The sequence below is a fragment of the Sphingobacterium sp. KH_072 genome (assembly GCF_057837975.1).
The window spans coordinates 516,646-574,316 of record NZ_CM174457.1 but is presented as its reverse complement, the minus strand read 5'-3'; the positions used below and the strand labels follow the sequence as shown (position 1 = coordinate 574,316).

Here is a 57,671-nt window from a genome sequence, read left to right as displayed (position 1 = left end):
AATGGTGGCCGAAAACATGAATTACCCACTGCATCTTGGTGTTACAGAGGCAGGTGACGGTGAAGATGGTCGCGTGAAATCGGCGGTCGGGATTGGCACTTTGTTGGAAGATGGATTAGGAGATACCGTTCGTGTTTCTTTGACCGAAGAACCAGAGAAGGAAGCACCAGTCGCGCGAGCACTTGTGAATCGATACAGCAAAAGAGAAACGCAAATCACGAGCGAGCCAGCTCGCGAAATCTTGCATTTTCACGAAGAATCTCGCACTGAGTCTTTCGAAGCTGCAGAGGTTAATACTTTTGTGGGCGGATCATTAGTGCCACGTATCATCATTGATTTATCTCAAGAAAACCTCAAAGACCCTTTCATTCTAAAACAAGTCGGCTATCGCTACGATGCGCTATTGGACAAGTTTCATATGGGCGATCAATCGGTAGATTTTGTATTTCTTGGAGATGCTTTGCCTTCGTTTGCCATGCCGGGCAATTTGAAACAGCTGTATAACTACCAAACTTGGATCGGCATACAAGAACGTGCTAATATTCATCCTATATTTACGCTAGCAGAATTTAACAGCAGTACAGAAAAAGACGTTGTTCTGAATATGGTGTATATCAGCAATCAAGATTTGGCGACGGATAGCTTTGCTGACATGGTGCTAAATGAGACGGTTGTTTTTATTTTGGAAACGGATTATATACATGGTATGGCCGACCAACGTCAGTTCTTTGCAAATATGCAGAAATTGGCCTTGTCGAATCCCGTCATCTTAAAACGCAGCTACGCGTTAGAAGATTTCAGCGGTCCAGTTGGAGATATTATGAACCCCGAAGAACCTATTTCTAAAATTCAGCTTTATGCGGCTACAGATTTTGGCGCGCTGCTTATTGATGGATTAGGATCGGGTATCTGGATTGAGTCTCCAGCGACGCCGGTAGAAAAATTAGCTTCGCTATCCTTCGGGATATTGCAAGCTACCCGATCTAGAATTTCTAAAACGGAATACATTTCTTGTCCAAGTTGCGGACGTACTTTATTTGATTTGCAAGACACCACCCATATGATTCGCCAGCGTACCAATCATTTGAAAGGACTCAAAATTGCGATAATGGGTTGTATCGTGAATGGCCCGGGAGAAATGGCTGATGCCGATTACGGCTATGTCGGCGCTGGCCCCGACAAAATCACACTGTACCGCGGCAAAGAAGTAATCAAACGAAATGTATCTTCGGCCAACGCATTGGACGAGTTAATTAATATCATCAAAGGAGACGGTCTCTGGATCGAAGAAAACGAGGTGGCTTTATAAAGATTGTCTCTATTTTACTGCTCAATATAATTTCATGAAACATACTTTTTTACAGGATCTGAAAGACGGGAAACTGATCTTTGCAGATGTGATCGCTTACATAGAATCCGCATACAATCATACGCCAACGGCGTTTTGGAATGGAGAAATACACAATGAGAAGTCGCAAAATCAGGGAAGTGCCAAGGTATTGCAATTTGCCTTGCTCAAATCGTTGAGCGAGGAAGATACTTTACAGTTATTTGCCGAGCATTACCGTGCCGTACTAGATGATCCTAATGGAAATGACCATCAGAATATTCGGGCATTTATGCTGCATGGTTGGGAAGGTGTACGATTCGAAGGCACGGCATTGACCCTCAAATAAGCCGAAACTAATTTTCCGATTAGTTGTTCTCCTCTGTGACTGCTCTCGACAGAGCAGATCTCTACACGAAAAACAGAGTGATTTGCAGATGAGACAACAAACGAAGCTAGAGCGAGCGGTTCTGATCCTTGCCTTTTTTGGATTGAGCATCGCGCTCCTATATTTCGGAAAACCTTTCTTAGTTCCGTTTGCCTTGGGTGGTCTTTTAGCTATGCTACTGACCAAAGTGTGCGAACGACTGGAACGATTCAAGATACCACGTGGCGTGGCGGCTCTTCTGGCTTTATTCGGCTTTGTTCTCCTCTTTGCTGGTGTATTGACTTTGCTTGGCTGGCAATTAGCAGGCTTCTCCGAAAACATGGATGAACTGCAACAAAGAGCAACTGAGGTAGCAGCACAATTTCGCGCTTGGCTACAAAATAGCTTGGGCATAGATCATCAGCAACAACAAAAAATTGTAGACAGTCCCTCTGCTTCGGCTGGAAGTACGAGCAGCGTGCTAGTGGATTTTGCCTCTGGCACCATGAGCATCGCGGTCGACACGATACTAGTCATTGTATATACCTTTCTATTCATTACTTTCCGAAGACAACTAAAGAGTTTTGTATTGCTACTTGTTCCCACAGATCAGCGAGACAAAACCACCAAAGTACTGCATGAGTCAGCTAGCGTAGCACAGCATTATCTAGGCGGCTTATCCAAGATGATCGTAGCACTGTGGGTTATGTATGGCTTAGGATTTTCCGTTTTAGGAGTAGAAAACGCGATTTTTTTCGCTGTGTTTTGCGGATTGATGGAGATCATTCCCTTCGTAGGCAATCTGATCGGCACCTCATTCACCGTGTTGGCTGTCGCTGTGCAGGGTGGCGATAGCAAAATGATTCTTGGCGTTATCGGCGTATATCTGTTCGTACAATTTATTCAGACTTATTTACTAGAGCCGTTGGTCGTAGGCAATGAAGTGCGCATCAATCCCCTATTTACCATTGTCGGACTTGTACTTGGCGAGTTGATCTGGGGCGTAGGCGGCATGGTACTTGCCATCCCGCTTTTAGGTATTCTATTGATCGTATTCGATCATGTGCCTAGCCTGAAACCTTATGCATATCTGATTGGATCGTACAAAGACAAGAAAAAGAAGAAGTAAATCGGAAAGCGGCTAAGTTGTCTTAGCTGCTTTCCCTCCCTTTTTACTATTGACGGTTACGGTATACTTTCCACTTCCTTTCACAATCCAACGCACTGTTACGATGCCATTTCCTGGGATATTGGATATTTGAATATTTGCTGCATCTCGTTTCTGCTCTGTTGTCATTCCGAAATCTCGGTCGTTCACAATCATGCCAGCCACGACTGTTCCGCCAGTCAAAGTAGCAACATCAGGAACTTCAATTTTATTGGCCACATCCAGCGATGAATGTGTCGGTATAATCCGCTGATTTCTGATCACTGCGGTCACTTCGGATAAACCGGCGCCCAAATCTTTAACAGAAATTTCAGCCACTTCCAACTTCGGCGTATGGTAAGCATGGTAGATCACAAAAGAAGCATTTCGATGCGCATCACTTTCCATCAGAAAACCAGGATGCATACGACCGTAGTTCTTTTTAAATCCACCAATCTCGATCGCACCATATTGCGGGTGCTCATAGGGAGTCCACTCGACAAAGCCATCACCAAAGAGCAGAAATTGATCGAATATATATTGTTCATTTTGCGCATTCGCGTAATCATTGGGCTGTTGTCCTGTTTTTTGGAAGTAATAATTGGCCATCCACAGCTCATTGCTCATCGCAAAAATACCTCGCGCACTATGCATCCAATCAAATTCACCACCGTATACGGAATACAAATCTTTATAGGTGACGATGTAGCGATAACCCGGAATTAACAATTCCGCCTTTTTGCCCAACGCATCATACACGGCGATATCTGCCGATCTAAAATTTTCTTCGTCATCTTGCGCACCTGGGCCACGCAAAATCATACCGCCATAATTGTGAAAACTTTGCCCAGCAGCGATATTCGGATGCGCCATGATAAAATCGGCCACAGCACGATTCTCCGGCAAAGAAAACGGGTATTTGTAGGCGCCACTTTGCACATAATTCGGCTGCCAATTCCAGCCCCAATCTCGGTTTGGATCGTATCCGCCCACACCATCTTCGTTCACCAAGCCATCACCATCATTATCCAAACCTTCATAACCTAATAATTCGTATACGCCCTGCTGTCCTTCAGGTGCAGGTATTAATCTACGCGGATCTGCCGGATCGGTGATGAAGCGACCGTAATCACTCTTTCTCCGCATCTGCGTGATATGTCCGTCACCGTTCAAATCATCAAAATCATCTTCGTCAACCAAGCCATCGCGATCATTATCCAGTGGTTTGCGCCCCGTACGGGAAGAATGTTGTGTATTGGCTCCGTGGATGAAATTATCACGAGAATCTGGACTAATACTCGGCACGATATAAAAGGTTTTATCGGCCAATAGTTGTTGGAAGAATGGATTCCCAGCCGCGTGCATCTCGGTGACGTACCAAGCAATGTATAGGGCGAACTCTACGGTCTGCACTTCATTGGCGTGTATTCCACCGTCAATATACGTGGCTGGCTTCGTGGCCGATTCTCCTTTTTTCTTGTCAGAAATAGTCAGCAACCACAAATCACGCCCTTCGACAGATTTGCCGATGGATTCCAAATTCACCAAATCGGGATGTGCCGAAGCCATCTTACGATAGATCTCCAATAAAGCGGTATTGTCGTGGTAGCGATTCCAGCTGATCGATACCTTTGGGTTGGCCGGCGAACCTGCCGCAGCTAATATATTTTCTGCTTTCTGAGCGAATGACTGAGTAGCACAAAGTACTGCCAAGCCTATTACGATGGTATATTTATATAAATTCATTATTTCTGCGGCTAATTAGAGTGATACATTGACTGATTTTTTACCACTAGAACCATTTCCTGCTTCTATGGATAGCTTTCCACTTCCTTGGATCAACCAACTCAATTCGGTAAATCCATGTCCTTCCAGCGCTCCGATCGTTTGTCGGTTCTTTCCACTCAGCACTTTCTGTCCGCTACCGGTCTTGACTTCTACTACCACGTGTTTCAGAAAATAACTACGTTCACCTACCTGCGTCAAGGTAGGAAAAGTACCCTTATTCAGCACTTTCACAGATACGCGTGTTAGTCCGCCATCCAATTTCTCCGTCCGCACATCTACGATATCAATGATCGGTGCCATATCCGTCAGCTTGATTACAAAATCGGTGTGCTTGGCCACCAAACTATCGACCATATCGTATGGTGGATTGTGTAGCACGAATGGATGGATACCGCCCACTTCTACTGTTTTATTTGGGAAATCAGGATGAGAAACGGTTTTCCAAGGTGTATAATTGCCGGTTATTCCTCGCGCATCTGCCCACGAGAAATAAGAAGCGATGGGATCTTTTTCGGTATCGGCCACAAACCATCCCGGCGTCGAAAAGCTTAATCTCCCGTAATGATAATATGCCCAATCTGCAAAGTTCCCATTTCCGGCTTTTTGCTTTGGCGCATCACCGAGTTGCACGATATTATTGTAAATAGCGGAAACAGCAGCGTTGACCTGCGCATCTTGATCCGACCAGCTGTTGATCTTGCGGCCACCCGGTCGGCGACTGCCAGAAGGTGCTGCCGATTCACCTCCGCGCGCAGCTTGTTGCGGCGTAGACAGATTATTTTCTGGTCCAAACGAAACGACTGCGTAGACATTGAACGCATCGTATAGGAAATCGTACAAAGCTCTATTTTCTAGCTCCGATACGGCATGCTCACCTGCTCCTGGTTGGAAATTCTTATAGTTGTAGGTGTTGTTTTTATTGAAAGCAACTCCCTCTTCGCCATCTTCATTAAAAAGGCCATCCTTATCATTGTCCAATCCTTCGGAAAGCAATAGGTATTGACCGCGTTGATTTTTTGCCGGATCGGCTAAGAGCATAGATCTTGGATCTTTTGGATTAGGCAAATACGTACCACTTGCATCAGCAACACGCATCCAAGTGATCTTGCCATCGCCATCTAGGTCGTCGTAGCCATCTTCGCCTTTGCGGCCATCACGATCGTAGTCCAATGGACGCGCATTGCCCGTACGCTCGTATTGCAATTTGGCAAAGTATTGCTCTGTAGCATCTGGACTCATGTTTGGGAATACGTAAAACGTTTGCTGATCCAGTAAGGTGCGAATGCTGTCTTGCGAAGTATTGGCTAACAATTTTTCAGCAAATCCTACTGCCAATTCTACACCCAAAAGGTGATCTCCAGATATGCCGCCAACAATGGCGACTGCTGGTTTTTGCTCCAAATTTCCGTTACCGATGGATAGCATCCAAATGTCGGATCCGCCCAAGGTCTTAGTCATGGAAGTCACTTTTACCAATTGAGGATAGCGCGATGCCAGCGCTTTCACGCGCTGTGCCAGCTGCTGCTTGTTGCTGTAATCTGTCGGCTTTTGTGCCTGAGCAGTCATACCGCATAAGGACAGGATGCCCAGATAAAGGAAGATAATACGATTCATTAATAATGGTTTTCTAGTATTCAGCCACATGCTGCTTTCACGCCGAGCGCACAGCAACTCACTCTAATCTTACAATGGGTAACTCCCGAGATTAGAGATAGTCAGGTTGACCAACCTAAGGTATAAAATAAATCGCTTAACGAGTAATTAGAGTACGCGATTTTTGAAGGTTTCTTTTAAGGGTTGAGCTAAGTCAATGAGATAACCATTCAGCACAGCATATCGCAGTGTTCCAGCTTCATCTGCCAAGTAAAAATTAGCCGTCCCACCTAAGTCGATGCGCGAGGTGGTGTAAAACGCAGGTTGACTAAATACATGTATTGGTAGGTTATGAAATTGCTCTGCGCTGCCTAGAACTGTTGGCTTTAAACGAACGGCGATAAAGCCTTGTTTTAGCAAGGCAAAAGCCTGTGATTTAGACAGGTCGTTTACCGAAGAAATCACTTTATCCGACACTTTACCTTGCACAAAATGCAATGATGAAGCATCCACTTGATCGTACCCGAATGATTCTTTTAGATCGCCTAAATCTTCGACCCAACCACGCACAAAGTAATCGCGGCCTACTGTATTCTCTGCTCGGCGGATCGCAATATCCGTACGGAGTGGAATAGAATCTGAACCAATTTCTAGGTTTTGAATAAAGACATCATGCAATAAAGAAGAACCGTTGAACGGAATATCTTCGTATTGCGCGATTTCATATTGCTCATAGCTACTTTCTGCGATCTGCATCAAGGCATTTAGGATAATAATAAAGTTGAGCTTACGAATTTGCTGCTTCTCTACATCACCTTTTAGTCCTCCGGATTCGATGAGCACCGTAGCTGCGCCCCACTTTTGAAAATTATCTCCAAAGCCTCGCGGCGAATGCGTATCGTCGTATTTTGCTACCGCATCAGGCACATATTGCTGCACCATTTGTTGGATTCCCGCAATCAATTTCATGGCATTGCCGCGCGTTTTGTTGATTTCGCGCTCAGGATTATAGGCTGGTGCCAATAATGATATGGTGACCGGATTTTGGGTTTCGGGAACGTGGTAATAAATGGATTGATCGTGTAGATTGAAACCAAAAGAAGGTTTTACGGCATCGGCACGTGCTGCCAATAGCTTGCCTTCCACCGTCTGCTGCGCACGCGCATCCCGATTCAGATCTACGCTTTGCGCATTCCGACGATTGTAGATTTCTGCTCCATCTGGATTCAGCATTGGAATAAAATGGATCTGCAAGTTGCTTTTCAACAAATTCCGTAGGGAATCTCCATCATCTTCCTGACCTTCCAGAAAATTGAAGATATCCAACAAAGCCATCGTGGCGGTTGGTTCGTCGCCATGCATCTGCGACCACAGCATCACTTTAATATCGCCATCACCGTAGGTCAATTCAGAAATAGAACGGCCAGCGGCCGACGCACCGATTCGCTCTACCTGCAAAATACCTTTCTGAGCGTGCTGCTGTAACAGCGAATCTACATCTTGATGCTTGAATCGTCGGTGCTGGATCGAAGACTCCTGATAAGTCGAAAACAGCGAATCCCAGTCGGAAGTAGTGAGCGTCATAGCCGATGAATAATCTTTTTTAAACGAAGTGATAGTCTTATCCACTTGTTGGCAGCTGACAGTAAGTAGTCCAAGAATGCCTATATACAAAATAATTTTATCCATGGTATTTTTTTATCACGCTTTACTACACACTCCTCTACCGCATCCGCTCTTATTCTGCTTTCCCTCAACTATCGATCGAAAAGCATGCGATGGCCAGATCCTACTTCTTGTATTTGTCCTTGAGAATAAGCCACATTTCCGGACACGATCGTATGCTCAATACTCGCACTAAAGGTATTTCCTTCGAATGGTGACCATTTACATTTCGACAAAATATTTTCCTTTGTTACGGTATAAGGTTTATTCAGATTTACTAATACCAAATCTGCCCAATATCCTTCGCGGATAAATCCGCGTTGCTCGATTTGAAAACAGCGTGCCGTATTATGCGCCGTTTTTTGCACTAATTGTTCCAATGTCAACCGCCCTTCTTTGACCTTATCCAGCAATGCCTGTAGTGCATGCTGCACCAATGGCCCACCTGATGGCGCCTGCAAATAAGGTTGCGATTTCTCTTCAAAGGTATGTGGCGCATGATCTGTAGCGATCACATCGATCCGTCCATCCAATACTGCTCGCCAAATTTCATCGCGATCTGACGCTGTTTTTACCGCAGGATTCCATTTTATCAAGTTTCCTTTTGTGGCATAATCCGTATCTGAAAACCACAAATGATGTACGCAGGCTTCTGCCGTGATACGTTTCTTTTCCAACGGAATATCCTTGCTAAAAAGATGTGTTTCCTTACCTGTAGAAATATGTAAAATATGCAGACGCGTATCGTACTTCAAAGCCAATTCGACGGCTTTAGAAGACGATAAGAAACACGCTTCTTCCGAACGGATCGCTGGGTGCATATCGATGGTGATGGCCTCACCATACTTTTCTTTATAAACGGCCATGTTAGTGCGGATCGTGTTTTCGTCTTCGCAATGTGTTGCGACAAGCGTGGGTGCATTTTGGAAAATATTAGCCAAGGCCGTCTCATTATCCACCAACATATTTCCGGTAGAAGATCCCATAAAAACCTTGATACCACATACATCGCGTGGATTGGTTTTTAGCACTTCTTCCAAATTATCATTGCCCGCTCCCATAAAGAAGGAATAGTTGGCCAATGAGCTATCCTGCCCAATATCATATTTATCCTGCAACAATTTTTGCGTCAAGGTATTCGGCATCGTATTTGGCATCTCCATAAACGAAGTCGTTCCTCCGGCAACGGCAGCACGACTTTCGGTAGCGATATCTGCCTTGTAGGTAAGTCCCGGTTCGCGAAAATGAACCTGATCGTCAATCAATCCCGGCAAGAGATACAGCCCTTCTGCATTAATTTCTTGCGCAACCACTTTATCAATAGTTGGCGCGATCTGTTCGATACGACCATCTTTTATAAATATATCTAATACCTTGATTTCGCCTTCATTGACGACTTGTGCATTCTTTATTAATATCGTAGACATGATGTAAAAATAACATTTAATCCCCAGAATTTTGCCGTACGGCTGTTTCTCCGCCATAAAACACTGTATTTAAAACAGCTCACCACTTATTTTGTTGTAAATGGAATACATACAATGAATTACGCCACGTTTGGCCATAATATATTGGGGATATGATGAAGAACACTTATTTATTATTGATCATGAGCGGGTTTTGCTTCCCGGCTCTAAGTCAGGAACAGGATAGCACTTTATTGCAAAATAGCAACCTGAATACGCAAAGCGAAGATGCCCAAACCATTGCGCTCCTTACGAAGCAAGTAGAAAGCATGACGCGTGAGCTGAAGAACAATACCGAAAACATCAATATGTTGATGGCGAGTAAGGATCTGGATGCACAAAATCGGTATATGATTGTACGCCAAAATCTGGAAAATGCCACAAACGCTTACCGTCTATTGCACACCAAAATTCAGGTCATGAAAAATTACCCATCTAACCGTTTGTTTGAACCTTTAATCAAAGAATTGGGCAATCCAGAGAGCGATAAGCTGGGTTTTCGGTTTGATCAAAAAGTGGTGTCTTTGGTAGAAGATAATGTGAAGCCCAAAAAGAAAAATATGGCTTCGAAGATTTATGATGGGGTTACATCGATCGCCAAAAACCCGATCGTGAGCGCTATTCCTGTGGTATCTCCTGCAGCACAATTGACAAGTAGCGTGATGGGTTTTTTGCGGAGCACCAGTATCATGACTGATGATGTAGATCAAGCAACCATTGCCAAGATGGAAAATGAGTTGAATGGCTATATTCGCTTTTATAACTTATTGGCCGAAGCAAATACAGAATTTGATTACAATCTCAATATACAAAGGCAAGAGTTGTCTTTACTACAGCGCAACTTGTATGATCAGGTTCGCTATTTTGCAGAAAAAGTCGGCTTAGAACCCGAAGCCAGAGGCGACAAAGAAAGTGTTGATGAATATTTAAATAAATTATTCCTACGCTTGGATCAGAATTACATGGTGAGTTTGTTTTCACAGTTCGAACAAAAAAATCGCTCTGGAAATCGGGTAAACTACGACCAAATGTTGGTAACGGATGAAGGTAATGACTTGAAGGATGCCAATAATCGTTTAGAAGAATTTGTCGGTTTGATCAATCAGTTGGAATTCCAATATAGCAAGCATAATCGCTATACAGAGCAATATAGCGAAAAGATAAAAGTAGCATTGGATGAAGCTGCGACAACTGGCGTTACGGATGATCATATTCGATCTCAAATCAAGACCGAGGTCGATACTGCACAAACAGCAACGGATAATGAGTTCCGAAACGCGATCAATCTAGATGAATTGAGCAAAGCAAAAAAATCCATTCGCTATACCGCTAGGATTATTTAAGAAAATACTTATTGAAAATTGCCGCAGCCTCGTTCCTCTTCTTCGCAAGGACGAAGCTTTCTACAACTCTTTGATCATACCGTCCGCACGAGAAGGTAAGACGCGGTGATTTATAACTGAAATTATTTCTCTAATAAATTAATAAAAAAAGATCAGCGACAGATCTAAGCAGATCGCGATGTGTGATTTAGCGTTCTACAACCAATTATCCACGTCGACAACGAAGCAGCATCAGATCCAAAAAAATACTTTTTTAGAGTAAATATCCCCATCATTTTACAATCTCCTTACAAAATCATTTGAATTTTTTCATTTATTTGTAATTGATCTAAATAAAAACTATGTTTACCGCACGAAAACAATTATCGATGCGCAATACTTTTTATTTAACATCAATTTTTCTATTAGCATTCTATTATCCTGCTTTTGCACAAGACAACACACGCAATCAGATTGAGCAGGTCGTCGTCACAGCACAATTAGAAGCGACATCCTTAAAGAATTCAGTTTATAAAGTACGCACCATTTCGCAGGATCAGATTGCGCGTCGTGGTACGGTGGATATTAAAACGTTGTTGAATACCGAACTAGGAATCCGATTCAGCAATGACATGATGCTAGGAGAATCCGACATCGAGTTAATGGGCATGAGCGGTCAAAACGTAAAAATATTACTTGATGGGGTACCACTATTTGATCGAGGTGCCGAGCGCCAAAGCCTGACACAAATCGATGTAAACATGATCGAGAAGATTGAGATTATTGAAGGACCTGTTTCGGTGACCTACGGTACTAGCGCATTGGCCGGCGTGATTAACATAATCACCAAAAACAATATCGGTGGAAATCGCTGGCGAATTACTGCGCGATTACTCGAAGAAACTGCTGGTTCAGAATACAAGCCATTAAATGGTGAGGGCGTACACAATGCCTATTTAGGTATCTCTCATAATCTCAATAAATGGAATTTTGATGTAAATGCCAGCCGCAACACCTTTGGTGGGTGGCAGGGATCATCGACTTTACCGCAGTTGCAATGGCAACCAAAAGATCAGTGGTTGGCATCAGGCAAAATCGGATACAATGGCGCCAAACATCAGACTTGGTATCGCTTCGATTACATGAATGAAGATATTTATACACCAGGAGGTTTCAACCAGAATAATACCGTCGTTAACATCAACTACATTTCCAATCGCTACAACAATATGATACAAAGCAATTGGAAGTTTTCGGACCAACTGACAGCCAATGGTTCTTTTTCATTGCAAAACTACGACCGCAGCACAGTTACCAAACGTACGAACCTACAAACCAACGTAACGGAGACATTGACCGGAGCTGGTCAGGCTGATGTTGCCAAATTCAATACCGTATTCTTTCGCGGAACGATGCAATATCGATTCTCCCAACAAATCCATGCACAGCTTGGATTGGAATACGATGGTGAATCTGGTCGTGGTGATCGACTCCTAGAAAATGCCACCGTAGCACAATACGCAGCTTTTCTTTCTGCGGAAATTCGGCCAATACCCCAGTTGAACATACGGCCGGGCTTTCGCTTTATCGGAAACAATGTATTCCAAACATTGCCGGTGATACCTTCCATCAATCTTAAATATGGACTTGATGAGCAATTCGATATCCGCGCTGCCTATGCGAAAGGCTATCGTTCTCCTGCTTTGCGTGAATTATTCTTCAACTTTTTTGATGCGAACCACTCGATCATTGGCAATGAAAACTTAAGACCGGAAAGTTCCAATAGCTTCAATACCTACCTGTCTTACCACCGCAGCTTTAGCGAAATAACCAACATAAACTCGTCCTTGGGAGGTTTCTACAATACCTTTCGAAATATGATTGATTTTGGCTTCCCTGACGATGATCCAACGCTTTTCACTTATATCAACATTGCTGATTTCAAAACTACCGGTCTAGTGTGGGAAGGCACTTTAGCACATAAAGGTTTGCAAGCTGGGTTAGGTTTCTCCTATATCGGGAGATACAATCTATCTCGAGAAACCGACTCTTCACTTTCCGAGTTTTTATGGAGCCCGGAGGTAAACAGCAACCTTTCTTACCATTATACGCCTTGGGGCTTAAACGCTAACTTATTTTTTAAATTTTATGGCCGTCGACCAAGATTTGAAATTATACAGGAAATTAATAATGAACCGGTAACACAACAAGTATTTGTGGATAGCTTCACGATGAGCGACTTTAATTTAAACAAAAGAATAACCCATCAATTCAACATTACGGGTGGTATTCGTAACCTATTTGACATAAAGGATATTCGAAATTCCGCCACGGTAGGCGAAGGCGTGCACGGGGGTGTAAGTCCCTCTATACCGATGGCCAATGGACGATCTTATTTCTTAGCTATACAATTTAATATGACAAAATAAACAACACAAATCATGAAAACTACTCTTTTTAAAACCAGCTTACTCTGCGGGCTAATCCTCGCCGCTGCTTCTTGCAAGCGCGATGAAACCTTTGCACCAGAAATACCGCCTTCCGACGGAACAGAAATGACCTTACAAGGTGGCGAAGGTGCAGGCAATGCAGTTAATGCCGTTTATGTAGACTTAAGCGCGGAGCAGCAAACTTCTGTGCCCCGCAATTCGTGGAATTTAGGTTTTTATACAGGCTCTGATTTCCGCGTGATTATCAATAATCAAAATGATGCTACGGCATTGGCGACTACTTTTACGGATATTAACGCCGTAAATTCTTCTAATGTAGATTTCAGTTCTATGGTTTTTAATCAAATGGCACCATCTGCTGGGTTATTTGACCTAGTTGATGATACGGTGGGTCGCGTCTCACGTACAGCTATTGCTGAAATCAGTGCTACAGATTCACAAAATCGCGTGTACATCATCAACCCACAACTTGGGACAACGGTAGCTGCGGAAAACTTATGGAAAATTCGTGTACTACGTAACGGAAATAATGGCTACACCTTGCAGTACGCGCGACTGGCGGATACCAACTTCCAGACAACCAATATCACGAAAGATGCTACTTATAATTTTCAATTTTTCTCTTTTACTGGTGGATCAACAAAAGTGGAACCCCAAAAAGCTGACTGGGATTTTGTATGGAGCAAATCAATGTATTACACATTCAATAATGGCGCTTATCTCCCATATAGTTTTAGCGACATCATATTTATTAATCATTTAGCAGGCGTACAAACAGCAGAACTTATTATCGGAGGCGATTTCACAATTTCTTATGCGGACTTCAATGAATCACATCTGAGTCAAATTCAATTTTCAAATAATCGAAATGTAATAGCTGATAAATGGAGAACGATCACTCAAACTTCACAAGCTGTTCGTACCGACCGTTACTATATCTTGAAAGACAGCGCCAACAACATCTATAAGATTAAGTTTTTATCTATCGGCACGGCTGACGGCGGAACCCGTGGATACCCACAATTAGAATATAAATTAGTAAAACAAGGGTAATGCAAGTAATTAAAAAATTAGTATTCCCAGCTGCGGTAGCCGCAGCTTTATTAGGTAGTTGCAACCAATCAGCCGACAAACAAGCACGGCAAGAACAAGGCAATACCGACAGTTTGCGTATTGTATCTATCAATGGAGCGACTTCGGAAGTATTAGCACAATTCGGTTTATTGAGTAATATCATCGGCACCGACGTGACCTCTACATACCCAGAAGAATTAAACAAATTGCCCAGAGTAGGTCACAATAAAAATATTTCGGCAGAAGGCATCCTAGCTTTAAACCCAAACATCATTATCGGTACCGAAAATGATCTAAAACCCGAGACGCTCCAACAGCTTAAACAAGCCGGATTGCGCGTGCTACTACTTCCACATGCGCACAGCACTGATGGCAGTATTCAACTGATCAAATCATTAGCAGACTCGCTAAAAATCAGTAACAAAGGTGATTCGCTGGCGAATATCCTCAAAAAAGACCTGAAACACGTCGCCGAACACCAGAAAGAATCCAGCGTTAAACCAAGTGTTTTATTTATATATGCGCGTGGCGCCGGCACCATGATGGTGGGCGGCAAAGGCACCGAAGTAGATGAAATGATCGTATTGGCCGGAGGCACAAACGTGGCGCAAGATATTCAAGAATACAAGCCTTTGACGGCGGAAGCCTTGGTGGCCTACAATCCTGATGTGATTCTGCTTTTCGATTCAGGCTTATCCAGTCTGGGCGGCATAGATGGCATCCTCAACATCCAAGGTGTGAAAGAAACCAATGCGGGTAAAAACAAAAAAATCGTAGAAATGGACGGTGCTTTGCTTACTGGCTTTGGGCCAAGAGTAGCCAACGCGATTGACGAATTGCACCACAAAATTCATTAATGCAGTACCCAAAGAGAAAGATCTATTTTGTAATTTTAATGACCGTATTAATCGCCTCGTGCATCGCTTCGCTTTGCATCGGGGCGCTTACTATTCCGATGCGCTCTTTGTTTTCCATCTTAGGTGATGCACTCGGCAAGACGGATTCATTTGATTACAATGTACAGCAAAAAGCAGTGCTGCTCAATATTCGTCTTCCCAGAATGGCTTTGGGTATTTTGGTCGGCGCTACATTGAGCATTTCGGGCGCTTCCATACAAGGTTTGTTTCGCAATCCATTGGCCGAGCCCGGCATCATCGGTATTTCCTCTGGCGCCACATTTTTTGCCGTGCTGGTGATTGTGTTGGAGGCAAAACTGTTTCATGTGATCACAGGCCTACTCGGTTATTATACGTTAGCTTTTGCGGCCTTTATTGGCGCAGTCATTACCACACTGGTTATTTATCGCTTTTCGGTACGACACGGCCGTACCGATGTCACCTCCCTATTACTGATCGGTATTGCGATCAATGCGTTGGTGATGTCCTTTACTGGCTTATTGACTTATATCGCTAGCGACGATCAACTGCGCAGTATTACCTTTTGGAGCTTAGGTAGTTTGGGCGCCGCGAGTTGGCAAGCAGTCAGCACTTTGCTCCCATTTAGTCTGATTTCCATACTGGGATTATGGTATTTTGCCAAACCACTCAATGCGATTGCATTGGGCGAAGCGCAAGCAGAGCACCTCGGTATTCCAGTACAGCAAACCAAGAAGTACATTATTGTGCTGGCAGCGGTCGGCGTTGGTGCTTCGGTGGCATTGACAGGGCTTATTGGTTTTATCGGTTTGGTTATTCCGCATATTCTGCGGATTAGCGTTTCGGGCGATCATAAGTTTCTATTGCCAGCATCGGCAGTATTTGGTGCCGCAATTCTCATCGCTTCGGACTTGATTGCGCGTACAATTGCCGCACCATCCGAACTGCCGATTGGCATACTGACGGCGTTATTTGGTGTTCCCGTATTTTTATTCATTATCTTGAAAGATCGAAAAAAGAGGAATCGGCTATGATTGAGGCAAAGAATCTATCGTATCAGATTGGTAAAAAGCCAATTATTCGGCATGTTAATATGCAAGCGCAACCAGGCGAATTGCTGGCGATCATTGGACCGAATGGCGCCGGGAAAAGCACCTTGATGAAATTACTCTGCGGTGAAGTGAAAAGTCCTAAAAATTCTATTTTCCTACATAGCAAGGCTCTCTCTCTTTATTCGGCGAAAGAACTCGCTTTGATGCGGGCCGTGCTGACGCAAGCTAACGAAGTCAGCGTAGACTTCACCGTGCAGGAACTTGTCACCATGGGGAGATATCCGCATTTTGAAGTGAATCCGCGTGCTGCTGACCTCGAAATCATCGAGGCGGTACTGGAAGAAATGGGTATTCAACATTTCAAGAATCGTAGTTATCATTCCCTCTCTGGAGGAGAAAAGCAACGCGTACAATTGGCGCGTGTATTAGCGCAGATTTATGAACGCCAAGATGCGATCCTATTCCTAGATGAGCCAATCAATGGCTTAGACATTCAATATCAACAAATTATTTTAGAGAAGGCTAGAAAGATGACCGATCGAGGCTGGACGGTATTGTGTATTTTGCACGATATCAATTTCGCTTCGCGGTATGCCGACAAGATCTTGATTTTGAAAGCCGGCGAAGTGGTGAACTTTGGCACTCCTACAGAAATAATGACAGCAGAAAATCTGCTTAAAACGTATAACATTCGGGTAAAGGTATGGCATGATCGGGAGATCGGTTATCCATTTATTGTCCCTACATCTTAAAAAACATTCTACTATGATCAAGGATTTAAAAGAAAAATACGAAAGCTATAAAACAGCTAATCCCAAAATACGCATTCGCGATGCTGCCTCGGCATTAGGTGTTTCCGAAGCAGAATTAGTGGCGACCAACCCACAAAATACCCTCCTTACTCCTGCTATGCAAGAGATATTGCAACTAATTCCATCACTCGGTCCCGTGATGGCGCTCACCAGAAACGACTTTGCGGTACACGAACGAAAAGGAATCTACAATAACCCGACATTCAATGGCCACATGGGCTTGGTGGTCGGATCGGATATCGATCTACGCCTTTTCATGAGCAAATGGGCACATGTCTTCGCGGTTTCAGAAAATGATCGCCAAAGCATTCAGTTTTTTGACACCTATGGAAACGCAGTACATAAAATTTACCTAACAGAAGATAGCAATCGAGACGCGTATCTGGAACTGGTTGAAAACTACAAATCAAAAGATACCGACAACTTAGTCATTTTACAAGCACAGGCCACTACTGACTCGACCGAAAAATCAGATGAAGAGATTGACCAAGCAGCGTTCCAACAAGAGTGGCTGAGCCTGGAGGATACACATGATTTCTTTGGTCTATTGCGCAAACACGGTGTCACGCGTACGCAAGCGTTACGCCTGGCTCCAGAAGGTCATGCCACGCCTATTGCGGTGAGCAAAGTAGAAGATCTACTTAACATAGTTTCCGAAAAAGGATTAGAAATCATGGTTTTTATTGGCAATGCCAACTGCTTACAAATCCACACGGGCAAAGCAGAACGCATTATGCGAACCGGACCTTGGATCAACATCTTGGATCCCGACTTCAATATGCACCTACGCGATGAAGCACTAGACAGCGTTTGGATTGTGAAGAAACCAACGAACTTAGGCGAAGTACACAGCATCGAAACGTACGATGCGGAAGGCAATCTGGTTGCACAATTCTTTGGCAAACGCAAACCTGATATTCCCGAGCGCGAAGATTGGAGAGCAGCATTAGAATCCTTAACTTCATAGCATGCGAGTTATCATCAGCCTTTTGTTATATATCTGCCTGCACAGCGCGCACGCTCAGCTGGCACTTAACATCCATAATGCAAAGGGTGAAATCGTGTCATTGGACGATATTTTAGCGACTGCACAGGATAAGCAGTTTATTTTCTTTGGCGAGCTGCACGGCGAAGCGGCGGCTCATCAGTTGGAGTTGGAGCTGTTACAGCAATTATATACTAAGCACGGAAATAAATTGGTACTAGGCATGGAAATGTTTGAAACAGATGTGCAGCCGATCATCAACGAATATTGGCAAGGCCAAATCAATACCCGTAGCTTTGAAAGTGAAGCTCGCATTTGGGACAATTACGCAGATTACCGTCCGATAGTAGAGTTTGCGAAAGCACATGATATTCCTCTGGTAGCGACCAACGTGCCACGCCGTTACGCGAATGCTGTGTATCACCAAGGTGTTCGTATTTTAGATAGTTTATCGGATTACGCTAAAAACCTCTTACCCCCGCTACCGATGGAACTAGACTCCACTTTAGCCTCTTATCGGGAATTAAAAAATATGATCCTCGGTCATGGTGGAGAAAACATGTTGTATTCGCAAGCGCTCAAAGATGCCAGCATGGCGCATCAGATCTTGACTCGCACAAAGGAAGATCAGGTGATGTTTCACCTCAATGGTGTCTATCACACAAAGAATCGAGAAGGGATTATATCATTTATGAAGTCGATTCACCCCGACAAAATACTCACTATTAGTTCCCTTCCCGACGAAGCATCAAGTCCTGATTTCAGCGCAGCGGATTTCACCTTACTTATACTCGTAAAAAACGACTAGGTAATCTAATCATTCCAATACGACAAAAGCCAATTCCGAAGAATTGGCTTTTTAGTGACATAGTGATACGGCACCTCATATTACCCAAAAAATTTTTTGATAATATTTAGTTTCGAAGATGATCGTGGATAATATTTTAGTCCAAATTCGATCCAAGTCGGTTTGTCGAGCACGCTTTTATAATGTGTAAAACTTTTGAAGCCAGCTTCGCCGTGGTAGGCACCCATACCACTATTCCCAACACCACCAAAAGGCAATTTGGGATTTGTGATGTGCATGACCGCATCATTCACAGCACCACCTCCAAAAGATAGTTCATGCAGAATCCGCTTCTTGATCTTATTATCATTGGTAAATACATAACAGGAAAGTGGGCTAGGCAGCTGTTTCACCTGCTGAATCGCTTCCGAGAGATCTTGGTAAACAATCACCGGTAAAATCGGTCCAAAAATCTCTTCCTGCATCACTGGATCATCAAAACTAACATTCGTCATAATGGTTGGCTCTACATAGCGGCTTTCGCGATCCACCCGCCCACCAGCATATACTTTCGTCAGATCGATTAATTTGGCCAATCGATCCACATTTTTATCATTGATAATCTGAACCAAAGTACCGGCTTCAAAGCTAAACTCACTCTTCTTCATTTCTACAGTAAGCCCGTCCAAGAAAGCTTGCTGTACCGAATGGTGTACAAGAATATAATCTGGCGCAATGCACGTTTGTCCAGAATTCAGAAATTTTGCCCACACCAACCGCTTTACCGACATTTTCATATCACAATTTTCTGTAATGAAGGCCGGACTTTTTCCACCTAACTCTAGCGTGACAGGAGTTAGATGCTTTGCTGCCGCTTGGTATACGATACGACCAACGTTGGTACTACCTGTGAAAAAAATCTTATCAAAACGTTGCTCCAGCAAAGTGGTCGTTGCTTCTACATCGCCTTCTACGACAGCGAGGTAATTCGAGTCAAAGTTATTGGCAATCATATTGGCCATGATGCGACTAGTATTGCTGGGCAATTCGCTAGGTTTTAGAATCACCGTACAGCCAGCGGCTATCGCCGGGATAATCGGCGCTAACGAAAGCTGATAGGGATAATTCCATGCGCCAATTACCAATGCGACGCCCAGAGGTTCTGGAATGATATAACTACGCGCTGGAAAATTGATCATATTCGTACTCACGCGGCGTACTTTACTCCAGCGTTTCAATTTTTTGATCGCTTCATCCAGATCATGATACAACAAAGACAATTCGTTGGTATAGGTATCGAATTCGGATTTTCTAAAATCAAGGGCAATGCCTGCTATCATTTCTTCTTCGTGCGCTTTAATTACACTTTTCAGCTTCTTGAGTTGTTGCAACCTAAAATCAATACATTTAGTTGCGCCACTCAAGAAGTAGCTTCGTTGCTCATTGACTAGATTTTCGATACTATTTTCCATAATTGCTTGTTTTTAACGTCCTTTAAAATCATCCATCGTCTTATAAATCCCTAACACATTACCCACAAACCAATCAAAAAACCGGATGGGGAGTATCCCTTGAAAAAATCGCACGAAATGAATGCTCCACGGCATACTAACAATCGGTTTACCAAATGCTATACCTCGTAAAATTTTTTTTGCTACTTTTTCAGGGTGCAGGATCGGAACTAAAGATCGTACACCATCAAACATACCCGTATTAATGTAATAGGGCGTGACGGTAGTTACACGTATATTTTTCTTCAATAGCTTCATCTCAATACGCAAACTATCCGACCAACCAAATATAGACCATTTACTTGCCACATATACCGACATCTTCGGATTAGATATATAAGATGCCGAAGATGCTATGTTGCATATGGAGCCATTATTTTGCGCGATCATATCAGGCAAAAATAAGCTGGTGATGTACATGGGTGCCATTGCATTGATATCCATAGAGCGTTTAATATCTATTTCGGAATGTTCGTGAAAATATTTGCCAACTACAATACCGGCATTGTTTATTAACACATCGATCACCCCGTGGTTTGCTTTTACCTGTTGAAAAGCTTGCTGCAACCTATTTCGATCTGCAATATCAACGGTATACCCATACACTTCGCCTTGATCGGAAAACTCTTCTACCGTGGCCTGTATCGTAGCGGTATTAATATCCCAAATAATTACTTGACCGCCCTGCTCTAAAAATAGTCGGCTCATAATTTTGCCAATTCCCGAAGCTCCGCCGGTAATCAACACATTTTTTTGATGGAAATTTCTCATAACAAGGTGGTTGCACAATTGCACATAAGATACCACAACAAAAAATAAACCAAAAGTAAAAACTACAGAAAATCGAAAGTTCAACTATTCTTGATCCGGAAAAAGTCGATTGTAACAGGAAATCTGGGGAGAACCCAAAATAAAGGACAAAAATAAAGCCGTTCATCTCTGAACGGCTTTTAGTAGCGGGGACACGACTCGAACGTGTGACCTTCGGGTTATGAGCCCGACGAGCTACCAACTGCTCCACCCCGCAATATATTTTATAGATTCTGCGTTTATTTGGTGTTATTCGCAGATATTGCTTTCTTAATTGTTTCACAAAGATATAACTTGTACTTTTGAAAAGCAAATAAAAAATGAAAAATGTCTCATAAAGCTGGATTCGTAAGTATAATAGGTAAGCCGAACGCGGGGAAATCAACGTTAATGAATGCGTTAGTGAGGGAAAAGATGTCTATCATCACTCCCAAAGCACAAACCACTAGGCATAGAATTATTGGTATTGTGAATGAAGAAGACTACCAAATTGTCTTTTCGGACACCCCGGGCATCATCAAACCCAACTATTCCTTGCAGGAATCGATGATGAGTTTTGTGCAGGGATCGATTATCGACGCCGATGTCATTCTTTTTGTGACGGATATACATGAGCGCCATGATGAAGAGGATGTGATCGAGAAACTGCGTAATACTCAATCTCCGGTTGCTGTATTAATTAACAAAGTAGATAAATCTTCGGAAGAAGAAGTGAAAGCGAAAGCAGCATACTGGAAAGAAAAGGTAAACCCTGATGTGGTCTTTGCCCTATCTGCACTACTCAAGTACAATGTAGACGGGATAATGGCTTACATTAAAGAAAAGATGCCTGTACATCCACCCTACTATGAGAAAGATGAGCTGACCGACAAATCGGTTCGTTTCTTCGTCTCTGAAATGATTCGCGAAAAGATTTTCAAATTGTATGACAAGGAAATCCCATATAGCACGGAGGTCGTCGTGACGTCTTATAAGGTAGAACCAAGGATCACCAGAATTGCTGCAGAAATTATTGTAGAAAGAGATTCACAGAAAAATATCATCATCGGGACCGCAGGCGCCATGATCAAAAAAGTGGGCACATACGCACGTCAAGACATTGAAGAGTTTATCGACGGGAAAGTATTCTTGGAGTTATTCGTGAAGGTATTGCCAGACTGGAGAAGCAAAAAGAATTACCTCAAAAGATTCGGTTACGAGGATTAAACGCAATCCGTTTTAGCGCATGATCTAAGCGCAATCATAGCTCCTAATTTCAAGCTATGATTGCGCGTTTTTATTTAATTCGGAAAGTGCTTCCAGATCACTCAGCTTTTTACGCACCGGCTTTACTTCTTTCGATGAGCCGCTCAAAGCATTCCAGATGTTCTTAGACTCTTTGGTAAGCAAGGGGGAAATGATAGAGAGCAACAACACGTATACCACGACGAAAGATTGCACGACAGGCAATAGACCACCAGCCTTCCCAATGTTGGCCATGATGATCGAAAACTCTCCACGGGCAGACAAAGTGAAACCAATATCCACGGCATTCCTTGGTTTTAGATCCGAGAATTTAGTCGCAAAATATCCGGATGCCACATTGACCACGACGGTAATTAATGCCGCTAAAGCGCCCCAACCTACCGCACCACCTAACGAATACATATCAATAGATAATCCGAAGCTGAAGAAGAACATCGCACCGAAAAAGTCTTTGTAAGGCAGTACCATGCCCTCAATTTTTTTGATGTATTTAGAATCAGCCAATACCAAGCCCGCCATCAGCGCACCGATTGCTTCGGCCACGTGAATGGTCTCGGAGAAGCCCGCAATCACAAACAGCAAGCTAAAGATGATCAAGATGAAAAGCTCCGAAGATTTATCCTGCAAGACTTTGTCGATCGCTGGTACCAATTTACGCCCCAATACCAAAAAGGTAAGGATAAACGTTAAGGCCAATGCGGACGTGCCAGCAACCGCCAAGATCGATGTAGATCCCGTGAGGATCAAACCTGACAAGAAGGAAATGTGCATGGCAATAAACAAATCATCGAACATAATCATGCCCATGATCACCTCCGTCTCTGGATTGGCAGTACGCTTTAGATCCGTCAATACCTTGGCCACAATCGCCGTAGAAGAGCTGGTCATGATACCGCAAAGCACCATCATCTCTTTGAAAGGCAACTCCATCATCCACCCGATAAATAAACCGGAGAAAAAGTTGAGCAACACGTAAAACAAACCACCAGAAACGATGGATTTGCCCGACTTCATGAGTCGGCCAACGGAAAACTCCAAACCGAGATAGAACAACAGGAACAAAACGCCCAAGCGCCCCATAAAATCGATGAAGGGCTTACTTTCGGTAAAAGTAAGATCTACCGCTCCGAAAGTAGGCGCGTGCTGCCCCAACACCATACCGATCAATATAAAAAATGGAATAACAGAAAAACGAAGCTTGTTGGCTAACAAGCCAACTAGCGCCACTAATAAAACAGCAATTCCGATTTCTAATATTAAGGTATGACTCAGCATGAATACAAGTTAGGTTACAGCAAAATTTCTTTCAGCAGTTTGATATTATTTCTTTTTCCGGCAATGACTAAGGTCGTACCCGTGGTGATCACATAATCTGGACCCGGATTGATGATGGTATCATCGTCTTTGATGGCTGCAATGATAGAAGCTCCCGTTTTTTGGCGGACGCCCAATTCTCCAATGCTTTTGTTTTCTACACCGTCATTAGACTCTCCAACCTTGTACCACTCGATACGCAGATCATCCAAAGCGACTTCAATCGTTTCCAAGGCTTTGGGCTTATAAGAAAGTCCGCCCAAAATACCCGCTACGTGACGCGATTCCTCATCGGAAAGAGTCATGACACAATGTGTTTCATGGTCCGAACGTTCGTGGCGGTACAGTTCTCTACGACCATCGTCGTGAATAACCACTACCATCTGGTCACCGGCTTCTGTATCAATTTCGTACTTCTTCCCGATTCCTATCAGATCGCTTTCTCTAACTATCGACATGATTTACTTCCTTTTAATGATATAATATTTTTGACAAATGTACTTATTCTGCAACTTCGATCAACTTGAAGGTACCGTCTTCCTTCTCTTCTGGGCGACCGATTTGTATGGTTTTGGAATGGTAAAATAAAAATAGCCATCCTTCTGGCGCTCCTTTTTCCCAAAAATCGGTACGCAAATCGCGTGATTTCTTTCCATCGAAATCATACTTCGCCACAAAGTTGCGAAAGATTTCGCCCGGCTCGGAGAGCACATCGCCTCCAAAGAAATAGTGTTCGCCACCCGTTTTGATGTGAAATACTTGGTGAAACTCCGAATGGCCACCAGTCAATTGGTAAGAAATTTCATCATTCACTTCGCCATCGCCATCTACCAACACCAAATTGCCACTGCGCTGCAGGGCGCGGAAAAGATCCGTTCTGTACGAGGCCGACTCGGTGCTGTAAGCTGCTTCCCATTCTTTTTCCTGCACGATGTATTCCGCATTCGGAAAAGCAATCCGCGTAGATCCATCTTGTATATCGACAACGCCACCCATGTGGTCTTTGTGCAGATGCGACATCAATACATATTTAACATCCGCAGGGTCGAAACCCAATTGTTTAATATTATGATGAATCAAGAGTTCATCATCTGCTGTACGCTCGCCCAAACCGGCATCAATCACTACTAAACCATGACTGGTTTCTACTAGAAAAGGCCGAACTTGAACAAATAAAGAGGCTGGTCTGTCTTTGGGATCATCTTTCTCTGGATCAAAAGGAACAAAAACCTTACTGGCATCTACGGAAAAAGATCCCTCGTATAGGGAATGTGCTTGTATCATTCTATATAGTTGTTACTATGTACTTTACACCGCATCGTAAAGGTATAGGACGTAGAAATTAGGCTATTACGTGTATAAAACCGTACATTTACCGTTATTTCACAAAGCAAAGGTATGCAAAAAAGGTGGTTACTAAAACCCAAAAATAACGCAGCAACAACCCGGCATTTACGCGATGAACTCGGAGTAAGTGACGTAGTTGCCAACCTTTTAGCTTACCGAAAAATAGAAACATTCGAGGGTGCACGGGAGTTTTTCAGACCTTCCCTATCGCTGTTGCACGATCCCTTTCTGATGAAAGACATGGATGTGGCAATAGCTCGCATCACAGAAGCTATCAGCAACAAAGAAAAGATCTTGGTATACGGCGATTATGATGTGGATGGCACCACCGCGGTATCGATCGTGTATACATTCTTCCATCAATTTCACACAAAATTAGCGTATTACATTCCTGATCGCTACGCGGAAGGTTATGGCATTTCTTACCAAGGGATTGATTACGCACATGAGCACGGTTTCACGTTGATCATCGCGTTGGATTGTGGCATCAAGGAAATTGAAAAGGTAGCTTATGCAAAGGCTAAAGGTATTGACTTCATCATTGGAGATCACCATTTGCCCGGCGATACTATTCCAGAAGCATTAGCTGTGCTCGATCCAAAACGAGTGGAATGCGATTATCCCTACAAGGAGCTTTCGGGTTGTGGGATTGGCTTTAAGATTATACAGGCTTTTATCCAATCGAATGATATGGATATGGAAATGGCGTATCAGTATTTGGATTTGGTAGCCGTGAGCATCGCCTCAGACATTGTACCTATTACTGGAGAAAATCGTCTGCTTTGTCATTTTGGACTTCATAAACTAAATAGCAATCCCTCGTTTGGGCTTCGCGCATTGATAGAATTATCCAACAATCGAAAAGATTTTTTCACGGTCAACGATATTGTATTTCAAATTGGACCACGCATCAATGCGGCAGGCCGTATTGAGCACGCCAAAGACGCCGTAAAATTGCTCACGTCCAAATCGGTGGCCGACGCACTGGTATTCTCTGAAAAAGTTGACTTGCAAAATAATGAACGTAAGGATGTTGATCTTCGGATCACGGAAGAAGCCATGGCACTTATCGAGCAGGATGAATCCTTACAAAAACGCAACTCGACCGTGTTATACAAAGCAGACTGGCACAAGGGTGTTATCGGCATTGTAGCATCGCGACTAACCGAGAAATACTATCGGCCAACAATTATATTGACACTCACGAATGGACATGTGGCGGGTTCTGCACGTTCCGTTTTAGGCTTTGATTTATATCAGGCATTGGAGTTGTGTAGTGATTTGCTAGAGCAATTTGGCGGACATAAATATGCCGCTGGCATGACCATGCCCGTAGAAAATGTGCCTTTGTTTCAACAACGTTTTGAAGAGGTCGTCACACAACGTATCACGCCGGAGATGCTTACACAGGAGATTTCTATCGACCTGCCGATACACTTGCAAGAGATCGACGCGAAACTCTTTCGCCTACTCAAACAGTTTGAGCCGTTCGGACCACAAAATGAACAGCCCACCTTCATCTCCAAAGGCGTAACTATACAAGGGCAAGCACATATCGTGGGCGCAAACCACTTGAAGATGACTATCGTACAGGAAGACAGTGCGCCATTAGCCTGCATTGCTTTCGGTCTGTCAGAACATATTAACCATATTAATTCTGGTAAGCGGTTTGATATTTGCTACACCATTGAAGAAAACACCTGGAAAACTCGGAAGAATTTACAGTTGAACATTAAGGCAATTCGATATTAACCGATATATTTGTAGGTGAAGAAGTTGGATACATGATACTAAAAGCGGAACACCTAGTTAAAAAATATCGGCAACGTACGGTTGTAAATGATGTCTCATTTCAAGTAGAGCAAGGCGAAATCGTTGGACTTCTAGGCCCGAACGGTGCCGGAAAAACGACTTCCTTTTACATGATTGTGGGATTGATCAAACCCAATGACGGACATGTTTATCTGGATGATGTAGATATCACCCAAGATGCGATGTATCAACGCGCGCAGCGCGGAATCGGATATTTGGCGCAAGAGGCCTCCGTTTTCCGAAAAATCACGGTAGAGAATAACATTCTCGCTGTCTTAGAAATCCACTATCCCAACAAGCAAGAACGCAAAGAAAAACTCGAGGAATTATTGACGGAGTTTAGCTTGCATAGGGTACGCAAAAATCGCGGTGATTTACTTTCTGGAGGTGAACGTAGACGTACGGAGATTGCGCGAGCATTGGCGGCCAATCCCAGCTTTATTTTGCTGGATGAGCCTTTCGCTGGTGTAGACCCGATTGCGGTAGAGGAAATTCAGACAATCGTAGCCAAACTAAAAACCAAGAACATTGGTATCCTCATCACGGATCACAATGTACAGGAAACGCTTTCGATCACGGATCGCGCCTATTTATTGACCGAAGGTAAGATCATGCTAACAGGTACGCCCGAGGAAATCGCCGATAACGAATTGGCGCGTAAGTTTTATCTCGGTCGACATTTTGAGTTGAGAAGAAAAAAACTCTAAATTAGTAGCTACCGAAATTACACTAAACCTTTATGGCCATTCTTAATTCTTTATTCACATGGTTTATGAAAAAGCGCATTCATCAGATTGAGCTTTTTATGAAGTATCCTCATGACGTGCAAGAAGAATGGTTTCAAAGCTTGATATCGACTGCGGAAGCCACAGAATGGGGCAAGCAATACGATTACAAAAGCATCTTTTCGGTTGAGGATTTCAAAAATCGCGTGCCGATACAAACGTACGACTCCATTAAAGGGCATGTAGATCGGATGATCAAAGGCGAGCAAAATATCTTGTGGCCGTCGGACATTAAATGGTTCGCAAAATCTTCGGGAACCACGGCCGATCGCAGCAAGTTCATTCCCGTCAGCCGAGAAGCCCTAGATGAATGTCATTATCAAGGCGGAAAAGACATGCTGTCTATCTATTGCCATAATAGACCGGAAAATAAGGTATTTACCGGCAAATCGGTCGTGATTGGCGGATCTTCGCAATTCAACAACTTTAGCAGCGATTCTTATTCTGGCGATTTATCCTCGATCTTGATCCGTAATCTGCCATTCTGGGCAGAATTCAAGCGCACACCCACACTGGAAGTGACGCTAAACCCCAACTTTGAAGACAAAATAGATCAGATTGCGCGCATCACCATAGAGGAAGACGTAACCAGCCTGGCTGGCGTACCTACATGGAATATCGTGATGGCGCAACGCATATTGGAAATAACCGGAAAGCAAAACCTGTTGGAAGTATGGCCCAACTTAGAATTCTACGGTCATGGTGGCGTAAGCTTTAAGCCCTATCGGGAAGAGTTTAAAAGGTTGATTCCCACGACCGACATGTACTATTTGGAGAATTACAATGCATCAGAAGGTTATTTTGGCATCCAAGATCAATCCGACTCTGAGGATTTGCTACTGATGTTGGATTACGGGATTTACTACGAATTCCTTCCGATGGAAAACATCGGCGATGCTAACCCAAAAACCTACAGTTTAGGTGACGTAGAATTGGGTAAAAATTATGCTTTAATTATATCTACGAATGCGGGACTGTGGCGCTATATGATTGGCGATACCATTAAGTTCACTTCGCTTTCACCTTATCGCTTCCAAATATCTGGACGAACCACAGCGTACATTAATACATTTGGAGAAGAATTGATTGTAGATAATGCCGATCAAGCCATTCAAGCGGCGAGCATTGCTACGGGAGCAACGGTAAAAGATTATACCGCCGCACCAGTATACTTTGATAATGGTAAGGCGGGAGCGCATGAGTGGGTTATCGAATTTGTGCAGCAACCTACCTCGTTTCAGCAATTTTGCGAGGTACTAGATGCTAAATTGAGGGAAATAAATTCGGATTATGATGCTAAGCGTCACAAAGATATGGCGCTGACCTTCCCAATAGTACATAACGCACCAGCGAGCACATTCTACCAGTGGATGAAATCACGAGGAAAGTTGGGTGGCCAAAATAAAGTTCCTCGATTAGCGAATGATCGGACTTATATAGACCCTATTTTAGCGGAAATACGCATAAATGATCAGTTGGGGCGAACCGCAACTTTGTAGAGATACACAAAATATCCAGCAATAAACTGAATCATACTCACCTTTTCTCTTTGTTTAATATTCTCTTTTTGAAGCATTTGCGTAGTATCCATCCTGATAATTATTTTGATTCTCCCCTATTAAACGCGTAATGTTTGAATCTGCTACAAAGCTAGCTTAATTTTATCCCAAATACAATAAAATTATTTATTAGGCGTTGCACCTAACGAAAAAGAAATCGTCTCAATTCTTTTTTTTTGTCTAAATTGCACGCATTCAGCATAAATAATTTCGCAATGAGCAACACTAGTATTCGTCTAGAGCAAACACAGCAATCTAGATTATCTGCGGTCGATTTTGACAATTTGGTTTTCGGCAAAATTTTATCTGACCATATGCTTGTTGCAGAATACAGCAATGGCACTTGGAATGACATCAGCATCGTACCTTATGGCGATATTTCGATCAGCCCGTCTATGTCAGCACTACATTACGGTCAGGCCATCTTCGAAGGCATCAAAGCCTACAAATTCAATGATGGTACGGTTAGCATTTTTAGACCGGATCAGAACTGGGAACGTTTCAACAAATCTGCTGCGAGATTACAGATGCCAGAAGTACCTAAAGAAATCTTTTTGGATGGCTTAAAGCAATTGTTGCAAGTAGATCAAAACTGGGTACCTAACAAAGATGGTGCTTCTTTATACATCCGTCCATTCATGTTCGCTACGGAAGCAGCTCTCGGTGTACATCCTTCAAACTCCTATAAATTCATCATTATTACTGGACCGGTTGGTGCTTATTACAGCAAGCCAATAAGTTTGAAGGTAGAGACACACTATACACGTGCAGCAGATGGAGGGGTTGGTTTCTCCAAAAATGCCGGAAACTACGCATTGGCTTTGTACCCGACAGAATTGGCACACAAAGAAGGTTACGACCAAGTAATGTGGACTGATGCCCGCGATCACAAATACATTGAGGAAGCTGGAACGGCAAATTTACTTTTCCGTATCGGCGATACGATTATTACGCCGCATGGCGACACGATCTTGCACGGTGTTACGCGCCGTACCATCATCGAACTGGCAGACAAATGGGGATTGAAAACCGAACAACGTAAAGTATCCGTAGCAGAACTTATCGAAGGAATTGAATCAGGCGCGGTGACAGAAGCTTTTGCTGCTGGAACGGCCGCTACCATTACCCATATCTCAAAAATTGGTTACGAAGGCAAAGACTATGAATTGCCCCCAGTAGAAACACGTGAGTTTTCAATTAAAGTATTCCAATATCTGAATGATCTTCGTTATGGCAAAATCGAAGATACATTTGGCTGGAACTTCATCGTATAAACGATTATACTGCCAATAAAGAACGCTCCTCTTTCAGAAAGAGGAGCGTTCTAAGTTTATGGGTATAAGGATATTAAAGTTGCATCGCTGCTAAGAGCAAATTCAGCTGCTTTTCCGACAGCCAATTGCTCATGGTCTCGCGCATTTTGGCTTCCATCTCACGTCGTGTCATCGCAGTAGCGCGCTTGCCACCGATGTTAGTTTTAATCACGGGAGAAGAGAAATCTACTTTAGTAGCGTACATATTAAAATGTTGCTCTGGAACGACTAAACCCAAAATCATACCCGGCAGACCGTGCATCACGTTGGGTCCGGCAGACAAGGGAATTTGATCCGTGTAAAAGGCAACCACGTAAACCGAATCTAAGACCACACCATTGGCACGACGGCACGAATAACCGGCGATTTCACGATATTCATCCGTGATTTTCCATTTCACATTCAATAGTGAATCTTTGACATAAATATTGGATCCAGCCAAGTCAAAAGAGGATTGCGTTTCATCCGTCTTGATATTCTGATAGGCGGTGTTTTGGTAATCCACCAATCCCATATTAAGCAGGTTAGTGACGATTGGATTCATGGTTTCCTTGATGGGTTCCCAGTTGGTTTCATGTCCACTAAAGGACAGCTTTTTCTTCAACACAATGGTTTCGCTCACCTTAGGAATAAGCTCTTCAATAAAGCGCTTTTGAAAGTCACCATCTTTTAAGGAAGTAACGTGGCGTTTGAGTAAGTTTTTGATGTGCACCGTCTTGTCAAAGGTAATCACTCCTTCTTGCGGAAAGTAGGCGTACTGAGCCGTAGCCGAATACATGGGCAACAACGCAACAAGCACCAATAGCTGTAATATCTTTTTCATTGTTTGATTTTTCATCGTCATTAAATTTTACTAATTAATCGGCAGACATACCACCCATCATACTGAAGTCCCAAGATACTTTCACCATAAAGAAACGTGAGATCGTATTGTAATTCTGCTGAGAAATCATACCTGCTTGTTGAAAACGACTGAAACCAATATTTTGGTTAAACACGTCATTTACATATACTTCTGCCGTCAACGTTTCATTCTTTAGGAAGCGTTTCGAAACACCTGGAGTAAAGATAAACCGTTTGAAGCTCTGATCGAATACTTCAGTAGGTGCTTCGTACGTATAGTTTCCTGTTCCGTATAGCTGTATTTTCCATGGCAAATAAGCTTTAAACCAAAGGTTGGAGCCCAAGGTAAAGCCAGAGCTATTGAATTGTGGCTGTAGTGATGAAGCTAAGCGTCTCCAGCCTGGATTTATCCCAACACGGAAGTCAATGTTTTTCGTGGTATTTCTTTCAATGTTCAAATCAAAACCGTAGTTGTAATTCTGGTTTCTGTTCAGGTCACCATTCAAGAAATTGTAGTTGTCATTAATATTACCATTGACACCATAGCGCGCATCAATTTTGTATTTTTTGATCAAGGTCCTACCCATACCCGTCCAGATATTTGCATTGTTGTTTACGCGTTCGCGCATATTATCAAAGATGATGGTTCGCACGCCCGACTCACTGATGTTTACATTTTGTTGAATTGCATTGTATTGTTGAGAGAAACCAACAGAAGCATACATCCATGTATTTTTCAATAGATCCCAAGAGTTGTAAGACAAATTATAGCTATTGCTCTGAGCCGGCGTCAAATCAGCATTACCTTGTACAATATTCAATGGATCATTATTCTGGCGCAGAGGTTGAATCTGTGTTAAAGATGGTAGGATATTGTTTCGATTGAAATTGAGACTAATCATCTTCGCTTTCGTAATGTTGTAGCGAATTCGCGCAGATGGATTATAGGTAAGAAACCCACGATCCAGCTCCATATTCTCATGATTGTTGCGTTGGAACAAATCATCATTTCGTAGATTATTATTAAAGTTAAATTCGATTTTATCCGATTTATAACCGACCGAAAGATCTCCAGCGTTGCGCACCGTATTGAAGTTAAAGTCATTACTAAATTCGGCATCAAACACATTGTAATCGCCATTAGTATCCGCATTGAATGAATTGTTGATAGAATGAGTTCTAGAATTATTAAACGTATACCCGATCGATGTTCTCCATTTGTCGGTAATTGGCTCCGTATAAGTTGCAGATGTTTGTAAGTTATTGGAGTTCCGCGCTATGTCTTTGTACTGATCCGTAATATTGGTATTTACCAAAGTACCATCCGCATTAAATTGATTTGTGGTAGCATCTAGAAATGAATCACCGGTGTCATCTGCCACATTACCCGCCACGCGTAATGATAACGAGCGACCAACTTTGCTAAATTTGCGCGTGAGCAAACCATCGTACGTGATATTAGAGGTCTTTGCATCGGTGACTAATCGAGTTGTATTATCGTTAATACGCACGTTTGCTTCGTTGACACTAAACGCTTCGCTATAATCATTGGACTGGCGCTGTCCGCGTGTACCAGATAACTTGACGATCAAGGTGGTTAATGAATCGATATTCCAATCGTATCTACCATTGAAGCGATGACGTTGATTCTCGACATAGTTATCGCTTAACGTATTTTGATTAAATGTGCCGTTGGGTAAATTCTGCTGACTCAACCCTGTCGTAATTTCATTGTTCTCAATGCGACCAAACTTGTAGCTTAAGTTGAGCTTATTATTTCTTTTGCCAAACCTATCCATAAAGCTGACACCCGTGTTGAGTGCCTTAGGACGACCGCGACCATTCCAGTAACTAAACTCATCGCCACCGCCTCCAAAAAACATCATACTGCCATCATCCGACATCTGCATTTGATCGTTTTCCAGTCCGAACTTTTCTTCATCTTGCCAACCGAGACTCACTGTGCCATCATTAGAAGTTAAGCCATAGGCAGCTATTTTGCGCGAACCCTTAAATTTATTGACAGCGACCTTACCCATATAAAAGTCATCGTTACCGACCGCACCTTCTACTTTTCCAAACATGCCATTTTTAGCATCTTCTTTTAGCGTGACATTGATGGTCTGAATACGTTCGCCATCATCTACACCCGTACGCTCTGCCAAATCAGATTTCTTTTCATAAACCTGTACCTTATCGACCATATCCGAACGAATGTTGCGGGTCACTAGTGTGGGATCATCTCCGAAAAACTCTTCACCATCTAGCAATACCTTCTCCACCGTCTTTCCCTGAGCGGTAATCTTACCTGCTGCATCGACTGTGATGCCTGGAAGTACTTTTAGCAAGTCTTCGACCTTCGCATTTTTCTCGGTAACGAAACTACCTGCATCATATTCAATCGTATCGCCTTTAATCACCACTGGAATACGACCCGTAATCATAACCTCTTCGATCAAGTTGGCCACACCAGTAAGGCCTATTTCACCAATATCTACATTCCCAGCACCTTTCTCCAAGAGCTGAGAAAACGACCCATATTTTGGATAGCTAATCATCAATAGATAATCTTGCGAATCAGACTTGGTTAAACTAAAGCGCCCAGCTTCATCAACGCGGCTAAAGTCTACTAGAATGGAATCCTTCGCTTGCAACAGCATAACTGTTGCATTTTGAAGACCGGTTTTATCCGTTTCATCCACCACTTTACCACCTACTTTGGATTGCGCGTACCCTCCCAAGGCACACAAAAATGTTAGAACAATTACTAAAGGAATAGCAAATTTTTTCATGTATTAAATTAATTTTGTCAGTCAGTCGGGCGCAGAATTATCCTTCTTACAGCATGCACATTTTTTCTTTCACAGTAGACTATGAACCCTTCTACTAACTTTGTCGCTCGAAAGCGAATAATGTTACAAGTTTTAACAAAAAATATTTCAGTATTTTTGTGGAAACACAAAAACTCATGCAAAAAATTAAAGATTATGTATCGGCAAACACCGATCGCTTCTTGGCTGAATTATTTGAGCTACTACGATTCCCATCAGTAAGTGCAGATCCTAAATTCAAGGAAGATGTCGTAAAAACGGCTGCTTTTGTTGCGCAGAAACTCGAGGAAGCAGGTGCAGATAAAGTAGAAGTCTGCGAAACTGCTGGATATCCAATTGTATATGGAGAGAAATTAATCGACCCGAGTTTGCCGACCGTATTGGTCTATGGGCACTATGATGTGCAACCTGCCGATCCGCTAGAATTGTGGGACACACCTCCTTTCGAACCTACGGTACGCGATGGAAAAATTTATGCTCGCGGCGCAGCAGACGATAAAGGACAATTCTACATGCACGTAAAAGCGTTCGAATACATGATGAGTGAGCAAGAGCTACCCTGTAATATCAAATTCATGATCGAAGGTGAAGAAGAAGTTGGTTCTTCTAACTTAGGCACATTCGTGAAAGAAAACAAAGAGCGTCTAAGTGCTGATGTGATTGTGATCTCTGATACGGCCATGATTAGCTTGGAGCAGCCATCTATCGAAACTGGACTGCGCGGACTGTCGTATGTAGAAGTAGAAGTGACTGGCCCAAACCGTGATTTGCACTCTGGTGTATATGGTGGTGCAGTAGCGAATCCAGCAACCATTTTATCCAAAATGATTGCCTCGTTGCACGATGAGAATAATCATATTGCCATTCCTAGTTTCTACGACGACGTAATAGAACTATCTGATGCGGAACGCAAAGCGTTGAACGAAGCTCCTTTTGATGTCGAAGAATATAAAGCAGATCTTGGTGTAGCCGATATCTGGGGCGAAGCTGGCTACTCTTCCATTGAGCGCGCAGGTACGCGACCAACGTTGGAAGTAAATGGTATTTGGGGAGGATATATTGGCGAAGGTGCTAAAACCGTATTGCCATCCAAAGCATTTGCTAAAATCTCCATGCGTTTGGTTCCTAACCAAAATTCAACGCGCATTACCAAACTTTTCCAATCACATTTGGAAGGTATCGCGCCAAAATCAGTAAAGGTAAAAGTAACACCGCATCATGGTGGCGAACCGGTGGTAACACCAACGGATAGCATTGCGTACAAAGCAGCAGAAAAAGCGCTAAACGAGACATTTGGCAAAATGCCTATTCCAACACGCGGTGGCGGATCGATCCCGATCGTAGCCTTATTCGAAAAAGAATTGGGCATCAAGACCGTGCTGTTAGGATTTGGCTTGGATAGCGACAACCTACACTCTCCAAACGAGAAATACGGTATCGACAATTACTTGAAAGGTATTGAGACAATCCCTCTGTTCCACAAATATTTCACGGAATTAAGTAAATAAGTAAGAGGGTTCGCGGCGAGAAAAGTTTGCGAATCCTTATTACTTGGTTTTACGATTTTTTTGAACGGCCTCAGGTTTCGGGCACGACGTTATATGAAGTTATTTTTACGAAAGGCGCATCGCATCTATTATTTGAGCATGGCATTTTTATGCTTTCTAGTCTGTTGGCCAATTCTCATAGTACTCGCGCGCAAGCCCGAACGTTATTACCGGCAGCTCGTTTTTTTTCGCAAATGGATCAGCGTAATTAGTGCTGCGGCAGCCGGCATTCGTTTTCAATTTCATTTTGAGGTTTCCATCGATTGGTCTCGCCCCTATGTGCTATGTCCCAATCACACCTCCATGCTAGATATATCGGTGTTGACGCATTTGTGTCCGCAGCCTTTTTCATTCTTAGGCAAAGTTGAATTATTGCGCAATCCGGTGACCGCCATCTTCTTTCGAAGTATAGATGTGCCGGTAGATCGGAGCAACCGCATGTCGTCCTTTCGGGCTTTTCAGCGCGGAAGTGAACTACTAAAACAAGAACGCTCGCTAGTGGTCTTTCCCGAAGGAAAGATCGATGATGAATACCCACCACGTTTACATCCATTTAAGTCGGGGCCTTTTCGATTAGCAAAAGACAATCAGGTGATGCTATTGCCTATCGTGATTCACAATGCTTGGGAATTGTTGTGGGATGATGGCGGCAAGTACGGATCGAAGCCCGGCACCGTTTATATCTCCGTGTTAAAACCGATTGCAGCAGACAATCTGATGACCGAAAATATAGCCCCCATAGAGGAGTTGGCCTACAAACGCATGCAAGAATCGCTAAGTCACAAGAAAATTAATAACCTATAAAATAGGTAGTTACAATTTTAAAAAGCAGCTATTCGTAATAAGACTTGCATAAAACAACTATTTTGCTACTTTTGCGAAAAGTAACAAGCTTAAATAGAGAAGACTATGTATTGGACACTTGAATTAGCTTCGCATTTGGAAGATGCGCCGTGGCCTGCTACGAAAGACGAGTTAATTGACTACGGAATTCGCTCAGGAGCACCGGTAGAGGTTATTGAAAACCTCCAGGCACTGGAAGACGATGGTGAGCCATACGAAAATATCGAAGAGATATGGCCAGACTATCCCACTAAGGATGATTTCTTCTTCAATGAAGATGAATATTAAGACCTTGAAAAGCCGCTTGACACGAAATCAGGCGGCTTTTGTTTTATCACGTTGTCGTGCTTTCGAGCGAAGACGTTCTAATACAACAACAGAGCAGCTATAATTATTACGCTCATTTCGCAAACTTTTAATCCTTTCCCCTGAATAGCTGTCCAACAAAAAACACCGTGATGAAAAAGACTTTATTGGCGCTATTTATATCCATTGTCAGCTTACCGCTCTTTGCGCAGATGCGCATTAAGCGCGAGAAAACGCCGCAAACTAAAGCCATGCAAATCCACACGGCAACTGATACCACTGCGGCAGATGCACCACGATCGAACAGCGTGCGTACAGCACAACAATTCATTGCAGATCTTGCGAATCCAAACCTCGCGCTAGATATCGTACTGAGTAAACATGTATTGGTACAGGATGCTGATGAAGAAATGTATGATTATTTGCTGGCCAGCTTAGCAGAAATACGCCTGAACCTGATGAGCAAGCGCATGGAAGATATTCGGTACGTAACGTACCAAGAAATGCCGCGCAAGGAAGTCGCAGACATTGACATGGAAGGAAATAATACGGCCGATATGGTCTTTTTGTACTCGGGCAAGCGCCAGATGACCGCTTTATTAACACACAATAATAAGATCGCTTCCTTTACACTGGTATCAAAAGGAGGAAATCGAGCACATTTTGTGATGTATTGATTGTCATATTATTTGTTTTATTAAAAAGTAATCGCAATATTTGTTTTACAGAAACATGAGAAATAACAGTACATTTAAAGCATGGTGGTGGCATAACGGATAACGTTGTGGCAACATCCTATGTCTTCAAATTATACTGATAGAAATAGTGGGCTTGCCTTTTTGGCAAGCCTTTTTTTATGACCTGAATTGCGCTTGATAAGCACAAATAAAGCAGCAAGCGTACTTCAAATAGCGTGATAAAACGCAAAATAAATACAGATGAAAGAAATATTATCCCATCTATTCGAATACAAATCCTTCGATCGCAAGGAAGCGTACGATATACTCACAAATATTGCCACGGGCAAATACGATAGTCACCAGATTGCCGCTTTTATGACCACCTACGGCATGCGTAGCATTCGAGTAGAGGAACTACAGGGTTTTCGCGATGCGATGTACGACCTGTGCCTAAAGGTAGAGTTCCCGGGTTATCGCCTCATTGACATGTGCGGTACGGGCGGAGATGGTAAAGACACCTTTAACATTTCCACATTGGCTTCCTTTGTAGTTGCAGGAGCTGGTTATCATGTCGCCAAACACGGCAATGTGGGTGTTTCATCTGGCTGCGGATCGTCAAACGTGATGGAATTATTGGGTTATACATTCACCAGCGACCGTGATGCTTTGCAAAAACAATTGGATGAAGCCAATATTTGCTTCTTACACGCTCCCCTATTCCATCCGGCGATGAAAACCGTGGCGCCGATTCGTCGTGCGCTCGGCGTCAAGACCTTTTTCAATATGCTGGGGCCATTGACAAATCCGACAAATCCAGAATTTCAGTCCGTGGGCGTCTTCAGCCTAGAATTAGCTCGTTTGTATGCGTACCTGTATCAAGGTGGCGAAAAGAAATACAGCATTATGCACGCTTTGGATGGCTACGATGAGATCTCCTTAACCGGTGATTTTAAAGTAATCGACAATGCGGGCGAACATTACTTTCAAGTTTCAGACCTCGGCTTCGAACCCGTGTTAGCAGCGCAAATCGGTGGCGGCAGCAATCCAGCCGAATCAGCCGCTGTTTTTCGCAAGATCATTGGCGGGGAAGGTACCGAGGCGCAGAATCAAGTTGTTTTGACGAATGCGGCCTTTGCCATCAAAACGCTAGAGCCGGAGAAAACTTTTGGAGACTGCTTTTACGAAGCAGAATCATCCTTATTGGGAAAGAAAGCCCTCAAAAGTTTATTGAAGTTGACTAATGGATAAGAAATTAGCGGTAAAAGTCTGTGGAATGAAGGAAGCGACCAATATCGCATCCTTACTTCAACTGCCGGTAGATTATATCGGCCTGATCTTTTATGAGAAGTCTCCAAGGTTCGCTGGAAGTTTAGATCCGCAGATTTTCGATCAATACGACATACGCAAAGTTGGCGTTTTCGTTAATCAACCACTGGAAGAAATAGTTGAAAGACAGCAAGCATTTCAGCTGGATGTGATACAACTGCACGGGAATGAGTCGCCAGCCTTTTGCCAAACGGTAAAAGACAAAGGCTTGACGATCTGGAAAGCCTTTGGCGTGAATGCAGACTTCGATTTCGCGACGCTGGATGCCTATAGCGATGTCGTTGATCTCTTTTTATTTGACACAAAAACACCTGCGCATGGTGGCAGTGGAAATACCTTCGATTGGGATTTATTGGACCGCTATACTGGAAAAATTCCTTATCTGCTGAGCGGTGGTATCGGCGTACATAATCTGTCGTCCGCACTAGAAAGAAAAGACAATAGAATGGTCGGGCTGGATCTCAACTCCAAACTGGAAATTGCCCCCGGCATCAAAGACATAGATTTAGTACAAAAAGCACTCAAAATAATTCATCATGAGCAAATATCAAGTAGATAATCGTGGATATTATGGTCCGTTTGGCGGAGCATATGTACCCGAAATGCTTTATCCGAATGTAGAGGAACTACAGAATGAGTATTTGAACATCATCCAAGATCCCAGTTTTCGGGAGGATTTCATCAAATTGCTAAAAGATTACGTGGGTCGGCCCTCGCCTTTGTATTTGGCCAGCCGCTTATCGGAAAAATACGGTGCCCGGATCTTTCTAAAAAGAGAAGATCTTAATCATACGGGTGCGCATAAAATCAACAACACCATTGGACAAATTTTGCTAGCTGAGCGCTTGGGCAAAAAACGTATTATTGCCGAAACGGGCGCTGGCCAACATGGTGTTGCGACGGCGACAGTTTGTGCGCTGAAAGGTTTGGAATGCGTGGTATATATGGGCGAGATCGATATTGAGCGCCAAGCGCCCAACGTTGCTCGCATGAAAATGATGGGCGCCACCGTCGTACCCGCCACATCGGGCAGCAAAACATTGAAAGATGCGACGAATGAAGCCTTGCGCGATTGGATTAATAATCCAGTAGATACACATTACATCATTGGTTCGGTCGTAGGACCGCATCCTTATCCCGATATGGTAGCGCGTTTTCAATCCATCATTTCGGAAGAAACGCGTAAGCAACTCGTGGAACATACGGGCAGCAGCCACGCCGACCACGTCATTGCCTGTGTAGGTGGCGGTTCAAATGCGGCAGGCATGTTTTATCATTTCTTGGATGATGAAGCTGTGAATCTTATTGCCGTGGAAGCGGCAGGACATGGCGTCACTTCGGGAGAATCTGCCGCAACGACCGCTTTAGGACGCGAAGGCGTATTGCACGGCAGTCGCTCGATCTTGATGCAAACCGATGATGGCCAAGTCACCGAGCCGTATTCCATTTCTGCCGGATTGGATTATCCCGGAATTGGGCCGCAGCACGCGTGGTTATTTAAAAGTGGTCGAGGTACGTTTGTGAGCGCTACAGATGATGAAGCCATGCAGGCAGGATTGCTATTGACGAAGTTGGAAGGCATCATTCCGGCGATAGAAAGTGCCCATGCTTTGGCACATTTGGAGAAAATGACCTTCACAGGGGATGAGACCGTCGTGATTTGTCTTTCTGGCCGCGGCGACAAGGATTTGGATAATTATATGAAATACTTTGGCTTTTAAAAACACATGCGTACACTAGATCATACGAGAAAAATATTACAGGGAGAACGCCTGTTATCCATTTATTATACCGCTGGCTATCCTAAGCTGGAATCTACTTTGGATATTGCAGCGACCTTAGAAAAAAGCGGGGCAGATTTCTTGGAGATCGGCATTCCTTATTCTGATCCCGTGGCCGATGGCACGGTAATTCAGGAAAGTTCACAGAAAGCATTGCAAAATGGCATGTCGTTAAAAGTGCTATTTGAACAGCTGAAATCACTACGTGAACAAGTACAAATTCCCGTCTTCTTGATGGGTTATTTTAATACGATACTACAGTACGGAGTCGAAAAGTTTTGTGAGGATTGTCAAGCGGTCGGCGTAGATGGGGCGATTATTCCAGATCTTCCATTGTATGAATACGAGGAAATGTACCAGCCGATTTTTGAAAAATACGGAGTCAGCAATGTATTCTTGGTCACGCCACAAACTTCGGATGAACGGATTCGTAGAATCGATGCACTAAGCACGAGCTTCATCTATTTATTGAGTTCTAATGCGACCACAGGCAAAGAATTACAGGTTGAAGATCGATCAGAGGCTTATTTTTCACGTATCAAAAATATGGGGCTATCCTCTCCAATCGTGATTGGATTTGGCATCTCTAATAGAGAAACCCATCAAAAAGCAACAAACTATGCCAATGGCGCAATCGTCGGAACGGCTTTTGTGAGAGTTTTAGGAAAAGAAAATGTCGCAGCTGCTGATATTTCAGAATTCATTGCCACGTTCAAATAAAACCTAATTCCACATGAAAAGATTGTACATCATTCGCCACGGAAAAGCTGAGGATCCCAATTTTTCGAAACGCGATTTCGACCGCAATTTGGTAGAGAGAGGGCGTCAGGACGCAGCGCGCATTGCCCGCGAGATCGTAGAAAACACCACTTTTGATGCCCATACATTGATCATTTCCTCCTCGGCAAATCGGGCTATTCAAACAGCAGAACTGATGTGCAACGTATTTGATCATTCTACAGATCAGATCCAGCAGGCTGTACAGATCTATGAAGCACATCATCTAGATATCTTAAAAGTCATTAACGAAGTGCCAGATCATATATCTACGCTAATCGTGTTCGGACATAACCCTGGGCTTTCAGCCCTCGTAAACTATTTGACGGACGAATACGCGGAACTCAAGACAGCTAATGCTGCCTATCTGGAATTTCCGAATAACATGACCTTTTCACAGCTTTCTGGAGAGACCGCAACGCTAAAACACGTTTTTGAATAATCGTAATCATCCATCACAATCATGGCCAACAAATTAGCAAACGAACGCTCCCCTTACCTTCGCCAACATGCACATAATCCAGTCGATTGGCATTCTTGGTCTGCCGAAGCATTAGAGAAAGCTAAAGCAGAAAATAAACTTTTGATCGTGAGTATAGGTTATTCTGCCTGCCACTGGTGTCATGTGATGGAGAAACAGAGCTTCGAGAATGAGGCTATCGCACAGACGATGAATAAATTCTTTGTGCCGATCAAAGTAGATCGCGAAGAACGGCCGGATATTGATCAGATTTATATGATTGCGGTGCAGTTGATGACCAATGCCGGCGGCTGGCCGCTGCACGCTGTTTGCTTACCCGATGGGCGCCCCATCTATGGCGGCACGTATTTCAAACCACAAGATTGGCAAAACACCTTGCTGCAGATTGCCAAAATGTGGGAAGAAACGCCCGAGGTAGCCATCGAATACGCGGAGAAACTGACGGCAGGAATACATCAGGCAGAGCAATTGCCCATTACTGCCATTCCAGAAAAATACGCGCTGGACGATTTGCAAGATATCGTACGACCGTGGAAAGCCACCTTTGATTATAAAGATGGCGGATACGATCGTGCTCCAAAATTCCCACTCCCAAACAATTGGTTATTCTTTCTGCGCTTTGGCGCACTCTCTAAAGATCCTGAATTATTGGAGCATGTGCATTTTTCGCTAGAGAAGATGGCCAATGGTGGCATTTACGATCATGTAGGTGGCGGATTTGCGCGTTATTCGGTGGATGGGCGTTGGCATGTCCCACACTTTGAAAAAATGCTGTACGACAATGCGCAATTGATCGGATTATATAGCGAAGCCTACCAACATCGTCCCTCTTTATTGTATAAAAGAACCGTCGAAGAAACCATTGCTTGGTTGATTCGCGAGATGAAAGCACCAAATGGCGGATTTTATAGCGCATTGGATGCCGATAGCGAGGGCATTGAGGGAAAATATTACACCTTTAATCACGAGGAATTCGATCTGCTTGGCGAAGACGCGGATCTATTCCGCCATTATTATCACATCACCGCAAAAGGCAATTGGCACGAAGAAGCTACCAATGTACTCTATGTAAATCAGGATGAGGAAGCATTGATTCAGGAAGCCGGTTTTAGTGAAGAAGAGTGGCATGACTATCTTCAAGAAATAAAGCACAAGCTATACTCCTATCGGGAAAATCGGGTAAGACCTGCTTTAGACAATAAACAGATCGTCACTTGGAACGCCCTTTTAATGAAAGGTTTTGTAGATGCGTACCGCGTATTCGACAAACCGGAATACTTACAGCAAGCAATCGATATCGCGGAATTTATTCGCCAGCATGGTTTTGCTTCCGACGGCAGCTTATTACATCAACCGGCTGATGACAACCGAGAAATCGGCGGTTTTCTCGATGATTATGCGTTTACCATAGAAGGTCTGAGCAGCTTGTACGAAGCCACTTTCGATGAGCAATGGCTAGATTTTGCGCGAACGCTTACCGAGCAGGCCATTCAGCTTTTCTATGATCCAGCCGCGCAGACATTCTACTACACCAGCTCCAGCAGCGAAAAGTTGATTGCGCGCAAGAGCGAAATTATGGACAACGTGATTCCCGCTTCGGCTTCTACGATGGTGCGTCAGCTCTTCAAACTCGGCTTACTGTACGATAAGCAAGCATGGACGGAGATCGCAGAGGAATTATTTGCCAATGTATTTCCTTCTATAAAAAGGTACGGATCGGCTTATTCCAATTGGGCGATTCAACTCACAGAATTGGTCTATGGTACCAATGAAATTGCGCTCACCGGAAAAGATGCTGCAGACTGGCGCAAAGAGTTGGATCAACACTATATTGCCAACAAATTGACACTCGGGGGAACAAAAAGTACACTTCCGTTGTTGTCTAATAGACAGGGTTTGGAATCAAAAGCATACCTTTGTCGACATCGCACATGTAGTCTTCCGCAAGACTCTGTGCAATCAATATTAGAATTAATAAATCAGTAACGGGGAGTATTCAAGCTCCTCCTAAAACAAAAAAAATGGCAGTAGAAAACAACAACGTGGTTACGTTGAACTACACACTCCATACCGTGGAAGAAAACGGTGAGAAAACGTTCGTAGAACAAACTTCTTCAGAAAATCCTTTGACATTTTTACATGGCGTAGGCATGATGCTTCCTAAATTTGAGGAAAACATCACTGGCTTAGACGCTGGAGATAAGACTTCTTTTGAGCTAAATGCAGTAGACGCATATGGTGAGCGTGATGATAAAGCTATCGCACAATTACCAGCAGATATGTTTGGTGAAATGGGTTTACCTCCTGTAGGTGAAGTATTGCCCTTACAGGACAACGAAGGAAACCAGTTTCGTGCTGTCGTGGTAGAAATTACTCCAGAAGCAGTTGTTGCCGATCTAAACCATCCGATGGCAGGAAAGAAATTAAATTTCGACATCGAGATTTTGAGTGTACGCCCAGCTACCGAAGAAGAGTTGTCTCACGGACATGCTCATGGTGCTGACGGGACAGAAGCTCACTAAATGACATAAGAAAGCCACCGGTCGGTGGCTTTCTTATTTTTTATAACTTGGTAGCACGGAGCATCTCTCTTTTGCCCGGCGCTCCTGGCGCCTTCTCTATGGAGAAGCCCAATGCATTCATACTTCTTTTCAAATTTCCAGTTATTGCGTAAGTGACAAATACACCACCAGTCACGAGCAGGTTGGCTACATGACTCAATACCTCATCGGTCCACATCTCTGGTTGATGAATCGCGGCAAATGCATCAAAATACACCACGTGAAAACGTTTTGTTGGTGCGAAATCCAGAATCTTCTGGTGCGCAATCGCTAATGTAACGGCAACATTCACTTCGCATTCATGCTTTAGCGCATTTCCGTAATTATTCAGGAATCTTTCCCACAATGCCGGCTCTGTATACGCCTCATAACCTGTTTGGCTAATCACTTCTGTACTCAACGGGTACGCTTCTACACCGCAGTAATACAGATTTAGGTGTTCTGTAGTAGCGTAATCAGCCGTCAACAAGAAATTCAGTCCTGTTCCAAAACCAACTTCTAGAATATTCACTTCCGTATCCGTGGGATTCCCCGCTAGATAATGTTGCAGGCCTTGCCCCAAGAATACATGTTTACTTTCTTGGTGCGCGCCGTGTTTGGAATGATAATGTTCACCCACCTCGGGTTGATACAAGGTGCGAGAGCCATCAGCCGTCACTACAAAATGTGTATTATCCATGCGTCAAAAATACGATTATATCCGGCATTCCCGATCGGTATACATCTTGTCCGAAAAAGCAGTAACTTAGAAGCATGCGCCACATTTTAAAAAATTATCAATCGATCATATTGCTGCTCATCGGGATCGCGCTTGGCAGTCTGATCGGGGTATTTGCGCCAGATTTTGTGACGTATTTGAAGCCAATTGGCGATATTTTTCTGAATCTACTTTTCGTTGCGGTCATCCCATTGCTTTTTTTCGCGATCACCGCATCAATTGGCACGATCCAAGATGGTGGTCATTTGGTGAAGATTGTCGTGGTGATGGCAGCTGTTTTTGTGGCAACCATCTGTATCGCATCTATAGCAACGATTACTGGTCTTTGGCTCGTGCCAGTAACCGCCGTAGCCGATGCGGATGCGACACAATCTTTACTCAACACCGGCGCAACAAACGAATCCTGGGGAGATCGGATCGTCCGATTTCTGAGCGTAAGCGAATTTCAAGAGCTTTTGTCGCGGCAAAACATATTGGCGTTTGTCCTATTTTCGGTGTTGTTGGGTATTGCTGTACGCAGGACTGGTAAAGCTGCGGATGCCTTTCTTGCTTTTTTAGCCTCTGGAAACGAAGTGATGCAGCAATTGCTCGCCCTCATTATGAAAGCAGGACCACTTGGCTTAGGAGCTTATTTCGCCTATCAGGTCAAAACATTTGGCCCTGAGCTTTTCGGATTTTATGCTAAACCGATGGCCTTTTATTATCTCTTTGGCTTACTGTACTTTATCCTATTTTTCAGCTTGTATGCCTATGTTGCACGCGGATTTTCAGGAATTGGCACGTATTGGCGTCATAATATTACGCCCAGCCTGACAGCAATCAGTACCTGTAGCAGCTTGGCGACGATGCCTTCTAATATTGCAGCCGCGAAACGAATGGGCATTCCGGATGCTGTTGCTAATGTGGTCATTCCTCTGGGAAACACGCTCTATAAAAATGGCTCCGCTATTTCCTCCATCTTGAAAATATACGTCGCCTTTGCGATTCTAGGTTGGAATTTCTTTGAATTAGAACCTTTAGTGCTTGCCGTCGGCATTACCCTTTTGGTGAGCATGGTAGCTGGTGGCATTCCAAATGGTGGTTTCATCGGTGAACTGTTGATGATTTCTATCTACAATATCCCGAACGAAGCTGTACCGGCTGTATTGATCATTGGTGCATTAGTAGATCCATTAGCTACTATTCTCAACGCAACGGGAGATACGGTTGCTGCTATGCTTGTCGCTAGATTTGTTAACGTAAAATCTATTTCCACAGAACAATCTGCCATCTAGGATACGTGATAATTTGGTTACACACACATAGCAATTTACCAGCAACCATCTCCTAATGGTTATTAAAGCGGTCAGATCTCTTTAGAATATTTCTAAATAATTAACGAAAATTGTAAAATTCATTCCTTCCCTGCTTAATTCGTAATTTTGCAATTCGAAAAGAGCATAATATGAAAAAGAGTTCTATTTTATTAATGGTCATCATTGCTGTAGCGATTGCGATGATTTTGGTGATCTACACCGATTCCAGCACCTATTCTACGTTTAGTGAGGCCAAAGAAAAGCAAACGGAGCTATATGTAGTTGGTGTTTTGAATAAGGAGAAATCTTTGGATTATGACCCGGTGAAAGATGCCAATCATTTCTCTTTTCACATGTATGACAATGATAGCACCGAATGCATGGTGGTTTTCAACGGGGCTAAACCGCAGGATATTGAACGCTCTGAGCAAATAGTTTTGACAGGAAAGATGGATGGCAATGTATTTCATGCATCCAAGATCCTGATGAAATGCCCGTCGAAATACAATCAAGATCAGATGGAAGTCATTGAGACATCTTCCGCCTTCAATACAGCTATTGTAAAATAAACTCCTCTACATCCCAATCTCCGATATGGATATCAACTTTATAGGCGAAAACTCGTTACCCGGCCAGATCGGTCAATTTTTCGTTATTTTATCTTTTGGCGCCGCATTGCTTTCTTGTATTTCGTACTTCTTTTCGAGCAAAGAGCCGAACGATACAGCGTGGAAAATCATTGCCAGAGGTGCATTCTGGATCAACACAATCTCTGTGATCACGATCGGGTCCATCCTGTTTTACATCATCTACAATCACTTATTCGAATACCATTACGCCTACGCGCATTCATCCAAATCTCTACCTACACATTATATCATCTCTTCTTTCTGGGAAGGTCAAGAAGGTAGTTTTTGGTTGTGGATGTTTTGGCAATGTGTCTTGAGTACAATTCTGGTAGCGACCGCCAAATCTTGGGAAAGTCCGGTGATGACCTTTGTGATGCTTTGTCAGACGTTCTTAGCTTCTATGCTGATTGGTGTCGAAGTATTTGGTACACGCGTTGGTAGCTCACCATTTATTCTATTACGCGATGCCATGAACTGGCCAATCTTGAGCGATCCGAATTATCTATCCATGATTTCTGATGGGCGCGGACTGAATCCACTTTTACAAAATTATTGGATGGTAATTCATCCGCCTACTCTATTTTTAGGTTTTGCTTCGATGATCGTTCCATTCGCATTTGCGGGAGCAGGATTGTGGCAACGTCGTTATAAAGATTGGATTTCACCGGGATTACCGTGGGCACTTTTTGCTGTTATGATCTTAGGTGCCGGCATTATCATGGGTTCTTTTTGGGCGTATGAAGCCTTAAATTTTGGTGGCTTTTGGGCTTGGGATCCAGTAGAAAATGTGTCGATTATCCCATGGTTCACGCTCATCGCAGCGGTGCATGTGATGGTCGCGTATAAGAATTCTGGCCACGCTTATTTTACGGCAACATTTCTGGCGCTAATTAGTTTCGTGCTAGTGATCTACGCATCTTATTTGACGCGTAGTGGCGTTTTGGGCGAAACATCAGTACACTCCTTCACCAGTCTGGGGATGTCTGGTCAATTGATCATATTCAACGCTATTTTCTTCCTAGTGATGGTAGGCCTATTGGTGTGGCGTCGTAAAGAACTTCCTAGCACACAAAAAGAAGAAGATATCTATTCTCGGGAATTCTGGCTATTTATTGGCGCTTTAATCTTGACGGTTGCGTGTATTCAGATTATTGCGACCACTTCAATTCCCGTATTTAATGCCATCTTCGGCACGAAAGTAGCGCCTCCAATTGATCCTATTCCCCACTACAACAAATGGCAGGGCGCGTTTGCGGTAGTCGTGATGTTGGTGACGGGCTTTACGCAATTCCTGAAATATAAACGCAGCGATGCGAAGAAATTTTGGACTTCGATTCTAATCTTTTTAGCGGCAACCTTAATCATATCGGCGGGTGTGGTGTATGTGACCAAGGTATACACCAACATCATGTATATTTTGATCACCTTTGGTGCAGTCTTCTGCATCATAGCCAACGGCAGAATATTGACGGACGCATTTAAGGGCAAATGGCGTCTTGCTGGTTCAGCCGTATCTCATATTGGCTTTGGCTTATTACTGATTGGTGCTTTAGTTGCTGCCGCAACGAGCGAAGTGATTTCTCAGAACAGCAGCGGTTATATCGCTGTAGCGGGCTTCGATCAAGTCGAAAAACCGGGCGAGAATCTATTCCTTACGGAAGGTGAACCGGTGCAGATGGGCGATTACCGCCTGACGTACATTGGTGATAGCGTAGCCATGCCGAATGTGTTTTATAAGATCAAATACGAAAACATCGACGAGGAAACGGGAAAAGTGAAGGAGGAATTTGTATTGACACCATTTGCACAAAACAATCCGCAAATGGGTGGATTGATCGGCACACCTTCTACGAAACACTATGTCACGCACGATATTTATACGTTGATTACCGCAGCAGCTTCTGATAGTCATAACAACGATCCAAAAGCGAACGATAGTCAGAAATCTGGATTCGAAGACTACGACGAGCCTGCGACATATGAAGTAAATCTCGGTGATACTTTGCGCTACCGCAATGGTTTTTTTATCATAGAAAACATTAATCGGGATGCAAAAATTGAAAACATTCCAAAAGGAGAAGACGACATCATCTTCGGCTTAAAGATCCGTGTCGTAGCGGCAGACGGCAAAGATTTTCATGCGGAACCTTTGTTTCTGATTAAAGATGGAAATGTGTTTGATTTTCACAAAGATGTGGAAGAACAAGGTCTAAGATTCCGATTCTCCAACATTAAGCCGCAAGCCGATAAACTGGAACTGATGGTGTACCAGAAGCCATTGCCAGAGAAAAAATGGGTGGTTTTCAAAGCGATCAAATTCCCATACATCAATTTCTTCTGGTGTGGTACTATTGTGATGACGATTGGTTTCTTGATGGCGATCTACAGGCGTTGGAGAGATAACCGGACGCCGCGAACTGCATAGCAATGGATATCGTACTGATCGGAAGCGGAAATGTAGCGCATCATCTAGGCGCAGGACTGCAACAGGCCGGTCATCGTATCGTACAAGTATATAGTCGTAAGGCGGATCACGCGCAGCAATTGGCTGACAGATTGCAAGCAGACGCGACAGATTCGCTGCGAGATGTGCGTGCAAATGCCGATCTATATATATTAGCCATTCGCGATCAAGTGCTTCCGGAAATCGCACAACAATTGCCTACCTCTTGGCAAGGTATCGTAGTGCATTGTTCGGGCGCAACACCATTGGATGTATTGGACCAATGGGAAAGACACGGCGTGATCTATCCTCCGCAAAGTCTTTCTAGAGACGTGCCCACAGATCTTACTCGTATTCCTTTTGCTATCGAGGGCAACACCAAAGAAGTTACCGATTTCTTATTACAGGAAATGCATGTCATAGCGCCCCTTTCGTTTGAGGGAAATACCGCGCAGCGCTTAGCTTTGCATTTGGCAGCCGTGTTTGCAAACAACTTTTCTAACGCGATGTATCACATTGCTTTTGACATCTTAAAGGCTCAAAATCTCTCGGTCAATCTGATTCGACCGATCATATTGGAGACGGCGCATAAGGTGCAAAACCGACTTCCTCAAGAAGTACAAACCGGTCCAGCACGCAGAAATGACGAGCAGACCATGGAAAAGCATTTGGACTATCTCAAGCAAGAGCCAGATTGGCAAACGATTTACCAATTAATATCACAATTCATTAAAAAAAGCGAGATTTAAAATCTGTTTTTTACCAAATAGGTAAATCTTTTTACGGAGCATATATTTCTTCTATATACTCTTTGATCTTCCTAATTTTGCAGTACGATTTGCATCATCTATCCACATCGAGGAGAGAAACAAATTTTGTAGTATTGCATGGCTACATTTTTGCGATGATTGGTCTACTAGTAATATTGTGAAGAGATATTAAACTTAATATATACGTATTATGCGTGTTAGAAATCTGATCCTTGGAACGATCATCGTCATTAACTTGATTATCATATCGTTCGGCCTTATTTTCACCCAAAGCTGGTTTTGGCTGTTAATCATACCGGTTCCGTTATTAATTATTGCCTTGTACCACAGCTTTCAGAGTGGGCATGCCATTTTAAGAAACTATCCTTTGGTGGGCTATTTTCGGTATATTTTTGAATCGATTCGTCCAGAACTTCGTCAGTATTTCTGGGAATCGGATACCGACGGTCGTCCATTCAACAGACGTCAGCGTTCTATCGTATACCAGCGTGCTAAAAACCAACGCGAAACGGTAGCATTCGGAATGCAGACCGATCCGCAAGCTATCGGCAACGAGTGGGCGGCGCATTCGGTATTTCCGGTGCATATTGAAAACCACGACTTACGTACTATGGTCGGTAACTTTCAATGCAAGCAGCCGTATAGCCTTAGTGTGTACAATATTTCGGCGATGAGCTACGGTGCATTGAGCCGTACTGCCATTACTGCGCTCAATAAAGGTGCAGCCTTACAGAATTTTGCACATAATACTGGTGAAGGTGGAATCAGCCAATACCATATTAATGGTGGCGATTTGATTTGGCAAATCGGTACCGGATATTTTGGTTGTCGCGATGATTTGGGCAAGTTTAGCCCCGAATTATTCCGAGAAAAAGCCACAAAGCCTTACGTGAAGATGATTGAAATCAAACTTTCGCAAGGTGCAAAACCAGGCCATGGCGGTATTTTGCCAGCGGCAAAAAACACGCCAGAGGTCGCTGCGATCCGACATGTCGTACCGGGTACAGACGTGATGTCGCCTCCAGCGCACAGTGCCTTTTCTACGGCAGAAGGTTTGATCGAATTTGTGCAACATTTACGTGATTTATCCGACGGAAAACCGGTGGGTTTTAAGCTTTGTGTGGGTGATAAGCAAGAATTCATTGACATCTGTCATGCCATGCAACACACGCAAATATTTCCAGATTTCATCTCCATTGATGGTTCGGAAGGTGGTACAGGTGCAGCACCATTGGAGTTTACAGACAACTTGGGTATGCCATTGTACGATGCGCTGGCCTTCATTACCACGACGTTGATCCGCTTCGGTCTGAAAAAACACATCAAGCTGATTGTTTCTAGCCGCATTGTAACAGGTTTTGACATTCTCAAAGCCATGGCACTTGGTGCTGATGCGTGTTACAGTGCGCGCGGAATGATGTTTGCCTTGGGATGTATTCAAGCCTTGAAATGTAATGAAGACGTTTGCCCTGTTGGTGTGGCCACACAGCGCCCACATTTATACAAAGGCCTTGATGTGGAAGATAAATATGTACGTGTGGGTCAATTTCACCGAAATACCTTACGCGCAACGGTTGAGATTATGGAAGCCTGCGGCTTCAAAACATTGGAAGATGTGAGTGCCGATAAGTTTTTCCGTAAAGTAGATAATCAAACCACGCTGAGCTTCCACGAGATTTATTTCCGCAACACGGGTAAGTTTGTCAATAACAGAAGTGGATTTGAACCCGAGATTTTCGAATAAAAATACAACAAACACAAACAAAGCGGAACCCTTGGCTCAGACGAGTCAGGGGTTTACTTTTTAAACGACGGGCGCTCTTTCAAAAAAAATCGGTATATTTAAGAAAGGATTCGTTCTTGCACACCTGTATTGGATAATTCGAATGAAACAGTCTTCTTCTTTGTATAACGCCCATTGCGCGCTATATAATGTGGATTCTAAAAAGATCAAATAGATGGAAAGTATTATACCTGTACTTCTTGTTGTCGGTGGATTGATTTACAAAATCTACCAAAATTATCAGGAGGAAATGGAAAAGGCGAAAAAACGCCAGCAAAATTTACCGAAGAATACTAATCCGAAGACTGTTGTGGCAACTCCGCGTACCACTACAGCGAAACGTCGGGAAACCACTGTACCTGTACCTCCAACCCCAAAACCAGTCTATGATCGGCAACTTGGCCGACCAAAGCCGACCAAAATTGTGCGTAAACCTGTAGAGCTCCCCGAAAAAATGGTATTGGAACATGAGATACCTATCGAGGTAACTCGTCTGCGCGCGCAAAAAGCGAAACAAAAAGCCACTAAAAAAATGGAGGTATTGCCCGTAGCGGAAGCTTTGCCTGAAAAGCAGCAAGCACATTTCGACCTCAGACAAGCGGTCATTCACGCGGCTATCCTAGAAAGGCCATACGCAGATTAAGCTGGTCAAAAATTACTATTAAAGAATCGTGAACTTGTCTTGGTCTTTCAAGAATGGCAGGTTTTGCCGCGTTTCTACCAAATCTTTTGGATTGAGCGTAAAGGTATATAAATCCTCATCTTCTGGTTTATAATACACCACATCGCCAGCGGGTGATATACACATCGATCCGCCAGAATAATATGTTTCATTGCCATCGTGCCCTACCCGATTCACACCAATCACATACGATTGATTTTCTATCGCTCTTGCTGGTATTAGTGCGCGCCAGTGTGCCGAGCGTTTGTCTGGCCAATTGGCGGTGTAGACCAACAGATCGTACGCGTCATTCTCATTGCGCGACCAAACAGGGAAGCGGAGATCATAACACACCATCGGGCAGATGCGCCAACCTTTTATATTGAGTACGACGCGAGATGATCCCGCAGTAAAGTATTCGTCTTCTTTGGCCATGCTGAAAAGATGCCGCTTATCGTAATGCACAAAAGTGCCATCAGGTGACATCCACACAAAGCGGTTATAATAACGTCCTTCTTCTTCAATAATTAACGAACCAGCAACTACGCAGTCAAACTTTTTAGAAAGATCAAACATCCAATGCATGGTCGGCCCAGACATCGTCTCAGCACAAGCAGCCACATTCATGGTAAAACCAGTATTAAACATTTCTGGTAGAATAATCAAATCTGTTTTCTCGCGCAATCCAGATAGGCGAAGCGAGAGATTTTGAAGATTCTTCTCGGCATTCTCCCAGAATAGGTACGCTTGAAATATTGTTACTTTTATTTGCTCCATAAATACGTGTTCGATCGATACCTTTCGGCACCCTTTAATACAAATTAGACAATAATTCGCAGTAATCCTAATGGATTAACGTGTGCGAACCATCAGATTCTGTGCTAAATCCAGTAAAGCTGCTTTTTGCTGAACAGCTACTGGGATCTTTTCTAAAGCTTCGTATGCAAGTTCGGAATACCGTTCTTTTAGCTTTTCGGCAATAGCAAGCACGTCGTATTTGGCATACAATTGCTTCGTGGTCTGCACCTTAGTCTCCGCATCCGCTTCGCTTACCAAACTGGCCAAAACCACCGCGTCTTGTGCATCTACGAGTTGTTGGAGATGTATACGTAAGATGGTTTTCTTGTCGCACAAAATATCTCCTCCTACTTGTTTTCCAAAATTTTCTGGGTTACCGTATACATCCAAGATATCATCTTGCAATTGAAATGCGATACCGAGGTTCACACCAAATTGGAATAGTAATTCTTGCTCTTCGGCAGGCGCATTGGCTAGAATTGCACCCATTTGCAGAGCACCACCCAACAGTACGGACGTCTTGGCGCGGATCATCGCGATATAGTCATCCTCTGCTACCAAATCTTGTGTTTCAAAATCCATATCCTTCTGCTGCCCTTCACACACTTCTAATGCCATGCGATTAAACACCTTCAACAACGCTGGAATTTTGGTCGGTGTACATCGCGCGATCTCTTCGTATGCTTTGACCAGTAGAGCATCACCAGAAAGGATCGCCACATTTTCACTCCATTTCTTGTGCACCGTCATTGCACCGCGACGTAATGGTGCTTCATCCATGATATCATCATGAATGAGCGAGAAATTATGAAAATATTCTACTGCCAAAGCCGCCGGAATCGTAGATTCCATGTCTTCAAAAGCGAATAAGTCTGCACCCAACATCACCAGTAAAGGACGAACACGCTTACCTGATAAACCTAAAATATAACGAATAGGGTCGTACAGTTTTGGTGGATCTGTCGGAAATTGTGCTTGCTCAATGGCTTCGGTGATGTGTGTACTATATGTAGATTGTGTCAGCATGCGAAAGAAAATATGACGAATATACAAAAATAACTACTTTTGAGGATCTCATACATGCGCGTACTCTTTGTTCATAACTACTATCAGGATCTTGGTGGAGAAGATGTGGTCTTCCATCAGGAGATGACTGCATTGTCGGAATCTACCGATTATGAGGTCTTTTCGCTTACCTATCAGAATGAAAAAGGTTGGAAAGGTCTGTGGCAATTTTTGTGGTCGCCGTGGAATATTTTTGCAGCGAAAAAATTGCGCGCGGCTATACGACGCATCAGGCCAGATGTCATCCATTTTCACAATACGCAGTATGCATGCGGACCCATTTTGATTCGTACCGCAAAAAAAGCCGGTATTCCAGTAGTGATGTCATTACACAATTTCCGCCTACTTTGTCCTTCGGCTACATTGTTCTACCGAGGGAAGTTGTTTACAGATAGTGTGTATGCTGCTTTCCCTTGGAAAGCTATTCGAAACCGCGTGCTAGATCATTCTTTCCTAAAAACAACATTAACGGCCATTAGTTATTGGCTGCACCGCAAAATGGGCACGTGGAAGATGGTGGATCGTTTTCTGATTTTGGCAGATTTTTCGAAGGATTTATTCGAAAAAAGCTCACTCCATGTCGCTGCTCAAAATCTAGTCGTGAAACCGAACTTTGTCGAGGTTGCGACACCAAATATATTACCTGAACGGCAGACGCACTATCTTTATGTCGGTCGATTATCAGCAGAGAAAGGGATACTGGAGCTATTAGAAGCGTTGAAAAATACCGACTACATGCTACGCATAGTCGGATCTGGACCTTTGGAGGAACAGGTACAAGAAATCGTAAAAGCGACGCCAAACTTCTCTTATATAGGTGCATTACCTAAAGAGGCTGTATATACAGAACTGTTGCAGTGCAAAGCACTCATCGTGCCTTCTGTGTGTTACGAAGGCGGTACGCCACTCACGATTATCGAAGGCATGATGTTGCACACACCGATTATAGCGAGCGATATTGGTGCCATTGCAGATGCCGTGAAAGAAGGCGAAACTGGTTATGTTTTTCAACCGACAGATGCGGCGTCGATTGTGCATGCGATAGATCGGTTTGAAGGTGACAGTACAGCAGCTCATCAGATTATCACTGATCGCGCGGCCGAGCAGACTAAGATCGTACACAGTAAAAAGCGTATTATGGCTTTATTACAACATGAGTATGATCGAGTTTGCGCCCGAAATACCTAAATTTGAACGATGAACTCCGCTTATGCAGTTCATATAGTCGACAAAAAAAGAATATATATGAATCAAATAATTGTGATGGATGCTATCGGCATTGCGCCACGCATCCGTGAAGTACTAGAGACAATTTATGACCCAGAATTAAAGCCTGCGAACATCGTGGACTTAGGTTTGGTATACGAGATCATCACGAAAGCAGATGGTTCAGCAAAAATTGTGATGACGCTTACGGCACCTGGTTGTCCGGTTGCTGGGGAGATTATGGATGAAGTACAACGTAAGGTAGCGGATATTGACGGAGTCAATCAAGCGGTCGTCGAATTAACATTCGATCCACCTTGGAACAGAGACATGATGTCGGAAGAAGCGAAATTGGAGCTTGGCTTTTTGTAGGTTGAGTTTATGAAGGGGTTAATCAAGGAGTTGATAGAGTTAATAAGGTTGAAAGAGTTAATAGCTTAGATTGCCGCACCTTCGTTCCTCAGGTTCGCAATTACGTGTTCTTGTTCGAATCTCGCTTCCTTCACGTCGTCCTTGCGAGGAGGCACGACGAAGCAATCTAAATTTTTAAATAACAAAAAAGCAACTCGGAGATTGCCGCACCTTCGTTCCTCAGGTTCGCATGACGTGTTCTTGTTCGAATCTCGCTTCCTTCACGTCGTCCTTGCGAGGAGGCACGACGAAGCTATCTATTTCAAGACTTAATAGTGAACCAGTGACACCACAACCCTACTCCACCTCGGCAAAATAGGCACGAAATGCCGCAATCTGTTTCTTGTTCAACAGTTCTGCGAGCTGTTCATCACTGGCTTCCCGTGTTTTTTTGGCTGACTTAAACGTCGTGAGTAGCTTTTCGACCGTCGTCTTGCCGATTCCGGGAATCTGTTCCAATTCCGACACGAAGGTTTTGCGGCTACGCTGATTGCGGTGAAAAGTAATTCCAAATCGGTGGGCTTCATCCCGAAGATGTTGAATAATGCGAAGCGTTTCCGATTTTTTGTCTAGATACAATGGAAATTGATCACCTGGATAATACAATTCTTCGAGCCGCTTGGCAATACCAATCACGGTAACTTTTTTCTCGATTCCCAGCAAGCGCAAGCTCTTCAATGCGGCACCTAATTGCCCTTTACCACCATCGATAATAATCAATTGCGGCAGCGGTTGATCTTCGTCTAATTGGCGGCGATACCGGCGGAAAACCGCTTCTTCCATCGTGGCAAAATCATCTGGTCCGACGACCGTCTTCACATTAAAGTGTCGGTAATCTTTCTTCGAAGGTTTCGCATCCTTGAACACCACGATGGCGGATACGGGATAATTTCCTTGAATATTGGAGTTATCAAAACATTCGATATGCTGTGGTAGCACATTCATGCGTAGATCCTTTTGCATCTGGGATAAGATGCGCTCGGTCTTCAATTCGGGATTCAGCTTTTCGTACTGATTGAGGCGCTCCTTTTTGAAGTAAGCCACATTTTTGAGCGACAAGTCTAATAGTTTCCGCTTATCTCCCATTTTGGGCACATGAAAATGAATATTTTCATCTTCTTGGATATCCAATTCAAACGGCACAATAATCTCCCTCGACAAACTTTTGAAGCGCGATCTGATCTCCGGAATGGCCAACGCAAGTAATTCTTCATCACTTTCATCCAGTCGTTTCTTCATTTCTAAAGTCTGCGTCTGAATAATTACACCGTTTACGATTTTCAGGAAGTTGACAAACGCGTAGCTATCCTCAGAAGCGATGCTAAACACATCCACATTGGTGATGGAAGAACTTACTACCGTAGATTTGCTCTGGTAATTACCAAGTTTATCCAACTTTAGCTTCAAAGTATGCGCCTGTTCAAAATCCATCTGCTCTACCGCAGATTGCATTTGTTCTTTTAGGCGATTATTTACGACGCTGATTTTGCCGTTGAGAATATCTTTGATG

50 protein-coding genes and 1 tRNA gene (2 of these 51 only partly in view) are annotated in these 57,671 nt (G+C 43.5%); 35 read left to right on the top strand and 16 right to left on the bottom strand.

From position 1 onward, the window contains the following. The 3 genes from ispG to AC3IRT_RS02655 form a co-directional block, all read left to right on the top strand. Nucleotides 1-1,309, top strand: the 3' portion of a protein-coding gene (gene ispG / locus AC3IRT_RS02665; protein WP_489394993.1) for a (E)-4-hydroxy-3-methylbut-2-enyl-diphosphate synthase. It extends 704 nt beyond the left edge of the window; only the last 1,309 of its 2,013 coding nucleotides appear in the window; its start codon lies beyond the left edge, outside the window; it ends in the stop codon at nucleotides 1,307-1,309. Between the two features lie 34 nt (nucleotides 1,310-1,343). Beyond that, nucleotides 1,344-1,676 carry a HopJ type III effector protein gene (locus tag AC3IRT_RS02660; protein ID WP_489394992.1) on the top strand — a complete coding sequence of 111 codons (333 nt, stop codon included), beginning with the start codon at nucleotides 1,344-1,346 and terminating at the stop codon, nucleotides 1,674-1,676. Between the two features lie 88 nt (nucleotides 1,677-1,764). Then, the gene (locus tag AC3IRT_RS02655) at nucleotides 1,765-2,823 is read left to right on the top strand and encodes an AI-2E family transporter (RefSeq protein ID WP_489394991.1); all 1,059 of its coding nucleotides are present in this window, start codon (nucleotides 1,765-1,767) and stop codon (nucleotides 2,821-2,823) included. Nucleotides 2,824-2,835: 12 nt separating this feature from the next. Here AC3IRT_RS02655 and AC3IRT_RS02650 read toward each other — a convergent pair whose 3' ends face one another. The 4 genes from AC3IRT_RS02650 to AC3IRT_RS02635 all read right to left on the bottom strand — a co-directional run bounded on the left by AC3IRT_RS02650 (nucleotide 2,836) and on the right by AC3IRT_RS02635 (nucleotide 9,314). Further along, nucleotides 2,836-4,587, bottom strand: coding sequence for a M14 family metallopeptidase (locus tag AC3IRT_RS02650; RefSeq protein WP_489394990.1), 1,752 nt, complete (start codon nucleotides 4,585-4,587; stop codon nucleotides 2,836-2,838). 15 nt (nucleotides 4,588-4,602) lie between these two features. Continuing rightward, on the bottom strand, nucleotides 4,603-6,243 hold the full coding sequence (locus tag AC3IRT_RS02645; protein WP_489394989.1) for a M14 family metallopeptidase: 1,641 nt from the start codon (nucleotides 6,241-6,243) through the stop codon (nucleotides 4,603-4,605). A gap of 147 nt (nucleotides 6,244-6,390) precedes the next feature. Then, nucleotides 6,391-7,911 (bottom strand): M14 family zinc carboxypeptidase, encoded by a 1,521-nt coding sequence (locus tag AC3IRT_RS02640; protein WP_489394988.1) that lies wholly within the window; start codon nucleotides 7,909-7,911, stop codon nucleotides 6,391-6,393. A 68-nt stretch (nucleotides 7,912-7,979) separates the two neighbouring features. Beyond that, nucleotides 7,980-9,314, bottom strand: a complete 1,335-nt coding sequence (locus AC3IRT_RS02635) for a dihydroorotase (protein WP_489394987.1) — start codon at nucleotides 9,312-9,314, stop codon at nucleotides 7,980-7,982. Nucleotides 9,315-9,466: 152 nt separating this feature from the next. On the opposite strand from AC3IRT_RS02635, the gene AC3IRT_RS02630 reads away from it, so the two are divergent. From AC3IRT_RS02630 to AC3IRT_RS02595, 8 genes are all read left to right on the top strand, one after another. Next, nucleotides 9,467-10,696 (top strand): hypothetical protein, encoded by a 1,230-nt coding sequence (locus AC3IRT_RS02630; protein ID WP_489394986.1) that lies wholly within the window; start codon nucleotides 9,467-9,469, stop codon nucleotides 10,694-10,696. A gap of 341 nt (nucleotides 10,697-11,037) precedes the next feature. Then, complete coding sequence (locus AC3IRT_RS02625) at nucleotides 11,038-13,104, top strand: TonB-dependent receptor plug domain-containing protein (RefSeq protein ID WP_489394985.1); 2,067 nt, start codon at nucleotides 11,038-11,040, stop codon at nucleotides 13,102-13,104. 12 nt (nucleotides 13,105-13,116) lie between these two features. Continuing rightward, nucleotides 13,117-14,178 carry an HmuY family protein gene (locus tag AC3IRT_RS02620; RefSeq protein ID WP_489394984.1) on the top strand — a complete coding sequence of 354 codons (1,062 nt, stop codon included), beginning with the start codon at nucleotides 13,117-13,119 and terminating at the stop codon, nucleotides 14,176-14,178. Beyond that, nucleotides 14,178-15,056: a heme/hemin ABC transporter substrate-binding protein gene (locus AC3IRT_RS02615; protein WP_489394983.1), complete on the top strand. Its 879-nt coding sequence runs from the start codon at nucleotides 14,178-14,180 to the stop codon at nucleotides 15,054-15,056. Before AC3IRT_RS02620 ends, AC3IRT_RS02615 begins: the two co-directional genes overlap by 1 nt. Then, the gene (locus tag AC3IRT_RS02610; protein ID WP_489394982.1) at nucleotides 15,056-16,108 is read left to right on the top strand and encodes a FecCD family ABC transporter permease; all 1,053 of its coding nucleotides are present in this window, start codon (nucleotides 15,056-15,058) and stop codon (nucleotides 16,106-16,108) included. The genes AC3IRT_RS02615 and AC3IRT_RS02610 overlap by 1 nt, the downstream gene beginning before the upstream one ends. After that, a complete protein-coding gene (locus AC3IRT_RS02605; protein ID WP_489394981.1) occupies nucleotides 16,105-16,878 on the top strand; it encodes a heme ABC transporter ATP-binding protein in 774 nt (257 codons plus the stop codon). Before AC3IRT_RS02610 ends, AC3IRT_RS02605 begins: the two co-directional genes overlap by 4 nt. 13 nt (nucleotides 16,879-16,891) lie before the next feature. Then, nucleotides 16,892-17,905, top strand: coding sequence for a hemin-degrading factor (locus AC3IRT_RS02600; protein ID WP_489394980.1), 1,014 nt, complete (start codon nucleotides 16,892-16,894; stop codon nucleotides 17,903-17,905). 1 nt (nucleotide 17,906) lies between these two features. Continuing rightward, entirely contained in the window at nucleotides 17,907-18,731 is an 825-nt protein-coding gene (locus AC3IRT_RS02595) for a ChaN family lipoprotein (protein ID WP_489394979.1), read from the top strand. Between the two features lie 80 nt (nucleotides 18,732-18,811). Here AC3IRT_RS02595 and AC3IRT_RS02590 read toward each other — a convergent pair whose 3' ends face one another. The 3 genes from AC3IRT_RS02590 to AC3IRT_RS02580 form a co-directional block, all read right to left on the bottom strand. Next, nucleotides 18,812-20,182 carry an aldehyde dehydrogenase gene (locus tag AC3IRT_RS02590; protein WP_489394978.1) on the bottom strand — a complete coding sequence of 457 codons (1,371 nt, stop codon included), beginning with the start codon at nucleotides 20,180-20,182 and terminating at the stop codon, nucleotides 18,812-18,814. 12 nt (nucleotides 20,183-20,194) lie between these two features. After that, a complete protein-coding gene (locus AC3IRT_RS02585; RefSeq protein ID WP_489394977.1) occupies nucleotides 20,195-20,992 on the bottom strand; it encodes an SDR family oxidoreductase in 798 nt (265 codons plus the stop codon). 183 nt (nucleotides 20,993-21,175) lie between these two features. Further along, a tRNA-Met gene (locus AC3IRT_RS02580) sits at nucleotides 21,176-21,248 on the bottom strand. 110 nt (nucleotides 21,249-21,358) lie between these two features. On the opposite strand from AC3IRT_RS02580, the gene era reads away from it, so the two are divergent. Next, complete coding sequence (gene era / locus AC3IRT_RS02575; protein ID WP_489394976.1) at nucleotides 21,359-22,237, top strand: GTPase Era; 879 nt, start codon at nucleotides 21,359-21,361, stop codon at nucleotides 22,235-22,237. A 54-nt stretch (nucleotides 22,238-22,291) separates the two neighbouring features. On the opposite strand, the gene AC3IRT_RS02570 is transcribed toward era, so the two are convergent. From AC3IRT_RS02570 to AC3IRT_RS02560, 3 genes are read right to left on the bottom strand one after another with little or no spacing between them, the layout of a single operon-like run. Then, entirely contained in the window at nucleotides 22,292-23,551 is a 1,260-nt protein-coding gene (locus AC3IRT_RS02570; RefSeq protein WP_489394975.1) for a cation:proton antiporter, read from the bottom strand. 14 nt (nucleotides 23,552-23,565) lie between these two features. Beyond that, on the bottom strand, nucleotides 23,566-24,048 hold the full coding sequence (locus tag AC3IRT_RS02565; protein ID WP_489394974.1) for a cation:proton antiporter regulatory subunit: 483 nt from the start codon (nucleotides 24,046-24,048) through the stop codon (nucleotides 23,566-23,568). Between the two features lie 43 nt (nucleotides 24,049-24,091). Beyond that, nucleotides 24,092-24,874 carry an MBL fold metallo-hydrolase gene (locus AC3IRT_RS02560; protein ID WP_489394973.1) on the bottom strand — a complete coding sequence of 261 codons (783 nt, stop codon included), beginning with the start codon at nucleotides 24,872-24,874 and terminating at the stop codon, nucleotides 24,092-24,094. Between the two features lie 114 nt (nucleotides 24,875-24,988). On the opposite strand from AC3IRT_RS02560, the gene recJ reads away from it, so the two are divergent. The 4 genes from recJ to AC3IRT_RS02540 all read left to right on the top strand — a co-directional run bounded on the left by recJ (nucleotide 24,989) and on the right by AC3IRT_RS02540 (nucleotide 30,367). After that, nucleotides 24,989-26,689 carry a single-stranded-DNA-specific exonuclease RecJ gene (gene recJ, locus AC3IRT_RS02555; RefSeq protein ID WP_489394972.1) on the top strand — a complete coding sequence of 567 codons (1,701 nt, stop codon included), beginning with the start codon at nucleotides 24,989-24,991 and terminating at the stop codon, nucleotides 26,687-26,689. Nucleotides 26,690-26,721: 32 nt separating this feature from the next. Continuing rightward, nucleotides 26,722-27,456 carry an LPS export ABC transporter ATP-binding protein gene (gene lptB / locus AC3IRT_RS02550; protein ID WP_116776241.1) on the top strand — a complete coding sequence of 245 codons (735 nt, stop codon included), beginning with the start codon at nucleotides 26,722-26,724 and terminating at the stop codon, nucleotides 27,454-27,456. A gap of 32 nt (nucleotides 27,457-27,488) precedes the next feature. Next, on the top strand, nucleotides 27,489-29,033 hold the full coding sequence (locus AC3IRT_RS02545; protein WP_489394971.1) for a GH3 auxin-responsive promoter family protein: 1,545 nt from the start codon (nucleotides 27,489-27,491) through the stop codon (nucleotides 29,031-29,033). A gap of 275 nt (nucleotides 29,034-29,308) precedes the next feature. Then, nucleotides 29,309-30,367: a branched-chain amino acid aminotransferase gene (locus AC3IRT_RS02540; protein WP_489394970.1), complete on the top strand. Its 1,059-nt coding sequence runs from the start codon at nucleotides 29,309-29,311 to the stop codon at nucleotides 30,365-30,367. Between the two features lie 73 nt (nucleotides 30,368-30,440). On the opposite strand, the gene AC3IRT_RS02535 is transcribed toward AC3IRT_RS02540, so the two are convergent. Together AC3IRT_RS02535 and AC3IRT_RS02530 are read right to left on the bottom strand one after the other, a co-directional pair. Continuing rightward, nucleotides 30,441-31,229, bottom strand: a complete 789-nt coding sequence (locus tag AC3IRT_RS02535) for a GLPGLI family protein (RefSeq protein ID WP_489394969.1) — start codon at nucleotides 31,227-31,229, stop codon at nucleotides 30,441-30,443. Nucleotides 31,230-31,263: 34 nt separating this feature from the next. Then, nucleotides 31,264-34,041 carry an outer membrane beta-barrel protein gene (locus tag AC3IRT_RS02530; RefSeq protein ID WP_489394968.1) on the bottom strand — a complete coding sequence of 926 codons (2,778 nt, stop codon included), beginning with the start codon at nucleotides 34,039-34,041 and terminating at the stop codon, nucleotides 31,264-31,266. A 176-nt stretch (nucleotides 34,042-34,217) separates the two neighbouring features. Here AC3IRT_RS02530 and AC3IRT_RS02525 point away from each other — a divergent pair, with 176 nt between their 5' ends. The 11 genes from AC3IRT_RS02525 to AC3IRT_RS02475 all read left to right on the top strand — a co-directional run bounded on the left by AC3IRT_RS02525 (nucleotide 34,218) and on the right by AC3IRT_RS02475 (nucleotide 44,343). Further along, nucleotides 34,218-35,588, top strand: coding sequence for a dipeptidase (locus tag AC3IRT_RS02525; RefSeq protein WP_489394967.1), 1,371 nt, complete (start codon nucleotides 34,218-34,220; stop codon nucleotides 35,586-35,588). 138 nt (nucleotides 35,589-35,726) lie between these two features. Beyond that, on the top strand, nucleotides 35,727-36,431 hold the full coding sequence (locus AC3IRT_RS02520) for a lysophospholipid acyltransferase family protein (protein ID WP_489394966.1): 705 nt from the start codon (nucleotides 35,727-35,729) through the stop codon (nucleotides 36,429-36,431). A 105-nt stretch (nucleotides 36,432-36,536) separates the two neighbouring features. After that, entirely contained in the window at nucleotides 36,537-36,758 is a 222-nt protein-coding gene (locus AC3IRT_RS02515) for a DUF2795 domain-containing protein (RefSeq protein ID WP_017258669.1), read from the top strand. Between the two features lie 170 nt (nucleotides 36,759-36,928). Continuing rightward, nucleotides 36,929-37,453 carry a hypothetical protein gene (locus AC3IRT_RS02510; protein ID WP_489394965.1) on the top strand — a complete coding sequence of 175 codons (525 nt, stop codon included), beginning with the start codon at nucleotides 36,929-36,931 and terminating at the stop codon, nucleotides 37,451-37,453. A gap of 261 nt (nucleotides 37,454-37,714) precedes the next feature. Beyond that, nucleotides 37,715-38,704, top strand: coding sequence for an anthranilate phosphoribosyltransferase (trpD, locus tag AC3IRT_RS02505; RefSeq protein WP_489394964.1), 990 nt, complete (start codon nucleotides 37,715-37,717; stop codon nucleotides 38,702-38,704). Beyond that, nucleotides 38,697-39,341 (top strand): phosphoribosylanthranilate isomerase, encoded by a 645-nt coding sequence (locus tag AC3IRT_RS02500; protein ID WP_489394963.1) that lies wholly within the window; start codon nucleotides 38,697-38,699, stop codon nucleotides 39,339-39,341. Before trpD ends, AC3IRT_RS02500 begins: the two co-directional genes overlap by 8 nt. After that, the gene (gene trpB / locus AC3IRT_RS02495; protein WP_489394962.1) at nucleotides 39,319-40,503 is read left to right on the top strand and encodes a tryptophan synthase subunit beta; all 1,185 of its coding nucleotides are present in this window, start codon (nucleotides 39,319-39,321) and stop codon (nucleotides 40,501-40,503) included. Before AC3IRT_RS02500 ends, trpB begins: the two co-directional genes overlap by 23 nt. A gap of 6 nt (nucleotides 40,504-40,509) precedes the next feature. Then, nucleotides 40,510-41,283, top strand: coding sequence for a tryptophan synthase subunit alpha (gene trpA / locus AC3IRT_RS02490; RefSeq protein ID WP_489394961.1), 774 nt, complete (start codon nucleotides 40,510-40,512; stop codon nucleotides 41,281-41,283). Between the two features lie 13 nt (nucleotides 41,284-41,296). Then, nucleotides 41,297-41,782, top strand: coding sequence for a SixA phosphatase family protein (locus tag AC3IRT_RS02485; protein ID WP_489394960.1), 486 nt, complete (start codon nucleotides 41,297-41,299; stop codon nucleotides 41,780-41,782). 21 nt (nucleotides 41,783-41,803) lie between these two features. Next, nucleotides 41,804-43,807 (top strand): thioredoxin domain-containing protein, encoded by a 2,004-nt coding sequence (locus AC3IRT_RS02480; protein ID WP_489394959.1) that lies wholly within the window; start codon nucleotides 41,804-41,806, stop codon nucleotides 43,805-43,807. A 35-nt stretch (nucleotides 43,808-43,842) separates the two neighbouring features. Beyond that, the gene (locus tag AC3IRT_RS02475; protein ID WP_489394958.1) at nucleotides 43,843-44,343 is read left to right on the top strand and encodes an FKBP-type peptidyl-prolyl cis-trans isomerase; all 501 of its coding nucleotides are present in this window, start codon (nucleotides 43,843-43,845) and stop codon (nucleotides 44,341-44,343) included. 40 nt (nucleotides 44,344-44,383) lie between these two features. Here AC3IRT_RS02475 and mnmC2 read toward each other — a convergent pair whose 3' ends face one another. Next, entirely contained in the window at nucleotides 44,384-45,061 is a 678-nt protein-coding gene (mnmC2, locus tag AC3IRT_RS02470) for a tRNA (5-methylaminomethyl-2-thiouridine)(34)-methyltransferase MnmC2 (RefSeq protein WP_489394957.1), read from the bottom strand. Between the two features lie 74 nt (nucleotides 45,062-45,135). Between mnmC2 and AC3IRT_RS02465 the strand changes: the two genes are divergently transcribed. The 6 genes from AC3IRT_RS02465 (at nucleotide 45,136) to AC3IRT_RS02440 (ending at nucleotide 52,663) form a co-directional block, all read left to right on the top strand. Continuing rightward, nucleotides 45,136-46,374, top strand: coding sequence for a dicarboxylate/amino acid:cation symporter (locus AC3IRT_RS02465; RefSeq protein ID WP_489394956.1), 1,239 nt, complete (start codon nucleotides 45,136-45,138; stop codon nucleotides 46,372-46,374). 170 nt (nucleotides 46,375-46,544) lie between these two features. Beyond that, nucleotides 46,545-46,964 (top strand): cytochrome c maturation protein CcmE domain-containing protein, encoded by a 420-nt coding sequence (locus AC3IRT_RS02460; protein ID WP_489394955.1) that lies wholly within the window; start codon nucleotides 46,545-46,547, stop codon nucleotides 46,962-46,964. Nucleotides 46,965-46,989: 25 nt separating this feature from the next. After that, nucleotides 46,990-49,449, top strand: a complete 2,460-nt coding sequence (locus AC3IRT_RS02455; RefSeq protein WP_489394954.1) for a heme lyase CcmF/NrfE family subunit — start codon at nucleotides 46,990-46,992, stop codon at nucleotides 49,447-49,449. 2 nt (nucleotides 49,450-49,451) lie between these two features. After that, nucleotides 49,452-50,216: a Rossmann-like and DUF2520 domain-containing protein gene (locus AC3IRT_RS02450; RefSeq protein WP_489394953.1), complete on the top strand. Its 765-nt coding sequence runs from the start codon at nucleotides 49,452-49,454 to the stop codon at nucleotides 50,214-50,216. Nucleotides 50,217-50,427: 211 nt separating this feature from the next. Beyond that, nucleotides 50,428-51,981, top strand: coding sequence for an FMN-binding glutamate synthase family protein (locus AC3IRT_RS02445; protein WP_489394952.1), 1,554 nt, complete (start codon nucleotides 50,428-50,430; stop codon nucleotides 51,979-51,981). A gap of 214 nt (nucleotides 51,982-52,195) precedes the next feature. Beyond that, a complete protein-coding gene (locus AC3IRT_RS02440; protein WP_489394951.1) occupies nucleotides 52,196-52,663 on the top strand; it encodes a hypothetical protein in 468 nt (155 codons plus the stop codon). A gap of 18 nt (nucleotides 52,664-52,681) precedes the next feature. Here the strand turns inward: AC3IRT_RS02440 and AC3IRT_RS02435 are convergent, their stop codons facing one another. Both AC3IRT_RS02435 and AC3IRT_RS02430 read right to left on the bottom strand, forming a co-directional pair. Further along, entirely contained in the window at nucleotides 52,682-53,458 is a 777-nt protein-coding gene (locus AC3IRT_RS02435) for an amidohydrolase (protein ID WP_489394950.1), read from the bottom strand. 75 nt (nucleotides 53,459-53,533) lie between these two features. Continuing rightward, a complete protein-coding gene (locus AC3IRT_RS02430; protein WP_489394949.1) occupies nucleotides 53,534-54,505 on the bottom strand; it encodes a polyprenyl synthetase family protein in 972 nt (323 codons plus the stop codon). Nucleotides 54,506-54,559: 54 nt separating this feature from the next. Between AC3IRT_RS02430 and AC3IRT_RS02425 the strand changes: the two genes are divergently transcribed. Both AC3IRT_RS02425 and AC3IRT_RS02420 read left to right on the top strand, forming a co-directional pair. Next, nucleotides 54,560-55,732, top strand: a complete 1,173-nt coding sequence (locus AC3IRT_RS02425) for a glycosyltransferase (protein ID WP_489394948.1) — start codon at nucleotides 54,560-54,562, stop codon at nucleotides 55,730-55,732. Between the two features lie 57 nt (nucleotides 55,733-55,789). Beyond that, entirely contained in the window at nucleotides 55,790-56,122 is a 333-nt protein-coding gene (locus AC3IRT_RS02420; protein WP_489394947.1) for a metal-sulfur cluster assembly factor, read from the top strand. A 336-nt stretch (nucleotides 56,123-56,458) separates the two neighbouring features. On the opposite strand, the gene uvrC is transcribed toward AC3IRT_RS02420, so the two are convergent. Continuing rightward, on the bottom strand, nucleotides 56,459-57,671 hold the 3' portion of the coding sequence (gene uvrC, locus AC3IRT_RS02415) for an excinuclease ABC subunit UvrC (RefSeq protein WP_489394946.1). The gene runs 587 nt beyond the window's last position; only the last 1,213 of its 1,800 coding nucleotides appear in the window; the start codon falls outside the window, past its right edge — the gene reads right to left on this strand; its stop codon occupies nucleotides 56,459-56,461.

Bases quoted from the DNA above. Each gene is read 5' to 3' on its own strand.
- AC3IRT_RS02600 (WP_489394980.1), top strand. From the start codon at position 16,892: ATGATCAAGGATTTAAAAGAAAAATACGAAAGCTATAAAACAGCTAAT.
- AC3IRT_RS02465 (WP_489394956.1), top strand. From the start codon at position 45,136: ATGCGCCACATTTTAAAAAATTATCAATCGATCATATTGCTGCTCATC.
- AC3IRT_RS02440 (WP_489394951.1), top strand. From the start codon at position 52,196: ATGGAAAGTATTATACCTGTACTTCTTGTTGTCGGTGGATTGATTTAC.
- AC3IRT_RS02500 (WP_489394963.1), top strand. From the start codon at position 38,697: ATGGATAAGAAATTAGCGGTAAAAGTCTGTGGAATGAAGGAAGCGACC.
- AC3IRT_RS02450 (WP_489394953.1), top strand. From the start codon at position 49,452: ATGGATATCGTACTGATCGGAAGCGGAAATGTAGCGCATCATCTAGGC.
- AC3IRT_RS02515 (WP_017258669.1), top strand. From the start codon at position 36,537: ATGTATTGGACACTTGAATTAGCTTCGCATTTGGAAGATGCGCCGTGG.
- AC3IRT_RS02475 (WP_489394958.1), top strand. From the start codon at position 43,843: ATGGCAGTAGAAAACAACAACGTGGTTACGTTGAACTACACACTCCAT.
- AC3IRT_RS02430 (WP_489394949.1), bottom strand. From the start codon at position 54,505: ATGCTGACACAATCTACATATAGTACACACATCACCGAAGCCATTGAG.
- AC3IRT_RS02420 (WP_489394947.1), top strand. From the start codon at position 55,790: ATGAATCAAATAATTGTGATGGATGCTATCGGCATTGCGCCACGCATC.
- AC3IRT_RS02635 (WP_489394987.1), bottom strand. From the start codon at position 9,314: ATGTCTACGATATTAATAAAGAATGCACAAGTCGTCAATGAAGGCGAA.
- AC3IRT_RS02640 (WP_489394988.1), bottom strand. From the start codon at position 7,911: ATGGATAAAATTATTTTGTATATAGGCATTCTTGGACTACTTACTGTC.
- AC3IRT_RS02595 (WP_489394979.1), top strand. From the start codon at position 17,907: ATGCGAGTTATCATCAGCCTTTTGTTATATATCTGCCTGCACAGCGCG.
- mnmC2 (WP_489394957.1), bottom strand. From the start codon at position 45,061: ATGGATAATACACATTTTGTAGTGACGGCTGATGGCTCTCGCACCTTG.
- AC3IRT_RS02585 (WP_489394977.1), bottom strand. From the start codon at position 20,992: ATGAGAAATTTCCATCAAAAAAATGTGTTGATTACCGGCGGAGCTTCG.
- AC3IRT_RS02545 (WP_489394971.1), top strand. From the start codon at position 27,489: ATGGCCATTCTTAATTCTTTATTCACATGGTTTATGAAAAAGCGCATT.
- AC3IRT_RS02535 (WP_489394969.1), bottom strand. From the start codon at position 31,229: ATGAAAAAGATATTACAGCTATTGGTGCTTGTTGCGTTGTTGCCCATG.
- AC3IRT_RS02425 (WP_489394948.1), top strand. From the start codon at position 54,560: ATGCGCGTACTCTTTGTTCATAACTACTATCAGGATCTTGGTGGAGAA.
- trpA (WP_489394961.1), top strand. From the start codon at position 40,510: ATGCGTACACTAGATCATACGAGAAAAATATTACAGGGAGAACGCCTG.
- AC3IRT_RS02540 (WP_489394970.1), top strand. From the start codon at position 29,309: ATGAGCAACACTAGTATTCGTCTAGAGCAAACACAGCAATCTAGATTA.
- AC3IRT_RS02510 (WP_489394965.1), top strand. From the start codon at position 36,929: ATGAAAAAGACTTTATTGGCGCTATTTATATCCATTGTCAGCTTACCG.
- AC3IRT_RS02590 (WP_489394978.1), bottom strand. From the start codon at position 20,182: ATGGAAAATAGTATCGAAAATCTAGTCAATGAGCAACGAAGCTACTTC.
- era (WP_489394976.1), top strand. From the start codon at position 21,359: ATGTCTCATAAAGCTGGATTCGTAAGTATAATAGGTAAGCCGAACGCG.
- AC3IRT_RS02435 (WP_489394950.1), bottom strand. From the start codon at position 53,458: ATGGAGCAAATAAAAGTAACAATATTTCAAGCGTACCTATTCTGGGAG.
- AC3IRT_RS02560 (WP_489394973.1), bottom strand. From the start codon at position 24,874: ATGATACAAGCACATTCCCTATACGAGGGATCTTTTTCCGTAGATGCC.
- AC3IRT_RS02530 (WP_489394968.1), bottom strand. From the start codon at position 34,041: ATGAAAAAATTTGCTATTCCTTTAGTAATTGTTCTAACATTTTTGTGT.
- AC3IRT_RS02655 (WP_489394991.1), top strand. From the start codon at position 1,765: ATGAGACAACAAACGAAGCTAGAGCGAGCGGTTCTGATCCTTGCCTTT.
- AC3IRT_RS02455 (WP_489394954.1), top strand. From the start codon at position 46,990: ATGGATATCAACTTTATAGGCGAAAACTCGTTACCCGGCCAGATCGGT.
- AC3IRT_RS02445 (WP_489394952.1), top strand. From the start codon at position 50,428: ATGCGTGTTAGAAATCTGATCCTTGGAACGATCATCGTCATTAACTTG.
- trpB (WP_489394962.1), top strand. From the start codon at position 39,319: ATGAGCAAATATCAAGTAGATAATCGTGGATATTATGGTCCGTTTGGC.
- trpD (WP_489394964.1), top strand. From the start codon at position 37,715: ATGAAAGAAATATTATCCCATCTATTCGAATACAAATCCTTCGATCGC.
- AC3IRT_RS02605 (WP_489394981.1), top strand. From the start codon at position 16,105: ATGATTGAGGCAAAGAATCTATCGTATCAGATTGGTAAAAAGCCAATT.
- lptB (WP_116776241.1), top strand. From the start codon at position 26,722: ATGATACTAAAAGCGGAACACCTAGTTAAAAAATATCGGCAACGTACG.
- AC3IRT_RS02485 (WP_489394960.1), top strand. From the start codon at position 41,297: ATGAAAAGATTGTACATCATTCGCCACGGAAAAGCTGAGGATCCCAAT.
- AC3IRT_RS02650 (WP_489394990.1), bottom strand. From the start codon at position 4,587: ATGAATTTATATAAATATACCATCGTAATAGGCTTGGCAGTACTTTGT.
- AC3IRT_RS02620 (WP_489394984.1), top strand. From the start codon at position 13,117: ATGAAAACTACTCTTTTTAAAACCAGCTTACTCTGCGGGCTAATCCTC.
- AC3IRT_RS02565 (WP_489394974.1), bottom strand. From the start codon at position 24,048: ATGTCGATAGTTAGAGAAAGCGATCTGATAGGAATCGGGAAGAAGTAC.
- AC3IRT_RS02645 (WP_489394989.1), bottom strand. From the start codon at position 6,243: ATGAATCGTATTATCTTCCTTTATCTGGGCATCCTGTCCTTATGCGGT.
- AC3IRT_RS02480 (WP_489394959.1), top strand. From the start codon at position 41,804: ATGGCCAACAAATTAGCAAACGAACGCTCCCCTTACCTTCGCCAACAT.
- AC3IRT_RS02630 (WP_489394986.1), top strand. From the start codon at position 9,467: ATGATGAAGAACACTTATTTATTATTGATCATGAGCGGGTTTTGCTTC.
- AC3IRT_RS02460 (WP_489394955.1), top strand. From the start codon at position 46,545: ATGAAAAAGAGTTCTATTTTATTAATGGTCATCATTGCTGTAGCGATT.
- AC3IRT_RS02615 (WP_489394983.1), top strand. From the start codon at position 14,178: ATGCAAGTAATTAAAAAATTAGTATTCCCAGCTGCGGTAGCCGCAGCT.
- AC3IRT_RS02525 (WP_489394967.1), top strand. From the start codon at position 34,218: ATGCAAAAAATTAAAGATTATGTATCGGCAAACACCGATCGCTTCTTG.
- AC3IRT_RS02660 (WP_489394992.1), top strand. From the start codon at position 1,344: ATGAAACATACTTTTTTACAGGATCTGAAAGACGGGAAACTGATCTTT.
- AC3IRT_RS02570 (WP_489394975.1), bottom strand. From the start codon at position 23,551: ATGCTGAGTCATACCTTAATATTAGAAATCGGAATTGCTGTTTTATTA.
- recJ (WP_489394972.1), top strand. From the start codon at position 24,989: ATGCAAAAAAGGTGGTTACTAAAACCCAAAAATAACGCAGCAACAACC.
- AC3IRT_RS02520 (WP_489394966.1), top strand. From the start codon at position 35,727: ATGGCATTTTTATGCTTTCTAGTCTGTTGGCCAATTCTCATAGTACTC.
- AC3IRT_RS02625 (WP_489394985.1), top strand. From the start codon at position 11,038: ATGTTTACCGCACGAAAACAATTATCGATGCGCAATACTTTTTATTTA.
- AC3IRT_RS02610 (WP_489394982.1), top strand. From the start codon at position 15,056: ATGCAGTACCCAAAGAGAAAGATCTATTTTGTAATTTTAATGACCGTA.